Origin of the sequence: Weissella sagaensis, assembly GCF_010306265.1 — a bacterium.
GTDB classification, from domain to species: domain Bacteria; phylum Bacillota; class Bacilli; order Lactobacillales; family Lactobacillaceae; genus Weissella; species Weissella sagaensis.
Genome location: NZ_BLKA01000009.1, coordinates 1 through 41,520 on the forward strand (window position 1 = coordinate 1; position 41,520 = coordinate 41,520).

Here is a 41,520-nt window from a genome sequence, read left to right on the forward strand (position 1 = left end):
TATTTAACGCCGTTACCACTCGTTGCGTATCCATGACTTGCTTACGAATTTGGTACGGGAAAGCTAAGTTATCTGCCACCGTCTCACCAAATAACGTCGGTTGTTGGAAACAATATGAGACTTGCCGCCGATACATGATTGGGTCATAACTTTCAATCGGCTGCCCATCAAAAAGCAAGGTCCCACTTGTTTTAGAAATCATGGCCGCAATGATCCGTAATAACGTACTTTTCCCACCACCGGATGGTCCCGTTAATGTAATATGAGCCCCAGCTGGAATCTGCCAATCAACATCATGTAAAATATGTTGATCAGCGATTTGATAATTAATTTTTTCTAAACTAATCAATGAATTCATATGCCCACCCCCGATCGCACAATGATCGGCGCCGACAACAGCCGGATGAAAAAGTGCTCAGAAGTCAATAAATTGGACTTATCTGTTTGATGTATTAATACACGAACCTGTGTAGCCATTGGCAAATCCATATGAATCATACCTGAGTCAAAGTGTTCCGTATAACTACGGAGGAGTTCTAATTGAACTTTTAATTTATCATTATTTTCCTTGATCGATCGTTTTTGTCTAGACATACGTTTTCTCCTATCTAGGGAGTATTATATCATTTTATAAAAAAACAACCCCCGTTATCTAACTATTAGATAATAGTTGCTGTTTTAATAGTCTTTTAGAGGGGTCATTATATAATAATAGCCCCTGAATGGAAGGGCATTTTAGTGAGTGCCTAGTCACATATCTAGCTCATAACCAAAGTCCTGGTATTTTCCTTAGAAGTCAATAAATTAATTGGACTGTTTTACTGCGGCACTATATGGCATTTTTTTATTAATGAACGTAGTTATTCAAACTTGTAACTAATTTTTTAATTTCATCACGAACCTTACGGAATTCTTGTAGTTGTTCTTCTAAAGTTCCTGTGGCTTGCGCTGGGTCAGATAAAGGCCAGTGTAAACTCTTGGTTTGAGGGGGAAGCATAGGACATTTATCCTTGGCATCACCACATAAAGTAATAACTAAATCTGAAGTGTTCAAATAATTTAGATCAATTAATTTAGAGTAGTGGCTACTAATATCTACTCCATCTTCAGCCATAACTTTAACAGCATTTAGATTTAACCCATGAGTTTCAATCCCTGCACTCTCGATTTGAAACTCATTTGCCGGCAATATTTTTTTTGCATATCCTTCAGCCATTTGACTGCGACAAGAATTTCCTGTACATAAAAAATAAATTTTTTTCATTCTAAACCACCTATAATTTTAATTTGTATAATACCATAAACTTAAATGCAATGCTTCCATCAACATAGGTGTATAAGTATTAAGGTCTTCTATGTAATTATAGACCTTTAACGCAATCATTTCTGAATTATTCAGCGGATAGATCAGTATATGAACGACCTTGATTGTGCATCTCAACAAGAGACTGCTTAAATTCTTTTTTTGTATCGAATCATATTAAAAAATGCTCCTATGCTATTAGTTTACAGGGCAGAAGAAAATCTGTCCGTAAATCTAGCATAAGAGCAATACTTTCCAACACCAAAAATTCTAGATCCGATTATTTTTGTTAAACGAGATTTCTATATATAATGGAATTATAAATTTACTGTTGGGGGTTTTTATGACTGATTTATTTGCAGATGGGACTATCTCTATCCATGGAGCTCAAGAAAATAACTTAAAGGATGTCAGTTTAGATATTCCTAAGCACAAAACGACTGTATTTGCTGGTCTTTCTGGGTCTGGTAAATCCTCTTTAGTTTTTGATACATTAGCCGCTGTTTCCCGACGTGAATTGAATGAAACTTTTCCTAGTTTCACCCAACAATATTTGCCTAAATACGGTCAACCTGAAGTGAACCGAATCGACAACTTACCAGTGGCAATTGTGGTTGAACAGAAGCCTATTGGTCGTAATTCTCGATCTACTCTGGCAACCTACACCGGCATCTATTCCGTCTTACGTTTGATGTTTTCTCGAATTGGACAGCCTTGGGTTGGGTATTCTGAATGGTTTTCCTTTAACCTACCTCAGGGAATGTGTCCAAAATGTCAGGGATTAGGCTTTGTTGACGACGTAGATGAACGTCAATTAATTGATCCTAATAAATCACTCAATGAAGGTGTAATGACCTTTGCCGGGTTTCAACCGGGAACTTGGCGTTGGAAGGAATATGGCAACAGTGGATTATTTGATTTAGACAAAAAAATTAAAGACTACACCGATGAAGAATATGATTTATTCATGCACGCTCCGCAACAAAAATTAAAAAATCCACCGGCAAATTGGGGCCGTACGGCATTATATGAAGGACTAGTTCCACGTATGCTTCGCTCTGTTATTCATAGTGCCTCAGGTCGTCATCATGAAGCTGCCTTATCAAAGATTGTCACTCGAAAAACTTGCCCAGTATGTCATGGAACACGTCTGAACAAAAAGGCTCTAACTAGTAAAATTGCTGGCAAAAATATTGCAGAAGTCAGCGATATGGATTTAGTAAGTGTCCTAAAATTTTTGGATAATATCTCGGACCCCAAGGCTAAAACAATGGTGCGTGAACTACATAGTAAAGTTCAAGCTTTGGTCGACATTGGTTTAGGTTATCTTTCCCTTGGCCGTGGAACTGATACTCTATCTGGTGGAGAAGCTCAACGAATTAAAATTGCCAAATATTTGACGAGTTCCCTATCCGATTTAGTTTACGTACTCGATGAACCAAGTGTAGGACTCCATCCTCACGATATTAAATTAATTACCCAATCCTTAAAAAAGCTCAAGGAACATGGCAATACCATTATCCTAGTTGATCACAACCCTGCCATTATTTCGACAGCAGATTATGTCGTAGAGATGGGACCACAAGCCGGCAAAAATGGTGGTCAGGTAACTTTCACTGGTACCTACGACGAACTATTACGGTCAGATACGATTACGGGTAAAATGTTACGAGAAAAAATCACTTTCCCAAAGCCTCGTGAACCTCAATCTTGGCTAAATGTTAGTCATGTAACTTCTCATAATTTAAAAGACGTATCTACCAGAATCCCTCACGGTGTAATGACCGTGATATCTGGACCAGCAGGTTCTGGGAAAAGTACTTTAGTCCAAGCTTTCAAACAACAAGTTTCTGATCAAGACTATATTGATTTGAGTCAGGATTCTGTAGGTTTGAATATTCGTTCTACACCTGCAACTTACTTGAACATTTTAAATCCTCTACGAAAGCTTTTCAGTAAAGCCAACAATGGCGTTTCAACACAACTATTTAGTTATAACGGTAAAGGTGCTTGTCCCCGTTGCAAAGGTAAAGGTGTGATGATCACCGAGATGGCATTCATGGATCCAATCGTCCAAGAATGTGAGTTGTGTCATGGGAAACGTTATAGCCAAGAAGCACTACAATACACTTATCATGGCAAAGATATTTCTGAGGTTCTAAATCTTTCTATCAACGACACTTTAGAGTTTTTCAAAGATGTGCCAGATATCTACAAAAAGGTTAGTCTACTCTACCAAGTTGGACTTGGTTATTTAAATCTTAGCCAGTCGATGACCACTTTATCTGGTGGTGAAGTGCAACGTGTTAAGTTAGCAATGGAATTGAATCATACCGGCCGAATCTATTTCTTAGATGAACCAACAACCGGATTGCACTTACAGGATACTCAACAATTGATCGATTTATTTGAAGGATTGGTTGATAAGGGCAATACATTAATTCTGATTGAACATAATCTGAAATTAATTTCACGAGCCGATTGGTTAGTCGATATGGGACCCAATGCTGGTAAATTCGGCGGTCAAGTTTGTTTTGAAGGTCATCCAAAAGATAGCCTAAACGATAAAAACTCTCGGACTGGTGCTGCATTAGCAGCTATAATTTCTTAAAAGATTCAAAAAGATCACCTCATTTAAAGTGCAACACAAAAGTTAGACAAAATTGAATATTTTTAAACTGCTAAGGCATGTTCCCTGTATTCGCAGGGAGTCATGCCTTTTGTTTTCTGTGATATTCGTGTGACTTAACACACCTTCAAGTTCACCATGTTGACATTTAAAATATCGCGCCAGTGATCATATAATCGATCAACCGTTACACCAGAATAATCTGTGGGGCAGTCCCAGCCTTCACCCTTTAGCTTGGCAGCTACAGCTTGTTCAAATTTATCTTCCGCTATTTAACTAGTCTTCTTTTCTTTTTTAGTTGTACCTATTTACCAAAATGCCACCACTTTTTAGGTTTAGATTGTGACTCCGGGCTGCTATTTTCAGGTTCCGGTTGTTTGTCTGACGTCACTTCTTTTTCACCATCATCATGCGGTGCCATAGTTAAGGCTTTCAAGTCCGTAATTTCTGCCTTGTATTCTTCGAGCAGTTGTTTGTCCTGTAAGGCCAATCTTTGTTGCTGGTCTAGTAATTTATGTAACTCCTTCTTTTCAGATTGAATTTCTGATACTAAATTGCGAAGGAATTTCACTTCATCTTGATCATAAACATCATCTTTTTCGTTGTCGTCAATATCATCTTTATGTTGATGTTCTTTAGTTGATGAACCATTTTTAAACATTGATTTAATAGTCTTTTGGCCGTCAACATTAACGTAAACGGTATTACCTTTTGTTGATGTAAATTGACGTAAATCGATTGACGTATCTCTTTTTATCTTTTGCCATATGGCCTGCTTTGAAACGCCCAATTCATCAGCAAGTTCTCGAATTGTTTTTAAATTTTCACTCATGATCTATATCCTGCCTTTTAACGATTGGTAGATACTGTTCAATTGATTTTTTAAGATACTTAGCAATATTCTTTTTCGAATAGTCATCTTGTTTATCTCTGATATATGCTAAGTGTTCTTTCACGCCCTTTAAACCACGTAACTCTTTTAATTCGTCATAGAGTGGATAAACATTTTTCTGTAGCCCTGACAAAATAGCCGTATCCGTCAAATCAATATACGACAATAAGAAATGTTCCATCAGCAATTTTGTATATGGGCTCTTCATAGCTTCATACACGAGGTCTTTTTCACTTTCTTCTTTTCTTATCTTACCGTCAATATAGGCTGGGTCATCTTGTTTGTAACTAGTATCGTCTGCCACCTGTTTTTTCGTGATATGAAAGACAATACTGTCAATACTCCGTCCTTTTTTTACCTTATCGTACGCTACATTAAAGCTAGTACGATCTGTAATTTCTGCTAAAGGTTCTTTCAATACCCTAGTTTCAAAGTTTGCAAATTTTTTATATTCATTAACAGTATCAGTCATTTCTCGTAACTCATGCATCCTTATTATGGGATTACGATAACCTTCAACTTGTGCCTCTCGGCGTCCACCTTTAACGTGATAATGCTCATACTGATTGTAATTCATCGATAACCATCGATATAAAATAATAGCATATTTGCTATTTAATTCCGCAAGGTCTGACAAAGCATGTTGCGTAAAATTATTTTTTAGATTAATTAAATATGGCATAATTCGGTCACTGAACTCGATAGTGACTTCATCATGATAATCAGCCCATTTAACATAAGGAATCGGTACAATACTCTCAAAATCAAAACCTTTGTCTTGTTCTTTTTTAATCTGAAAAAAGGCTTGCTTTTGCATTTTTTCAACAGCTTCTTTAAATCGACTATGTTTGTTGTTGTCATCAACTTTAAAAAACGCAAACAACTCCCGTTTCGATAAATACACTGTTTGATCTTTGGGTGGATTATCCGTATCAATTAAAGACACAGCTAGCTCAAACATTTTGAGTGGCGTCTTATCCATTTTGGCAATGGACGTGATTAAACTATTATGTTCGACCACTTTACGTTTCGCCAAATCAGGCGCTGTCTGTTCTTTCCTTGAATTCAATTCTGTTATAATAGCCATACAAATACGCTCCTTTGTGCGTGTTATTAGAAGCATAAAGAAAAACTTTTAGCCAGGATTTTCTTTATGCTTTTATTGTACACCGAAGTAACTACATTTAAAGTTTTTTTGTAGACCTATACATAGTTTTTTGTAGACCTATACATAGTTTTTTGTAGACCTATACATAGTTTTTTGTAGACCTATACATAGTTTTTTGTAGACCTATTAGGTTTAAAACCCTTGTCATTACTGGATTTATAACCACGCAAAAGAACAAAAGATTAAAATATATAAGATAAACTTATAATAGGCTGTGCCTTCTTCACCTTTAAAAAATTATTTCAAAAGAGTTTATTCATATCACTATGATTGATAAACAAGCTCAGCGCATTTTATCGGAGGACCTTTATTGAAGATCCAGTAAGTTTAAAACTGCCTATTACATCGTTATAGGTAATTTTAAATATATATTGATATAAACAAAAATTTAAAGTTGCTTAGAATGTACATTCTAGCTATTAAAAGCACTTACCGACTGGTACAACTAAATTAACCAAGGGGCAATAACTAAAATAAAAAAATTACCATATTTGACTACGCCAATAAAATATACATACAAGAAAAACAAGTAATATGAAAATACAAGTAGAAAAGAGTTAGTCAGTTACCGTTTCACCCATATGACTCTCTATTCGCTATGTGTTGTATATAGCATTTAATGAGGTATCTTTTCAGAAATTTTTACCACGCACTGCAAATAATTAAACACAACTTAGATGACTTTCTATGATTTTTTAATTATGTAGATATGAATTACCTGTTTCATGAAAGGGTTTGCTGTGGTAAACTGAAAGCATCAATTAAATACAAATGCAAAAAAAAGCCCCAAGAATTGGTGTTCTTGGAGATTGCTTTTTATAAGAAGTACCTTGTCGGGATTGGCGTCCCACTTGGTATGACTTGATGTGCACAACCACATCAAGATTTACTTTTAAGTATAACATATCTGGTAGCGGTGTAAAGTTTTTAGACAAGATATGGTTAGAAAAAAAGACAGGAAAATTCCTGGCAAAGACGATAACAACGGACTTTGTGGATCTTGATGAGAGAACCACAAAGCCTTTTTCTTTTGCCGGGGAGTAGTGTTAACCGATATCAAACAAGCGTATAACTCACGCAGCTAAAAAGAAGCCTAGGTGGACTCTAGGACGTTAAGTGAAGGTCCTTGCTGTGCGCTCCATGGACAGTGTAAACAAAGAAATGGAGAGGAAATGCTAATTAGTCCACGTTTGGATAGCTAATTAGGATTCGGTCACGGGTTGCGCCGTGATGAAGACATAAAGCCTGCGGAGAAGCTGGTTCAGTAATGAATCGAAGTCGGTAGTCCCCGGATTGTGTAAAGGGTTAAACAGTTACCTATATGAAAAAACGTCTCTAATGATGGTTTAGAGACGTTTTTTAGTTGTCAATATCTTCATATGTTAACAATATATAAACAACGTCAAAACACAACCGAATGGGTTGTAAGGGATAGCTTGCGCGTAATCTACTGTGACGAAAGTCAGTCGTTATGAGATGCACATAATGAAGCTCACCAATTGCCCCACTTAGGGGATTGTTGGTGAAATGTCGAGAGAGAGCTTTGCGAGCTGGTTATAACGATAGTATTTGAATTAGTCGTTTTGTTGTGAGGCATTGAGAGAGTTGTGTGCTGTTAAAAAACAGGTCAGTATACATAAAAAAATATTAGTTATGCGAAAAAATATGTAAGAAACCAAAATACGAACCCTGAGAGCAATCCTGTTGGTACAATAGCATACAAATAATTTTTTATTTCAAACCAGCTCATTTTTTTATGAGTTTGATTAATTTCAGTCGATAACCGATTAGCGACTTGGTCCATAGTCCTTTGAACGGTCTGGTTTAGGCTGTCGTTTAGGGCTTTCAACGTGGTGTTGTTGCTCTTTTGCAGACTGTTTATCTGTTGCAATTCGTCGATTGTTTTGCGATTGACCGTCTTTGTTTGTTCGTTGAACTGATTTTGAGCGTCTTTGAGCAGAGCGACTAATCGTTCTCTGCTGGTTTCTTTGCTGTTCTCTAAATTGTTCAAGGTCTCTTGAAAGGCTTGATTGACCTTTTGGCTGGCTTGGTCGATTTGTGTCAGCTGTTCGGTCAGTTCGATTTGTTGTTTGCTTTGTAGTTGAATTTGTGTGCCCTGATAGTTCCTGATTTCTTTCAGGGTCTGATTGAGCGCTGTTAAATCTGTTTGTATCTGGGTTTCTGGTATCTGTTTGGTTGTATCTTGGGTCTCTAGTACGTCTTTCCAACTCATTGTAAATTGCCTCCTTTTCGTAAGCTGTGCCAAGTTTATTGCCACGAGCTTTATAATTCGTCCCAGTTAGCTGATAGGTAAGGTCTTTACCTCGTTCCCATACATCTATTGCTTTTTGTTTTAAATCGTCTTTAAACGCTTGAAAATCGGAAATAAGTTGATTAGACATCGTACTATCAACAGCCTGCCTTATTTGCTCTTTCCATGTGGGTTGCCTACGATCATGCATTTTAATTTCTGCCATAGAACGTTTTTCATAGCGTTCAGGATCAGGGTGCGTTACTTCTAGTCCATGTTTTTGTACGATTTCATCGGTGTTATGAACGAGCTTTTCACGATATTCTTGCCAATTTCCGTGCATTTTCTTGCCGGTTTCCAAGTCGATTGCCCCAATGACAGCGTGAATATGTAAGGCGTCCGTATCAGCATGCTCATATAGTGCCACTTGTTGATTAGGGTAGGTTTGTTGATACACTTCTTTGGCAATATCGAGCGCTTTTTGTTGGTCGTTTTCGTTTGTCGGGTCAAATTCTTTGGGACTAAACGAGATACGACTAGCATACGCTTGTGTTTTGCCTTGATTACCATACACTTCACGGACTTGTTTAAATTGACTTTTTGCGTAGTCAACATCAAGGTTTAGTCCGTCTTTTAAAACTGCCCGTTTTTCAGCGTAATTGACAAGGCGTGACGCGCTGGCAGACCGTTTTATGTGAGTTGTTGCCATATGTGTGCCACCTCACTTTGCAGTTCCTGCAATGCTTGGGCAGGGACATTGCCCCCTTGATTGGCATGTTTGGTTAATTGATTAAGATTGCCCCCGATTTTTGCTAATTGACGGGTCAATTCTTGGGCTTCTTTTGCGCCAATCTTAGGGGCAACGATCCGTGCCCCTTGTGCCTTCTTTTTGACAAAAGCAGGCACGGACATATTTAAAGTTTTCGCAGATTGCGAAAGCTTTAAATAGTCCTGCTCGCTCACTCTAAAATTGATTTGCCGACTGTCTTTCCGATTGGGTTGTTTATCGGATAGAGAGCTAGCCATATTGTGTTGTTCGCTCACAAACCCCACCTCCCTTTGTTTTGCCTTTCAGGCAAGTGAATTGATTGATTAAGCTCGTGAAACCCTAAGGGTTTCTACTCACATAATAAATCAATTCGTGGGGTTTGGCAAGCAACCCACATGCTAGCCACTTAAGTGACTGATTTGGTGCTTGCAAAGGGGACGCTAGCGCTCGCCCCTTGACCCCCTAGCTACGCAAACTCATGGAAAAATGACTAGCTATATGCTAGCCACTTTTTACCAATCGTTGCGTATGCCATTTGCGGAATAAATCCGCAAATGGCGTCTACCCGACGGGGGCTGTCTGCCGAATTATTTTGCATAATAAGCATGATTTCATCAAGACAAATTTCGCACTTGACGCATGCTCTAAGCAGGAGATCTTCCAGCAGACTATTTCATGGAAAGTTCTGCCCGAACAGGGCAATCTAAGCTAGATTGATCGCAAAAAATATATTATGTAGTTACATATTATATTTTGATATACTAATTAACGGCAATTTGTCCTGAAAGGTTTTGTTGTAATGGTATTTCAAATTATCTCGTTTAATATACTGATAAGCATTTTACTTAGTGATACATAAAAGTCGTGATACAATTAGCCGTAGTTCGAAAGGGTATTATGGTCACTAAGTTACACATATAAGTTTTTATGGAGGCATTGTAATATGGCAAATTCCTACGGAAATGATCCTTTTTTCAATAATGATATGGATGATATTTTTAACCAAGTATTTAAACGTATGGGGAATCCTAACTCAGATTCTGCTCGCTACTTGGTTAATGGTCAATCGTTAACTTCAGACGAGTTTACTCAATATCGAGCAACTGGTAAATTACCAGAACAAGCAAAAACAATTGAAGTATCTAAAGATGGACAACAAGCTCTTAAAAAGGGTGGTATTTTAGAAAAATTAGGAACCAACTTAACAGAACAAGCACGCGATGGATTGCTAGATTCAGTTATTGGACGTGAAAATGAAATTCAAGAAACAGCGGAAATTTTAAGCCGTCGAACCAAAAACAATCCAATTTTAGTTGGCGATGCGGGGGTTGGTAAAACAGCCATAGTTGAGGGACTGGCGCAAGCGATTGTAAATGGTAAAGTTCCAGAAGCAATTCGGGACAAAGAAATTTACTCTATTGACTTGTCCTCCTTAGAAGCTGGAACTCAGTATCGCGGTTCTTTTGAAGAGAACATCAAAGACTTAGTCAAGGAAGTTAAGGCTGCTGGCAATATTATTCTATTCTTTGATGAAATCCACCAGATAATTGGTACTGGTTCAACAGGTGGTGAAGACGGTGGTAAAGGCTTAGCTGATATTATTAAGCCAGCATTGTCTCGTGGCGAACTAACCGTTATTGGTGCCACTACCCAAGATGAATATCGCAATACAATTTTGAAAAATGCAGCTTTGGCTCGTCGATTCAATGATGTTGTAGTCAATGAACCTAATGCTGAAGACACTCTTAAAATTCTGAAGGGTATCAAAAACTTGTATGAAGAACATCATCATGTAAAATTGCCAGATGATGTTTTGAAGGCAGCGGTGGATTACTCCATCCAATATATTCCACAAAGAACGCTACCAGATAAAGCAATTGATTTGATTGATATGACAGCGGCTCATTTGGCAGCACATCAGCCTGAAAATGATGAAACAGCTTTAAAGGAAAAGCTCAATCAATTGCAAAAAGAAAAAGATCAAGCGGTGGAAAAAGAAGACTTTAAGCGGGCCGCGGATTTGAAGCAACAAATCGAGGCTGCTAATAAGCAAATTGATAATGTAGGTAAAAAGGAAGAAGTAGTGGCTACCGTTGATGATGTTGCTCAATCAGTAGAACGGTTAACGGGAATTCCAGTCTCAGATATGGGTGCTAATGATATTGAACGGTTAAAAGATTTGGATAGTCGCTTAAAGAGTAAAGTTATCGGTCAAGATCAAGCGGTAGCAATGGTTGCTAGAGCTATTCGTCGGAATCGAGCTGGCTTCTCAGAAGGTGAACAGCCTATCGGTAGTTTCCTATTTGTTGGTCCAACCGGGGTTGGTAAAACTGAATTAGCTAAACAATTAGCATTAGACATGTTTGGTGATAAGGATGCAATCATTCGATTGGATATGAGTGAGTATTCAGATCGGACTGCTGTTTCAAAATTAATTGGTACATCAGCTGGTTATGTAGGCTATGATGATAACTCTAATACCTTAACGGAACGAGTACGTCGAAATCCTTATTCAATTGTATTACTAGATGAAATTGAAAAAGCAGATCCACAAGTATTGACGCTTTTGCTTCAGGTAATGGATGACGGTCGTTTGACGGATGGACAGGGTAATGTAATTAACTTCAAGAATACCATTATTATTGCTACATCCAATGCTGGATTTGGTAATGAAAAGTTAACTGGCGATGCAGACAGAGACCAAACTTTAATGGATAAGTTGGCTCCATTCTTCCGTCCAGAATTCCTAAACCGGTTCAATGGAATCGTTGAATTCTCACATCTAACTAAGCAAGATTTAAGTCAGATTGTTGATTTAATGATTTCCGATGTTCAAAAAACACTAGCGAAAAAGGATTTGACTTTGAAAGTAACCGATGCAGCTAAGGATTGGTTGATGGAACAAGGATATGACGAAGCAATGGGAGCTCGTCCATTAAGAAGGGTGATTGAACAACAAATTCGTGATAAGGTAACGGATTTCTACCTTGACCACTTAGATATCAAAAACTTGAAGGCTGATTTGAAGGATGATCAAATCGTGATTGAGCAAGCCTAACTTAGCAAACAGCTTACTTTGGGCTTTGTTTACGGAAAGCGAGGATGACAGATTAATTTCTGTGATCCTCGTTTTTATTTGGGTTTTAGTTCAGAATAAGGATTATTGGTTTTGTTATTTTTAATAACTAAAATTTACCTAATAAAAGCTATCTTTATTAGACTTATGACCGATTTAAATGTAAACAAAAATGATAGTTTTTTTCTTCTTAAATTATGCATAGGGTATACCCTTTTCTAACATATCTTTATTTTGTGACAGAGAACGTGTGAATGATACAATGGCTCCCTTGCTAGCTGAATAGTCGATCAAAGTTGGTGCACCTGCATATGCAGTAATCGAAGCTGTATTAATGATCGCATCATGTTGGCTAAGTAACATGAATAATGCTTAGTTAGCATAAACATTCCCAAAACATTTGTTTGGAATGTTCTTGTAAACTCAGCAGCAGTAATATCCTACAAGTGTTCATGTACATGTTGCTCTCCTGCATTATTGACCAGGATATCAACCTTGGGGAATTTTTCTGTGATTTTATCCGCTAGTTCAACCACTGCATCTTCACTACCAATATCAGTGGCAAAAGCCAATGGCTCTTTACCAACTTCACTAATTCTCTTCGCTGTTCTATCAGCATCGGCGTCAGATTCATAATACACGAGCACAACTTGTGCTCCTTCTTTGGCGAATAAGATAGCCGTGGCGGCACCAATACCACTGTCACCACCAGTAATTACAGCGACTTTGTCCTTCAATGACTGGCCTGGCGCATAACCATATGCTTCCAATTTCGGTTGTTCGCTTAAATAAGCGTCTTCATCTTTTTGCAAATAACCTTTTTTTGGTCCTTGGCTCTTAGGCCCATGTTCATGTGGCATGTTAACTACCTCCTCAGAAATTTGTTAATTTTTGGATTGCGGCACAGGTAAAAATCACCTAAGTTGCATTTAAGAAAAAAGAGGCTATCAACCTGATAGTCTCTTTACTTTTATTATTTACCTCGTTAAGGAAAGCGGTAAGAATGTAATGTGACGGTATAGTAACCCTATATATTATAGCTTTACCACCTTTTCTACCAATCTTCTTGTAGAAATCTTTGTCGTGGGTGTCAGCAGTTTTTTCACCGCCCTTTTCCCCGATTTTTTCATAGAAATCCTTATCGTGGGTCTTAGCGGTCTGTTTGCCGCCCTTTTGCCCCGCTTATTCTCTCGTCATTTTCTAGTCATCTCTATCTTTAGCCATACAGTGAACCTCCTTAGGTTAACTTATGTTTTTAGAAATAATTTCCTTAACGATTATGCACATACTAACATGCCTATAGTGGCGTGAAAATATAACGCTTCCTGTTATTTTCCTTAGGAGTTATCGATACTTGGCAAGCCGACAACGTCATTTGGCCAGCTGCTAAGCAACGTCTTTAAATGGGTCAGCCAGGCTACTATTTTACCCAGAGCTAAGGTAGGTATGAGGTGAGTTTCCACAATCATGACCACTATGAGTTTATACCCTGAGTTAGTCCAATCACTAACAGAGAGCTGAAATTTGGTATAGTGGCTGCTATCGGGGTTTAAATATAAGACGGCAAAACCCACTTAGAACTAATTTTAAGTAAATTAAAAACGATACTAACAGCCTCGTATTGGCAGTCAGTATCGTCTTTGGCTAATTATCTTTAGTAAATGGGTACCTGTATAGCTAGTTGCCAAGAATTATTTATTCCCATTGTCATTCTCATTTGTTTGATCACTTAATTTATGGTCCAATTTTTCTAATTGGTTATGAGCAAAATGTCGCCCGCCCAAACCAAAGGCGAGGGCGAAGGCCACTGCAAGGCCACCGACGATAAAAAGGAATGCGGTGTTAACGATACTATTGGCAAAGTCTAGTTGGTCTAAGGCCATAAAGACGGCGAAAATTCCAAAGACTACTTGGGTAATCATACCGAGCCATTTATTTTTAGTAGCGTTCGTAAGGACTTTCCCGACAAACTGACCACCAAAGAAACCAAGCCCTAGAATTATCACAGCAAATAATAAGTTCGGTAAGTAGCTAATGATTGCCTTTCCTACCGTGTCTAGCACTTCGAGCTTAAGGGCGTGTAAAGCTTCAACAACGAAGAAGAGGCCTACAATGGCTGCAACAACCTGACCTAAAATTTTGGAAAGAGCAGTTGTTGGAGCTTTTTCTTTAGGGTAGGCTTCTGCCGCCATTTTATCGATACCAGTATTGGCCAACAAACTCGTAACAAGATTACCAGCAACCTTTGCAATCACGATACCGACTGCCAGTAAGATTACAGCAACCAAAATGTCTGGAATAGCAGCTAAGATACTATTCAAAACGGTAACAAGTGGCTTTGTGATCGTTGAGATCTTAAGCGCTTCTAAAGCAACGATCGCAATTGGAATCAAGACAAGTAAGTAGCAGACCATCGCCAAAACATTGGCAATTGAGTCTTTCGTATCTTTGTTAGGCGACGTACCAACAAATTTATCAATGTAATGATCAACTTTTAGGGTAGCTGCTAAATTGTAGACTAAGTTCTTAACAAGCTTGGCAACGAGGAACCCAATCGTTAGTAAGACAGCTGCCAATAAAATATTAGGTAAGTAGCTTAAAATGTAATTCATCATGTCTGTGATTGGCGATGCGATTGAATCCAAGCCAAAAGTTGTAAAAATTCCTGGCAAAAAAAGTAGCCAAACCAAATAATAGAATATCTTACCAAGTGCAGTTATCAAAGCATCTGCCTGTTCCATATTAGTAAAAATATTCCATTTAACAAAATATCGGTCTAGATGAGTTTTTTTGAAGCCCTTAGTAATTAGATACTTAATAAGTATAGCCAAAAGCCATGCAACTAGTATTAATATTAGCCCTTTAATCAGAGTAGGCAACATATTTTGAAATGACTGCCATAATTTTGTAATATCCATAAAATGATTCCTTTCTACAATTGAGAATAACTACGCGTAGATACTATCATAGATAAATAATTTTGTAAAAAATTATATTTATTTAGTATCATCTTATTATAATACTATCTAAAAGATCACACTTCATAAAGACACTCAGATTTAACTACTTTGTGAATTAATACTATGATAGACATTAATATATATAAATTTTTTATTTAACAAGATCTTTTAAATAAATGTTCTACAATATTTGGTACCGAGGACTAATCTGTAAGATTAGTCCTCGGTACCTTTTTGTTATACTTGTATATAATTTATGGCAAGCACAAAAAACAGATCAGCTGTAATTAGTCTGTCACACAAGATCCCTCTAGGAATGACCTATAACGTGGGGAAGTATATCGAGATTTTGATTGGAATTAAAGTCATACCGCGTATTTGATATCATGCATAATCCGTTATAGCAATAGTCTGTGTTACTACTTTAAACAGTATTCTTACCATATTTGAACTGCTGTTAAAACGATTATTATTGATTTATTTACCCCTTATCGCCAGATAATTCATGATTTATTTCTACATGGCCAAATCATTACCGATCGATTTCATGTCGTGACATAAGTCTATCGTTCATTGAACACAATTCGTATTCAAACAATGAAAGATTCATATTACAGGAACACGGACTTATAGGCAATTAGATAATTATTGGAAATTTATTTTGAAAGATGGAACCGCACTAAATTACATTGATTTTCGTAAGCGTCGTGGTTATCGTTATGCTTATCTAACAGATCAAGAGGTTATTGATTATCTATTGGCTTTGTCTCTAGAACTACGATCTGCTTACAATTTTTATCAAGATGTGCTGTACACTGCTCGTTATTAGGACTCCAACCAATTATGGGAAACTACCAAAACTGATTATCAAGATCCACGTTTCCAACGATTACCTGAAACTATGAAAAAATCGCGCCAAATGTTAAAACACCACATATCAGAAATTTAAAATAGCTTTATTTACACATTCTCAAACAGATCCGTAGAAATGACCAACAATAAGATAAAAGCTATCAAACGGATAGCATATTCATTTCACAATTTTGAACTATTTTGTTTACGTATTTTAATTTCTTTTCAAGAAGGTCCCTATTTGTAAAATTATAAACAAAAAGCAACCAAATTTATGAAAAATTCAGTCGCTTGAATAGCCTTTAGTATTAGTTAACGAGTAAAAAAATCACTCTGCCTTTTTATAGTCCGCTGGTGCTGGCCTACCCTTAACTTCTTTCTGAGGGCTTAATGAAGTAGATTCTTCTTCACTCTTATCTTTTTTTGTACTATCTTTAGTCATAGTAACCTCCTTATCTACTTAATACTATACATTCGATACTAATTAATTGTAACAAAATACATCCATAACATAAAGCCTCCATGATTGCCAACATAAAGAGGCATTGTATCACATAATTGCTGGGAATTTCTTTTGAAATTATATTCATGGGCTTTTTCAGCTAGTAAATAATTAATCAGGAGTTTAATATTCATAATTTTCACTTCCGCTCATATCAAGGGTTTCAGCCGTTTTAATTAGATAGTAAAATAATGCTCGCTAATTATATCGTTTTGGTATTTACCTATTACGTACTCCCACAAAGCGTCATACAACTTACGTTTAGCAGGGTCAGGGTTATGTGAAGAGTATTCCCAAAGTTCCTGTAAGTCAACCATTGGCGGTTCAAAAAATATGCGCGTCCTAAATTGACCTCACCTATTCCCTGGTGTAAATCGCTAGTAACTAAGGGATCTTCGGCAGCCACTACTTTGTTAATTTGCTTTTCCATTGTCAACATTGAGGCCCCAGTTTGGGTCATCACATAGTGCCTATCTCTCTTCCAACTAAACATCTTTAATGGGAACACCCGCAACACTCATGGCTTCCTTTCTTTTTAGCCGTTCAAGTTAAATTCTTTTTTTAATAGTTGTTCTAAATATCTAGAAGCTGTTAGCTCTTTTTCTTTAGCACGTCTAGCTAGTTTATTAGCAATGTTTTGTTTTAAAGTGTAAGAGTTTGAAATTCTAGGTGCAGGGGTTTCATTTATTACTGGGTTACTGTTCATACTATCCTTTAATTGGTCCATTTTATCTGCCTCCTTTCTATCACATGTTTTTGATTAGTTCATTAAGAAACTTAGAAGCAGATTTAAAATTATGTTCTTTTGCTAAAGCGTCAAGTCTCTTTCTGACACTTGGTTGAAGTGAAAATGTATAATTTTTTGTTCGTTCATCTTCATCTGCATCATTAAATACAGGAATTACTAATTTATCTTTGGGTTCAAATTGCTCTGTTTTTTGTAGAGCTTGTTTTATCTGTTTATTCTCTGGGTTAAATGCCATATCCAATTCTCCTTTATACTTAATATGCATACGTACTAAGTATACATATGATTAATAAATATATCTATTGTCTATAATCTGTTAGTAATTTCTTGGAATGTTTTATCAATATTATCAAAAAATTCACGTTGATTAATATATGTCTTATGATCTAGAGCCATTGTTGATAACGACGTTTTATCAAGTGTAGAACGATTAAATAATTCTTTTTCTGGAACTGTTGCAAGGACGTTAGGGTCATCTTTTAATGCTTCTAGCAGTTCGTGGGAAGATTTAGTATTATGTTTAATCATGTTAGCAATAAAAAATAACTTAGCAGTTACATAAGATTGTCTACTAGAATAATCTATTGCTTCTTTTTGTAATTCGTTTATGCGTTCTTCTAAATTAAATTTTGCATTGTAGCCATGTTCACTAGGTGTAATTGGGCTAAGTATAGCGTTACTAATAATCACTGCATTTTTGGTTGCCGTAGAAAAATCAGGGTGACTATCCAAAATAATATAATCAAAGCGTTCTAAATTCAAACGATCATAGTTATCTGATAACCACATGTATAGCAACATATTTTTATTTGTTTTATTTTCCAGATCTCTTTCAATATCATCTAAGTGCATATCTCCGGCAATTAAACTAATATTGTCTTTGATTTCATGTATTTTCACTTTGCCTCTTCCTAAAAAGATATTTCCGACAGTTTCTGCACTATCATAAATTCCATAGGTTTGAGTTAAATTACTTTGATGATCTAAGTCGACAAACAGGACGTTATTGTTGTGGGAAGCTAACCACTCACCATAATTAAAGGTAAGTGTTGTTTTGCCAACGCCACCCTTTATGGCTGAAAACGTAATAATCTTCATTATTAATCCTCCTCATACGCATTAAGTATGCTTAATATTTATCCTTATAAGTATAATAACATAGCATAATGATGTTTACAATTAATACGTATAATTTATATTTATACGTATAATTATAAGGGATAAATATCTTTGAATCGCCTTTGTTGTGTACGTTCGCTAATGCCTGTCTTTCTAGCAATCATTTTGTAAGTCATGCCTTGTTGGCGCAACTTATAAGCTAAACGTATTTGTTCATCTGTGTAGGTTTGTGGGCGTCCCTCATGAAAATAGGGGTCATGTGTTTTAGCGTATATTTTACCCTCTTGGGTTCGTGTCACAATCATGTCTCGTTCAAATTGGGCAAAAGCACTAAAAATAGTAAAAATTAATTGCCCTGTGGGCGTGTTATCAATTAGTCCCATGTTCAGAATATTAACTTTGATGTTACGTTTAAATAGGTCTTGAATTATATCAAGGGCTTCTCTAGTATTGCGTGCGAAGCGATCTAATTTTGTCACAATCAATGTATCATTTGCTTTTAGTTCATTCAGCAATTTATTAAATTCAGGGCGTTCAGTCGTTGTACCAGTAAACTTTTCTTGATAGATTATTTCAGCGCCTGAATTTTTTAAACTCTCAATCTGATTTTCTAATTTTTGATCCGTGGTACTCACTCTGGCGTAACCGTATTTCATCTTATGTCTCCAATCTGATTTATATAGCAAATTTGGTACTTTTGCAGTAAAAAAGGGTATGTATTTATGGCGGCAAGTTATGACGCATTCTAACACCTTTAATTATAAGGCACAAAAAAAGGCGACACAACTGTTAAGTTACGCCCCCCTTATGGCTATTTAAATGCGACTTTCGTAAATGCCGTCATATACTTCTGCTTTAACAACATCTATATCTACACCTCCGTTATCAATATATTTCAAAATATTACATAAAGAATTGTGTAAATATTCGGCTTCAATAACTAATTGCTTTTTTCCCATATCACTGTATTGACTGTTTTCAGCCAAGTTATGTTCATCATAATAATCTTCAAATGGATCTTTTACGTCCACATTATCAATGCTAATTTTTTCAGTCATAAAACGTGGCCAAATAGTATTGGCTGCATCTATATCTAATTTTTTAACTATACGTGCCCACATAAAAACATTTTCATAATTAAAACTAGGTTCGTTATGATGCAAATCAAAGAACTGTTTAAATTGCTGAGGCGTTATCCCCATTTTGTCAAAATATTCTCTCGTAAAATTAAATATAATTACACGTACTGCAGTATCTTCATCCCATCCTATTTTTAAAAATCTGTCAAATTGCCTTTCAAATGAAGCCATTATAAAATCAGTATTTTTATAAAAGTTATGTAATTTATTATACATCGCCATCTCTTTTCATTATAGTTGTTAGTTCTTTAATCAAATAATATATAAAATAAATATATAATGTTAACAATTTCGGTTTATTTCACACTTGATTATTTCAATGAGTCCGATAGGTTGATAACCATTGACGATAAATGCCTGCTAAATCAGCATTTTACTTTCAATGACCGTCAATGATTATCAACATGTTTCCCATGATGTTTCCCATGGATGCCAACAGACATATACATAACTGTGGTGACACTTTTGCAAATTAGCTTAACCATTCCATTGTGTCATTGAGATTTTCTCTGTTAATTTTGTTACCTACCATCTGTAACACATGTTGTTCGTCCTTAAGCCAGAGTATATGCAATAGCGTTCTTACATTTGTCTGAAGCTCCTTTGGTGATATGTCTAAATTGTCAATGATAGTTAGACCATGAGATAAAGAGTTAATTACGTCTAACATTCTTTGAACCTCCGCATCTAATTCGTCAGGAGTTTCGTAAAACTTCTTGATTTCGGGATACGATGCTTTAGTCGCATACATCAACTTATAGTGGGATTTTGCATGCGATTCGAAAATCACTCTTGCTTTATTACCGTAAGATAGGTGAGACTCATTTAATTTTCTTTTAGATAATTGAGCGAAAGACATCAGCGATTCAAACGTAGTCCGGTAATAATCAGAATAATTGTTTTTCTCTTCTTGACTGACAGATTCAACACTAGATTTCCCTTGTTCATCCTTGACAATCCTAAACCATTTTGTATCCTTGCCACTGCCATAGGCAAAATTATGAAAGTCTTGTGAAGAGTGGGTTAGGACAACAACCTGAACCTTTGACTTAATGGCAAACTTAATAAACCCATTGATCAACTCGGTCAGATAGAACCTATTGTCAGAATCAAGGCCTGTTATTGGATCATCGATGATTACTGCTGATACCCCATCGGCTATCTTTTCTTCAGGTACTTTGAATAGATCATAGTAAAAATGAATAAATGCAATAAACCTGCGCTCACCTTCGCTTAGCTGACTAAGACTTAATTGAATATTATCCGTGTTGTGCCAAACGGTATAGTTACTGTTCTCAGCATCAATTCTTAGTTCGAATCCAAATCCTACCTTCATTAACTCACTGTTGGAAAAAGATAAACAATTAAAAGAATTAGTTATTCTAGGTAGTGGTCCGATTGGCTTAGAATTTGCATCAATGTATACACAATTTGGTAGTCATGTGACGATCATTGATAAGTCACCTAAGATTTTGGGGAAATTTGAACCTGAAATTGTTCAACAAGCTAAGAATGATTTAGAAGAGGATGGTATATCCTTTTTATTAGAAAGTAACTTAATAGCGGTGTCTGATACACTAAACGGAGTAGCCTTAACGGTAAACACGCCAAGTGGAGTTAAGAAACTACAAGCTGATGGATTGTTGGTTGCTACAGGACGTAAAGCAAATGTGGCTGATTTGCACTCAGAACGAACAAGCATTAAAACGGGTAGTCACGGTGAAATTTTAGTAAACGATACACTAGAAACCAATGTTAAAAATATCTATGCTTTAGGTGATGTTGCCGGTAGTTCACAATTTACTTATATTTCCTTAGATGATTGGCGTATTATGGTCAATCATCTATATGGTGATAAGACAAGAAGCCGTTTAAATCGACCTGTATTTGCTAGCACAGTTTTTCTAAATCCAGCTATTAGTAGTGTTGGACAAACAGAAGCACAACTAAAAGAGGCGGGAATTCCTTATAAGGTTTTGCAAATGCTAACCTCTAGTGTTCCGAAGTCACAAGTGATTGGTAATCCAAGAGGTAGCTATAAAGAATTAATAGATCCGCATACACATCAAATTTTGGGCACAACTATTTATGCCGAGGAATCATTTGAGACGATTAATATTATTAGTATAGCCATGCAAAATCATCTTTCTGCTGAGTCTTTGCGAGACCAAATATACACACATCCGACAATGACGGAAGCATTAAATGATTTGTTTGCTCAAATTGAATAATTAATTTTTGTAATCTTCTTGCGATAACGTTGATTCATTGCAGGAACTTTGATCGTATACTAAAAAATAGTCCAATTTATTGACTTCTGAGCATCTTAAACAGCAGATAAAAATCTATAAATCATTATTAAATATTTTCACTAAAGTAACTTGTTTCAGTCTATTTTCTCCCCAGTCATTTAAAGCAACTATGATGGGAATTAACGTTTCTCCTATATCTGTTAGTTGATATTCAGTGTGTTTTACTTTACCAGTTAAGTATTCTCGTTTAGAGACAATTTGGTCCGCCATTAACTCATTCAGTTGGTTTGATAAAACTTTTTTACTGATACCCTTCAGATTTTTCATAAAGTATGAAAAGCCTTGTGGCCCATCATTTATTAAAATCCATAATATTAATAATTTATGCTTACCGCTAAACATTGATACTGTAAATTCTTTAGTACAATCAAAATCGCCATTACTAAGTTTTTTCATAACAGTATTTCGAAAATAATCTGACATAATACTACTCCCTTATGGATAATAAATATAAAGAGACAATAGGTTACTTTGAAGTGCCCTCTATTAAATTTTACCAGTAAGGTAGACAATGTACATATAGTATTAAAAAAGAAAGGTGTTATTTTATTATGAAACTACAATTAGCAATTGATTTAGAAGATGTTCAAGGAGCCATTGATTTAATTCAAAAGACGAAAGATAGTATTGATATTTTTGAATATGGAACCCCTTTGGTAATTAATTTTGGACTTGAAGGACTAAAAAAAATTCGTGCAGAATTTCCAGATATTACATTACTTGCTGATTTGAAAATCATGGATGTCGCTTCATATGAAGTGAACCAGGCATTTGCTTACGGAGCTGATATTACAACGATTTTAGGTGTTGCCGAAGATCAATCTATTAAGGATGCTGTAAAAGCAGCTCATGAAGCTGGAAAAGAGTTATTGGTTGATATGATTGGGGTCCAAGACATTGCCACTCGTGCTCGTGAAATAGATGCTTTTGGAGCAGATTATATTGGCACTCATACGGGGTATGATCTACAAGCCTTGGGTCAAGATCCCTTTGAAACCTTTAATATCGTTAAGAACAATGTTTCTAATACAAAGACCGCAATCGCTGGTGGAATTAAATTAACAGCAGCGGAGGAAATTAAGTCAGCTAATCCAGATCTATTAATTATTGGTGGAGCAATTTCTACAGTAGATGATCCAGCCACAGCCGCAGCTGAATTCAAGAAATTGCTTGGATAATATAGGAGTTTGTTATGAACTGGGAAAGTATACTTTACGAACTAAATAATAATTCAGATAAAAATATTCCCGATGAGTTATTAGTGGTTATCAATTCAACTAATAGAATTTTTTTGACGGGATTTGGACGTTCAGGACTAGCATTACAGGCTTTTGCTATGCGCCTAGCGCAATTAGGCAAAGAGACTTTTTTTGTAGGAGATACGACTACACCTGCTATTCAGGATAAAGACTTATTAATTATTGCATCTTCGTCTGGAGAAACGAGTCAATTAATTCAATATGTTGATACTGCAAAAAATATTGGAGCGAAAGTTTGGCTATGGAGTACAAACACGCATAATACAATCTATAAAAAAGCAGACTATGTCACTATACTATCAGGTAAAAGTAAGTTTACTAATAACGACATAACACAACAGCCAATGGGCAGTTTATTTGAACAATCTGTTTGGTTATATGGAGATTTATTTGTAATGAACTATATGAATAAATTTAATATTTCCGAATTAGAATTAAAAAAGAGGCATGCTAATCTTGAATAATTCTATATTAAAATTTAAGACCCAACATCTAGAAAAATTTATTTTAGATGCAGAAATTTCCATGATCCAACCAATGGTTACAGTTGCGGATGAAATGCTACGTAAGGGAATTGGGGCTGGATCAGCATACACTGATTGGCTTCACTTGCCAACTGAATACGACAAGGATGAGTTTGCGCGTATTCAAGCAGCAGCAAAGAAAATCCAATCAGACTCAAAGGTTTTGGTTGTTATTGGAATCGGGGGCTCATATTTGGGCGCTCGTGCGGCAATTGACTTCTTGAACGAGTACTTCAACAACTACTTGCCAGACGAACAACGTGACTTCCCACAAGTTTTGTTTGTTGGAAACTCAATTGCACCAGCTTACTTAAACAGCTTGATCAATGTAATTGGCGACCGTGACTTCTCAGTTAACGTGATTTCCAAGTCAGGAACGACGACTGAGCCAGCGATTGCATTCCGTGTGTTCAAGCAAATGTTGGGAGAGAAATACGGTGTTGTAGGCGCTCGTGAGCGCATCTATGCAACGACTGATGCAAAGCGTGGTGCTTTGAAGACATTGGCTGACACAGAAGGTTACGAAGAGTTTGTTGTGCCTGATGGTGTTGGTGGACGATTCTCAGTTTTGACAGCTGTTGGTTTGTTGCCAATTGCAACTGCTGGTGGTGACATCGAGCAATTGATGGCTGGAGCCGCTGCTGGTGAAGTGGAATACGCTGATGCCGATTTGGAAAAGAATCCAGCTTACCAATATGCTGCTTACCGTAACATCTTGTACCGGAAGGGTTATACGACAGAATTGTTGATTAACTATGATCCAACGTTGTTGCAATTCGGCGAGTGGTGGAAGCAATTGCAAGGTGAGTCAGAAGGTAAGGACGGCAAGGGTATCTTCCCAGCGACTGGAAACTTCTCAACGGACTTGCATAGTTTCGGACAATACATCCAAGATGGTCGTCGCAACTTGTTTGAGACGTTGTTCCGCGTAACTGAGCCAGTGACGGACGTTGTGATTCCAGAAATGGATGCTGACGACGGTTTGGGTTACTTGCAAGGCGAGAAGATGAGCTACGTTAACCGTACCGCTTCAGAAGGAACGTTGTTGGCCCACGTTGACGGTGGTGTACCTAACATGATTGTTGAGGTGGATAAGCAAAACGAATTTTCTTTGGGACAAGCCATCTACTTCTTTGAAGTAGCGGTTGCCATTTCTGGTTACTTGAATGGCATTAACCCATTTGACCAACCAGGTGTGGAGGCATATAAACGCAATATGTTTGGATTGTTGGGAAAGCCTGGATACGAGGATATTACTTATCAGTTACAACAACGCTTATGAATAAAATAAAAGGCTAGTTACTGACCAATTTTTGGTTAGTAACTAGCCTTTTATTAATTAGTATGTTTTAGAAATATAAGTTCAGTTTAATTGCGCAACGGTTGTTTAAAAACTGCTATATAAAAAGTCCCCGTGCTACTAACACGAGGACTAAGTTACTTTAACGATAACTGTTTAAAAAATTTATTTTAAAACAGCCAAACTCGTCAAGCTATAATTGGTACATGTTTATATGCTTATCAACCATCAACATTATAAAGCTGCTAGGAAGGCCTCGTTAAATGCTGGGATATCTTTTGGTTCGCGACTAGTAATTAGATTACCATCGATCACAACAGCTTTGTCTTCAATGCGTGCACCGGCGTAATACAAATCAGGTTGTACAGTTAAATATGCTGTCATTGTACGACCTTGCACTAGCCCGGTTTGAATCATTAATTGTGGACCGTGGCAAATAGATGTCGTTAACTTGTTAGTTGCCAAAAAGAACTTTGTAAATTCGACAAACCTTTGGTCCGCACGTAATTGATCTGGTGAAAATCCTCCTGGAATGAACAAGGCATCAAAGTCTTGAGGACGCACTTCATCAATGGACTTATCAACGTTAATCTGAGTACCATGCTTACCTTCAACAGTGCCTTTTTCAAAACTGATCGTTGTCACTTCGTGTCCTGCAGACTTAAGAGCCTCTACAGGTTCAGTATATTCAACGTCTTCGACTAGATTAGTCACCAAAACTGCAACTGATTTTGCCATAATAAAATTCCTCCTTGATTTATAGTATATAATATATACCTATAAATAATAGACCACAATAAGGCACTTTTTTGTGCCTATCACAATCTTCAGAAAAGTAGTCAATAATAATGACAGACACTGTACGAAAGTATGACCTTGATAAAATACAACAAAAAGATTTTAACTGCGCTAAAGAATATACGCTGTCAATGTTTTCGGGTAAATATAAAATCGTCATACTTTATCAGCTACACTATGACGGGAAAATGCGTTTTGGAGAAATTCAAAAGTCACTGAGCAATGCAACGCATAAAGTCCTATCACAACAACTGAAGGAGTTAGGTGAAGACGGTTTGATTGATCGTCAAGAAGGGTTAGTTAACAATCGAAAAGCAGTTTTTTATTCATTAACAACGACTGGTGAGACCTTAATGCCTATCATTGAAATGATGTTCTCATGGGGTACAAAAAGATTAGAAAAGCTTCAAATTGATGGTACGACAATCTAAACAATGCAATAGGTTGGAAAGAACGTCTAAATGTTTCAAATATCCTTTTAACAGTAATTTTAATAAGTCATGATTACCACAGCCTTGTTAAAAATTGCATTTTCAAAACAGTAACGACTACTGACATAATGGCGCAAAAATGAATAAACAGCTGATAATTTTAGGAGATTAGTTGGCGTATGTATCCAAAATCAATTTGATCTAACATTGTTTCTCGACTTGCTTGATCTAAGCCGAGATAAGTAAGGGTCATAGCCTCACTCGAATGATTCAGTAAGTGCATGACTAACCCAATATTGTAGTTTGACTGTGTATAGACGCGGTAAGCGCCTGTTTTACGCATGGTATGTGTGCCTAGATAGGTCGATACCTAATAGGTCACCAACGCGTGTCATGACCTTGTAAAACTGCTTCTCAGTGATATGACGTTCTGAATGGGCCGTTGAGGGAAATAACCAATCAGAATTGATGTTTTCTTGGACCAGCCAATCATGATATTGCAGCAAGTCTTGTTGCATGGACTTTAAATATAAGGTGTTTGCTTTACCGGTCTTTTTATCATGAATAAAGGCCGTGTGTTTAACAGATCCATCTGGATTATAGACATCGGATTTCTTTAACGTCATCACATCACTCACCCGCAGCAGGGTGGCTTTCCCAACTTGAAAGATGGTGTAGTTGCGGCGACCCGCCCGAAAACTATCTAATAAGGTGTCTTGCACCATTTTTAAAACGTTTGAGTCTTTGATTGGCAGCACGATTTATTGCACCATTAGCTACTCCTTTAAAGTTAATAATTTGATTAATGATAGCGTATCTGCTATCATGTTGTTATGGAAAAGTTTGAGTTTGATTATTACAATTGGGCTGAATTTGAGCAGTTCTTAGATCAATTACCGGATAAAGATGCTGCTAAATTAATTGCAACCATTCAAAATATCGAAAATAATGGCCTATTGGTTGCGGAAAGACAATTATGGGTAAAAAAGCTAGAAAATAATCTCTATGAAATTCGTTCCAAACGATCTTCAAACATTCAAAGAGCTATTTACTTTCAAGTTAAAGGTAGTCAATACATTATTACTCATGCTTTCACGAAAAAAACGCAAAAGACACCTGAAAATGAAAAGCAAATTGCTCGGAATAGACGCAGTCAGTATTTTAATAAGGAGGAAAATCAATGAGTAAACTTGATGCATACGTTGCCGAACGTAGTAAAAACAATCCTGAATTTGCACAAATTGTTGAGCAAGAAAATATCAATTTAGAGGTAGCTGTAAAAGTTCATGATCTACGTGAAAAGATGGGGTTGAGTCAACGTGAATTTGCTCGTCTGATTGGTAAACCACAATCAACGATTGCACGCATTGAAAATGGTTCGATGAATGCTTCAACAAAAATACTATCCGAGATCGCCCAAGCAACAAAACAACGTTTGACCATTCAATTTAGTCCAGCATTTTAAGATCTATTATAACATTAAACAAAAAAACAGCCCCATTATCTAATCGATAGATAATGGGGCTGTTTTAATAGGTTTTTACAGGGGCAATATAATTATAGACCCTGAATGGAGGGGCATTTTAGTGAGCTCCTAGTCACATATCTAGCTCATAACCAAAGCCCTGGTATTTTCCTTAGAAGTCAATAAATTAATTGGACTGTTTTACTGCGGCACTATATGGCATTTTTTTATTAATGAACGTAGTTATTCAAACTTGTAACTAATTTTTTAATTTCGTCACGAACCTTACGGAATTCTTGTAGTTGTTCTTCTAAAGTTCCTGTGGCTTGCGCTGGGTCAGATAAAGGCCAATGTAAACTTTTGGTTTGAGGGGGAAGCATAGGACATTTATCCTTGGCATCACCACATAAAGTAATAACTAAATCTGAAGTGTTCAAATAATTTAGATCAATTAATTTAGAATAGTGGCTACTAATATCTACTCCATCTTCAGCCATAACTTTAACAGCATTTGGATTTAACCCATGAGTTTCAATCCCTGCACTCTCGATTTGAAACTCATTTGCCGGCAATATTTTTTTTGCATATCCTTCAGCCATTTGACTGCGACAAGAATTGCCTGTGCATAAAAAATAAATTTTTTTCATTTTAACCCCCCTATAATTTTAATTTGTGTAACGCCATTATACACCATAAACTTAAATGCAATGCTTTCACCAACATAGGTGTATAAGTATCAAGGCCTTCTATCTACTTTGAGACGCCCAACTCCTCAGCAAGTTCTCGAATTGTTTTTAATTTATCACTCATGATCTATATCCTGCCTCTTAACAATCTGTAGATACTGTTCAATTGATTTTTTAAGATACTTAGCAATGTTCTTTTTTGAATAGTTATCTTGTTTATCATTGACATACGCTAGAGGCTCTTTAACACCATTTAAGCCACGTATGTCCTTTAATTCGTCGTAGAGTGGATAAACATTTTCCGTAGACCTGACAAAATTGCCGTATCTGTCATTTCTCGTAATTCTTTCATACCAATTTGTTCTTCTCGGCGTCCACCTTTAACACTATAGTACTCGTATTGGTAGTAATTCATCGATAACCAACGATACAAAATAACGGCATATTTACTATTCAATTCAGAAATTTCTGACAAGGCATGTTGCGTAAAATTAGTTTTAAGATTAATTAAATAGGGCATGATTTCAGGACTAAAGCGAATTAATACCTCATCATGATTTAGAAAAACAAATTGAATATTTAGAAAAATTTGGTGCCGAAAAGATTTTTGTTGAAAAAAATCGGGCGCCACAATTGAGCAGCGTCCAGTTTTTCAAGAAGCATTAAATTTTGTTCGAGAAGAAGATACGTTCAAGGTAGAAGCCATTGGGAATCAGCTGTTAGACCGTTTCATCAAAGATTTAATTGTTCAAATATTGGCAATGATATCAGAACAAGAGAGAACTGAATCTAAAAGACGACGAGCGGTTTATTGAAATATTGTTCATGAATTAGAAAAAGGAACTGCAATTTCAAAAATTGCTAAAGAATACGGAGTAACTCGTCAAACTGTTTATAGAATTAAAAACTAAATATTTACAATTGTTCGTCCTAAGTGTTTTCCTTCTTTTAACTGATTTAATGTTTTAGAAAGCTCTTCTAATGTAATTTCGTTTACTAATGTCGTATCTGTAATTTTCCATATTTTTGAAAGATTTCCCCAAATGAAAAGTCTTTTTTCATTAGAAATGTTAACTGAGTCAATTCCTAAAAGATTAATACCTCGTAAAATAAATGGCAGTACTGTGGTTGTCATTTTAATTCCCCCAGCATTACCACAAAGGGAAATAGATCCTTGATAAAAAACGTAAGGAATCAAGTTTGCCACTAATTCTCCTCCAACAGTATCTAAAATGTAGTGGAACTGTTGTTTGTTTAATGGTTTATTTTCAAATTCAAAATCACTCAATAAAATAGTATCGGTGGCACCTAATGTTTTTGCAACTTCAATTTGGTTTTCTTTTCGTACAAGAGCAATAATGTTTTTATATCCTACTTTTGATAAAATTTGCAAAGCTATACTACCAACACCACCAGTCGCACCAGTCACTAAAATCTGTTGATATGAGTCAGCTCTCATACCATTTTTCTCTAGCGCATCAATTGATAGTGCTGCTGTTAATCCAGCAGTTCCCAAAATCATTGCTTCTTTCATACTTAGATTTTCAGGTATCGGAATTATCCATTCTGCGGGAATTTTAGCATATTCAGAAAATCCTCCAGTATGACTCATTCCCATCTTATAACCCGTCACAAGAACTTCTTGTCCTGTTTTAAAATTAGAATTAGAAGATTCTACAACTTCTCCGCTTAAATCAATACCAGGTATCATGGGATAATCTCGAATGACACCACCATTTTTTTGGACCGCTAGCATGTCTTTATAATTTACAGAAGAGTAATGAATCTTAATTAATACTTCACCATTGGATAGATCATCAACTGTAAGATTGTTTTCAATATTATAGTCAACTTCTCCGTCTTTGTAGCTAACAAGTAATGCTTTAAAATTTTTCATAAATTTTTCTTTCTAAATAAAATAGTTTTGTTGCAATGTAAGGTATCTGTGGTCTTGATTATAAAAATATCCATCACCCAAATAAGGAGTCCAGTAGTGGACAACCTAGTAAGTCAGTATTATCGGTATTACTTATTATTTTATCAAACGAATCTGTAGAATAAATATCGCGATCTAATATAATTGATATTGCTAAATAGTTCGAGGCATAATCTTTTTTTAGATACATAGCTAAAAAGTAAATTTGTTTCAAAAGTGTTATAAAAATTCTCTATACACATAGTTTTTCTCTTGGTATTTTCTTTGAATCCAATTTCAAAAACTAGATTTCTAATTACGCAAAAGAACAAAAGATTAAAATATAAAAGATAAACTTATAATAGCCTGCGCCTTTTTCATGTTGAAAAATAAAATCGACAAATTGTCCATACCTAATTTGAGCCAGGTGTTTTTTACCCAGAATAAGGGGTATGACTTACTAACCCAGGACATTATATCTACATACGAGTTTAACGTATCTATCGATAATACAATCACTAGTATATTCTGAAAATCGTATTACTCAAAACAGTGATGGCTAGTCATTTTATTAAATGGCCATCGAATCACAAAATAATGGAATTACACCTTAAAAAAGTTCAATGTACAAGCAATTATTTGCAAGAGTCATAACCGAATAAAATGAGGGTAATGCGCACCTACACCCTTGACGCCTGTCAATGGTAGTTTGCCAAGGATTTCATCCTTGGCTTTTCTGGTATCAGAAGGCTAGTGCCAACAATTAATTAATCATATTATGTAGGGTCCAATGGCTATAAGGTAAGCGGGCACTCATCGTAATTAACCATGGATGATTGATGTTTTATTGGACCAAACAATCATGATATTGAATCAAATATTGTTTAACGGGTTTTAAATATAATGTATCCGCTTTACCTGTCTTTTTTTTCATGAATAAATGATGTATTTTTGACAGAGACATCTGATTTTTTAAGGTCATAATATCACTCACACGTAGTAGAGTTTCCTTACAAACTTGAAAAACGGTGTAATTTCGACGATGCTTAACCCTAAAATACAAGATTATGAACAAATAAAGTATGGACTATCTGGCAATGTTTTTGTAATTAAGGTAAAAAAATTGGGTAAATTATATTAATACTATGATTTTTAAATCAGCCTAGTCAATTTAATTTCAGTAAAAAACAATCAAAAGTTATTGCAAACTTTTGATTGTTTTTTTTAGTAAGTTTGCTATAAATGAAAAACTTACTTTTATAACATTCGTAATCCTAGTCCGAAGCCACTCAAAATACCACGACGATTCACCATAGAAATAAGTTTTGTAACCGATGTAGGAACACCTTGATGTGATTTACGAACTACTTTTGAGATGCCATCAGTAAAGCGAGGGATTTCAAGGCCTTTCAACTGATTTTTGGCTCATTTTTCTTGATAAGTTATTAAAAAAAATCCTAATTCACTGTCTTGACCTACGTCATTAATGGCTAAAGCGAATTGATTTAATAAATCTTTTTGGCTCATTTTTCGGACTCTCCTAGTATCAGTATTTATAACAATTACCATCCATGAATAGAATTGATGAACGCATTTCCAAGTGCACGACCTGTTTCACTAGCTGTAGGATTCATGCGCCCATTTCTCCAAGTAAATCCAGTACTTTTCTTCATTTCTGGATCAGAAATAGTATATTTATTAAAATTCATATTTTTTAGTTTTGTTTCTAATTATAGGCATAAATAGCATAAATTAAAAATATTAAATCTAAAAAAATAGGGTTAATAGGAACATTATTGTTAGTTTCTGTTTTACAGAAATTGTAACCACCAAATGAGACTATTATATGTTACATGTAATAGCATTGGGTAATAATATTCTTTTGTGTTATATATGCAACAGCCAAAAAATCCCCAAAGCCTAACGTAAATAATAATTGACCGATCAAAACAAGTACACTACTAGTGATTACTACTATTCCCTGTAAACCAACTACATGCGTTTTTTTGGTAACAATTTTAATAAATCTACACTGGTATGGACTATAACCAAGATTATCAGAATGATATAAAAGGAATTACCTGAGGTGAGCTTGTTTTCGACCATCATATAAATTAATAACATGATGGCGCACAATAAGAAAATAATATTAAGGATAGCATCCGCGATACCTGATACTTTCTTTTCAAGTAATATGTCTTTATAGTTTTTATCTTCCCTAATTAGCTCATCCAATGAAATACTGTATAAATCTGAAATCATAATAATATTAGAGATATCGGGATAACTTTTCCCACGTTCCCAATTAGATACAGCTTGATATGATACGTGTAAGCTTTTAGCCATGTTTTCTTGTGACATCTTTTTGTTTTCACGAATGATTTTTATTTTTTCACCTATTTGCATATGCTAAACTCCCACCTTTTATAATCTTTAATACAGAGCATAGCAAAGTTCAGGTTAATAAGTCACTAAAGTATTGCTTGAGTCTAATGATCTATGCTTTTTAGCTATAAAACCTTAGCTATAACTACAACTATAACTGTAGTTATAGCTAATGAGTTCAACCAAAATCAATTTGATTCAACATAGTCTCACGGCTGGCTTGATCTAAACCAAGGTAAGCCAATGTCATGGCCGCACTAGAATGATTCAATAAGTGCATGACTAAGCCAATATTATAATATTTTTACTTATTTAGAACTATTTTATAAACTTGATGGACGTCAAGTTTATATCTCCCAAAAGTTAATACACTTTAGTTGAACTAAAATTAAGGGAGAAATCATATGCAACATAATATTCTTAAACATAAAAATAAAATTATGAGTATCAGTGGCTTACTCATTGCCTTAGGACTAATCGCACACTTTATTTTTGCCAATACAATAATTTCTAATAGTGCTTTTATTATAGCTTCGATATTAGGCGTTACCCCCATTTCTTTACAGGCTTATCAGGCTATGAAGGTAAAAGTAGTAAGTATTGATGTTTTAGTAACGATAGCGGTCATCGGTGCTCTCTTTATTCAAAATTATGAAGAATCAGCAATTGTTACTTTTTTATTTTTATTTGGATCATATTTAGAACAACGAACACTTAACCGAACACGATCAGCTATTAAAGAGTTGACGGAAATGGCTCCAGAAACTGCTTTTAAGCAATTGACAGGGGGACAATTTGCAGAAGTAGATATTGATGAAGTAGAAGAAGGGGATATTCTCCTAGTAAAGACTGGTGCCAAGATTCCCGTAGATGGTCGGGTAACTACTGGAAAAGGATATGTAAATGAGGCTAATATCACAGGTGAATCTTTACCTTTAAAGAAAGAAAAAGACGATGAAGTATTTGCCGGTACTATTATGGACAATGGTACTATTCAAATAGTGGCTGATAGAGTAGGGGAAGATTCTACATTTGGAAAAATTATTGAGTTGGTAGAAGAAGCACAGGATTCTAAATCAGAAGCAGAACGATTTATTGACCAGTTTTCTCGCTGGTATACACCTGCAGTACTTACAATTGGGCTGTTGGTTTGGGTATTAACCAAAGATACAGAACTTGCGATTACCGTATTAGTACTTGGTTGCCCAGGAGCCTTGGTAATTGGTGTACCTGTTTCAAATGTTGCGGGGATAGGAAATGGCGCAAAAAATGGTGTTTTATTTAAAGGTTCTGAAGTGATTAGTCATTTTGCCAATGCAGATACAGTGTTATTCGATAAAACAGGTACCTTAACTGAAGGAAAGCCTGAAGTGAGCGATATTATTTATTATGGAAATAATCAGGAGGAGGATTTATCTCTATTGCTTTCAGTTGAAAGTGAGTCTGATCATCCATTAGCTGTCGCTATTGTAAATAAATTAGCACAATATAAAGTAAGGCCTATAGAAAATACACAGGTTGTAAAAGGTGGGGGCGTAATTGCTCACGTAGATGGGCACATTGTTTCAGTAGGGAATAAAACCTTAATGAAACAAGAAAGTATACCGCTATCTGATGATGTTCTTAAAAAATTGAATAAATTAGAAAGAACCGGTAATTCAATTGTATTAACGGCAGTTGATCATAAGTTAATCATGTTAATGGGTATCCGCGACAAAGTTCGACCAGGTGTTAAGCAGGACTTACAAAAATTAAAATCACTTGGTATTAAAAATCTCATTGTATTATCAGGTGATAACCAAGGTACAGTTAATTCAGTTAAAAAGGAACTAGGTTTAACCGAAGCCCATGGTGATATGCTACCAGAGGACAAGCAAGCATTTCTAAAAAGACGACAGGACTCAGGTGAAATAGTTGTTTTTATCGGTGACGGAGTTAATGACAGTCCCTCTCTGGCTACTGCAGAGGTAGGTATAGCTATGGGGAATGGAACAGATGTCGCAATTGAAAGTTCAGATATTGTCTTAATGAATTCTAACTTTAACCGCCTTCCTCATGCTTTAGGCCTAGCAAAAGGAACATATGCGAATATGCGACAAAATATTCTAATTGCTGTTGGAGTCGTAATAATACTATTGGTTAGTTTAATATTTAGTGAATGGATGTCCATGTCAATTGGGATGTTGGTTCATGAGGCCAGTATTTTAGTAGTTATTTTAAATGCAATGAGATTAAGAGGTTATCAATTAAGATAATTGATCTATATCAAGTATTTTAAAAAGAATGGCCTATATAATTTATTTAAAGGAGTGATAGATATGACTAAAGCAACATTAAAATTAGAAACACTAACTTGTCCATCATGTTTACAAAAAATCGAACGTGGTTTAAAACAAACTGCCGGTGTAAAAAAGGATTCTGTAAAAGTACTTTTCAATGCAAGTAAGGTAAAAGTGGATTTTGATGAAAATCAGGTCAATTTGAATACAATTGAAAAAGCAATTGAAGACTTAGGATACCCAGTAATTAGTTCAAAAGTAAAGGAAGGTGCATAAAATGACAACGGTAAATGAAAGGCAAGAAAAATTAGCTGCCGAACAAGCATATAAAGAACACATTCATCATACTAAGATTAATTCTGCAGCTGTTACAGATCATATACTTGCTAATATTCATACATTACATGTAAAATTGCATCAATATCATTGGTATGTAAAAGGCAAAAATTTCTATGCATTGCATAATGTTTTTGAAAATTTATATAACGAGAATGAGGCATGGTTTGATAAAATTGCAGAACGTTTACTAGCGTCAGGATTTAAGCCAGCATCAACAACTACTGAATTTCAAGAATTTACAACGATTTCTGAAGATTCTTCGGAAAAATATTACACTGCTGATGAGATGGTCTTACAGATAGTAGAAGATTTTAGATCTAATCGTGAATTTACTATTCGTGCAATTCGCTTAGCACAGGAAGAAGAAAATGATGCTTTGGAAGATTCACTAATTAGTTATAAAGCTTATTTAGACGTAAATATTTGGCAACTTCAAGCATTTATTAATAAGGATGCCTTAGAAGACGATGACTATATAGATAACGATTAATTAGGAGGAAAACGGTATGGCAAACCATAATCATCATAGTCATGTAGATTGTATACGTTTAGTGCCGATTTTCAATCATCTCAATGATGAACAAATGCATCTAATTGCTCAATCAGCGAATGAAGTACAATACGTAAAGAATGAGCTATTATTTAGGTTTGGTGATAAAGATGACACATTATATATCATAAACAATGGACGTGTACGTATTTATAGCCTAAGTGAGTCTGGTCGTGAGCAAACCATACGTATCCTACATCCGGGTGATTTTATGGGGGAAGTTGCTGTTTTACAGACTGAAGGTTATCATTCGAATTATGCTGAAGCAATATCGGAAACAAGTATTTGTAGGATTCATAAAAAGGATTTAGATCAATATTTAGATCTCTATCCAGAAATCATGCGACGAATATTGTCGGATATTACAAAACGGCTACAGTTATCAGAAAAACAAACTGTGCAAGTCAGTATTGAACCTGTTGAAGCTCGAATTATTGATTTTCTATCAGAAAATGTTGAAGATGAAAAAAACCATACTTATGTGACTTTACCCATGTCAAAAAAAGATTTGGCTACTTACCTGGGGACAACTCCAGAAACAATAAGCCGTAAGTTCTCATCATTGGAAGAGAGAGGTCTAATTAAACGGCATACCCAAAAATGTGTTGAGATATTTGATTTAGATGAATTATTATTTGTATCAAGTTAAGTCGATTTATACTTAAAAATAAGGATATTGATCTGAATGCATACCAAACATTAATTGAAGTCCAAGCAGCCATTGGTTGATATATCAATTTTTATAATCGCAATCGCATCTCAATTATCACTAAGCAACTGAATAAAAATAGTCCAATTATTCAGTATGCTTTTGATGTAATTATCCAAAATCAATTTGATCTAACATGGTTTCCCGACTCGCTTGGTCTAAGCCAAGGTAAGTTAACGTCATAGCTTCACTAGAATGATTCAGTAAGTGCATGACTAAGCCAATGTTGTAATTTGACTGTGTATAGACACGATAAGCTCCGGTTTTACGCATGGTATGTGTGCCGAGATAGTTGATACCTAATAAATCTCCAACGCGTGCCATGATTTTATAAAACTGCTTCTCAGTGATATGACGATCTGGATGGGCTGTTGAGGGAAATAACCAATCCGAATTTATATTTTCTTGGACCAGCCAATCATGATACTGCAGTAAGTCTTGTTGAACGGGCTTTAAATATAATGTGTTTGCTTTACCTGTCTTTTTATCATGAATAAAGGCCGTGTGTTTAACAGATCCATCCGGATTATAGACATCTGATTTTCTTAACGTCATGACATCACTCACCCGTAGTAGGGTGGCTTTGCCAACTTGAAAGATGGTGTAGTTACGGCGACCCGCCCGAAAACTATCTAATAAGGTGTCTTGCACCATTTTTAAGACGTTAGAGTCTTTGATTGGGAGTACGATTTGTTGCACCATAATATTTTTACCTTTCTGGTTCCCATTATTATTTGATTTAATCATATCTTAGCATTCAGAATAAACATTCATACATTTGATTATCTCGGATTATGATTTAGAAATAAAGCAGTCCGTACTTCCCATATACATTTTCCCGTAATCAGGTTATTTCTTAAAAAATACGTAGCTATAAAAAAGACTTGATGAAATATAATCATCAAGTCTTTTTCAAAAATGAAAAGCTTATTACATATCGAAATATGTCGCATTATAATAATTTTCAACAGTTTTTGATAATTCAGAGAGTTTTAACAGCTACCATGTTTTATAGTAATTTACTCTCGGTAAGTAGCTCTTCGATAAACGTTCCCTTTATCTTCTTTTTTAGAGCTACTTTAGCTAGTTTAGGGATTCCTAAATTAGCCTCATCAATGGTTTTTTTATCTCCCATATAGTAGATGGCTTTAAGTAGTTCTCGAATATCATAAATGGATCCATAAACTTCAGGAACAGCGCGTTCAACTTCAAGCAAAGTATAGACAGATTCCATGGCTGTCCTAATGGAATATTCGGTAGTAAATACGGTGTCATTACTAGGTGACTCTGCGAAATTACCAATAAAGGCTAAATTAACAGACCCTTTAGGCACAATATCTGGCCTATCACCCGCAATTCGGGGCATAAAGTATGACGTAATAAATGGCATAAATACTGGAACGGTATTTACATTGTTTTGGTTAGACAATTGTTTGATTTTGGCCTCAGGGACCCCAAGGTGATAAAGGAATTCTTGCGTAATTTCTTCCCCAGAACTTTCTACAATGGTCTTATCAACAAAATTTCCTTTGGTATCTGAATATAGTCCATATATCCATACAATTGTTTCATTTTCCTTTTGTTCTTTGAAATGTGGCTGCCTGTGAACAGCAAAACTCATCAACCAGTTCGAATCGGTTATGGTAATGATTCCACCACTATTAATTTTGTGATCATGCAAATCACGATTGGTTAGACGTTCAATGTAGGGTTCAATTTCTGGTGATTTTATAGTGGCTGTCGCTGACACGAACCAACTTTTTTCAGGTAGGTTATCACAGAATACTTCTGGATGACCGAAATCATTAGATTGTTCTGCCAGATTCTTCCACAGTGACCAACTACCACCCAACTCTTTTGATATAGGAGCGGGTTTATCATGGCTCCCATATGTTGAACTTTCTGTAATAGAACCATTTGTAACGAATACAAGATCATCCCGTGATAGGCTAACATCATCACCATCCTGGATCACGAGTTTTTTTGCAATTTTTTCGTCATTTTCAAAATCTACCACAACATTATTAACTTGTGTATCATAGATGAATTCGACATTATATGACTCTAAATACTTTATAATTGGTAGAACCATAGACTCATACTGATTGTACCTATTGAACTTTAGGGCGCTAAAATCAGGTAGTCCATCAATATGATGAATAAATCGCATTGTGTATCGACGCATCTCAACTGCAGAATGCCACTTTTCAAAAGCAAACATAGTTGCCCAGTACATCCAAAAATTACTTTCAAAGAACTCATTTGAGAAAAATTCCTCAATAGTCGTCTTACCCAGTTTTGACTCAGGAGTTAAAACTAAATCTATTAATTCTTTAGATTGTTCATCCAAAGTATACAGTCCATCCGTTGGGACGCGTTGTCCCCGATTATAAATTAGGCGAGTGTTAGATGAATTTGGATCATCCTTATCTAGCCAATAAAATTCATCTAAGTAAGAGGCGTCTTCAATTTCTAAAGAAGGAATTGATCGATACATGTCCCACATAGTTTCAAAATGATTTTCCATTTCTCGACCACCACGTGTCACAAATCCGATATTGGTACGCTTTTCTCCATCTAGCGATCCACCCGGAGTAGGCAATTCCTCATATATATGAATTTTTTCCCCGGACATTTGTCCATCGCGCACCAAGAAAACAGCGGTTGCCAATCCGGCCAGCCCTCCTCCAATAATATACGCTGATTTTTGATCCACATTCTTGGGCTTTCTTGGACGTGCAAAAGCTTCATAATTTCCGTTAGAATATCGCATAATTGCCTCCTTTTACTACGCTTTATGTTGATATACTCTATTTTAAAAATGACTCTTGCTGGTATTCAGGGTTAGGATGTTCATAAAATCCCATGAACTGCCTTTGAAAGGCAACTTGTTCACCTGAAATGCCACCACCTGCAACAGTTACATTTTTATAAATATGTTTCCTCCTATCAATGATTTAATAGGTTAATCATAGCACTAAGAGAAAGTGCTTTCAAAAAATAGCCACTAAAGTGAAACAATCACTTTAGTGGCTGCAATCACCATGAATAATCGGTGTGGTTTTGAAAGATGTGAGTCTTTAATTAGCAGGCAAATTTGTTGCATCGTATCATAATTCATATATAACAGTCTGACTATAAAGTTACGAAAAATGTAGCGACATTAACGGGTTATTATTATTCATAACCCCATACTACACAATTAGCCAAAATCAATTTGATCTAACATAGTTTCTCGACTGGCTTGATCTAACCCAAGATAAGTGAGCGTCATGGCCTCACTTGAGTGATTCAATAAATGCATGACTAAGCCTATATTGTAATTTGATTGCGTATAAACACGATAGGCACCTGTTTTACGCATGGTATGTGTACCTAGATATTTGATGCCTAATAGATCACCAACGCGTGCCATAATCTTGTAAAACTGCTTCTCAGTAATGTGACGGTCTGGATCTGACGTCGAGGGGAATAGCCAGTCCGAGTTGATATTTTCTTGGACCAGCCAATCATGATATTGCAGTAAGTTTTGTTGGACAGGCTTTAAATACAATGTATTCGCTTTACCCGTCTTTTTATCATGAATAAAGGACGTGTGTTTAACAGAGCCATCTGGATTATAGACATCGGATTTCTTTAACGTCATCACATCACTCACCCGCAGCAGGGTGGCTTTGCCAACTTGAAAGATGGTGTAGTTACGGCGACCTGCCCGAAAACTATCTAGTAAGGTGTCTTGCACCATTTTTAAGACGTTAGAGTCTTTGATTGGGAGTACGATTTGTTGCATATCTATTTAACCTCAATAATAGAACAGTCCTTGCCTATAATTGGTTCACTTTTGTGAATGAATGGCCAATTATTTTTATCGTAGTGGTAGATTGTAAAATTAATCCGAACGCTGTTCGGACAAAAAAGATCAGCTTCCATCATAAAGGACTCCCCGCGGGGCTGCAATCAGGAGTCATTACTTCAACTGTTTTTGTTCATTATAGAAATTACGGTAAGCTAAATAGCACGCAATGATTGACCCCAAACTAGTCGCTGATAAGAGCATGAACGTGACCATAATTTGATACCTAATGGCCCGTACTGGATCGACCCCTGCAAAGATCAAACCGGACATCATCCCTGGCAGACTGACTAGACCCACGGTCTTTGCCGAATCAATGGTTGGTGACATCCCCGTACGAATCGCCTCACGCACGATGGCAATCGAAGCATCAAGTAGACCAGCCCCTAACGCCAACCGTTCAAGCACACCTTGCCGCTGGTCATGAAACTGACTATTGAGGCTGCGATAAGCCAGCCCAATTGCGACCATTGAATTCGACGCAATCATACCAGAAATGGGAATCATTTGTGATGGCACAAACATAATCGCACCAGATAGCACGAGGACGCCGAGTGTTACCCCCGTACTAACAAAAATGGCTAATAACGAAATGGCTAATGCATGGTCAATCCCCGGCCCCCGTTTTTTCGCATTCCAAGCCGCATTGAAGATAATGAAGCCTATCATCGCCAGCGTTAGCCACAAATTGTTGACTCGGAAAATATACTTTAGCAAGTAACCCACGATAAATAGTTGTACAACAGCCCGCACGACACCAATGACGATGTCCCTATCCAAGCCAAGTTTCTGCCACAAACTAATTCCTAACGCGACGAGCACTAACATTGCCGCCAAAAATAGCGACGTATTATTAACTGCTAAATTCATGCGTGTACCTCCAATCTGCCAGCAACCACTTTCGCTAATTGATCTGCCGCAGCAATCTCTGTCGCATCATGAGTAATCATGATCGTTGTCACGTGATCCTGCTCATTTAACTGTCGTAACCAGGCGTGCACGATTTGCTTATTATTTTCATCCAAACCAGCTGTCACCTCATCTAATAACAACACTTTTGGTAAGAATAAGATGTTGCGAATCAGCGCGACCCGCTGCCGTTCACCACCGGAAAGCTCGATAATCGGCTGATGCAGGGTTCGTTCGGACAGCCCAACATTATTTAACGCCGTTACCACTCGTTGCGTATCCATGACTTGCTTACGAATTTGGTACGGGAAAGCTAAGTTATCTGCCACCGTCTCACCAAATAACGTCGGTTGTTGGAAACAATATGAGACTTGCCGCCGATACATGATTGGGTCATA

Annotated in this window: 42 protein-coding genes and 3 pseudogenes; 17 read left to right on the forward strand and 28 right to left on the reverse strand. The window is 36.1% G+C overall.

What is annotated here, in order from left to right; genetic code table 11:
* Together G7Y65_RS08185 and arsC (G7Y65_RS08195) are read right to left on the reverse strand one after the other, a co-directional pair.
* Positions 1-358: ABC transporter ATP-binding protein (locus G7Y65_RS08185; RefSeq protein WP_165314790.1), on the reverse strand; the 358-nt coding region annotated here is incomplete at its 3' end.
* A gap of 489 nt (positions 359-847) precedes the next feature.
* Positions 848-1,264, reverse strand: coding sequence for an arsenate reductase (thioredoxin) (arsC, locus tag G7Y65_RS08195; RefSeq protein WP_010276791.1), 417 nt, complete (start codon positions 1,262-1,264; stop codon positions 848-850).
* Between the two features lie 382 nt (positions 1,265-1,646).
* Here arsC (G7Y65_RS08195) and G7Y65_RS08200 point away from each other — a divergent pair, with 382 nt between their 5' ends.
* Positions 1,647-3,914, forward strand: coding sequence for an ATP-binding cassette domain-containing protein (locus tag G7Y65_RS08200; protein ID WP_165314791.1), 2,268 nt, complete (start codon positions 1,647-1,649; stop codon positions 3,912-3,914).
* 322 nt (positions 3,915-4,236) lie between these two features.
* Here G7Y65_RS08200 and G7Y65_RS08205 read toward each other — a convergent pair whose 3' ends face one another.
* The 4 genes from G7Y65_RS08205 to G7Y65_RS08220 form a co-directional block, all read right to left on the reverse strand.
* On the reverse strand, positions 4,237-4,764 hold the full coding sequence (locus tag G7Y65_RS08205) for a helix-turn-helix domain-containing protein (RefSeq protein ID WP_042493547.1): 528 nt from the start codon (positions 4,762-4,764) through the stop codon (positions 4,237-4,239).
* On the reverse strand, positions 4,757-5,911 hold the full coding sequence (locus G7Y65_RS08210; RefSeq protein ID WP_042493545.1) for a RepB family plasmid replication initiator protein: 1,155 nt from the start codon (positions 5,909-5,911) through the stop codon (positions 4,757-4,759). The genes G7Y65_RS08205 and G7Y65_RS08210 overlap by 8 nt, the downstream gene beginning before the upstream one ends.
* 1,868 nt (positions 5,912-7,779) lie before the next feature.
* Positions 7,780-8,952 carry a relaxase/mobilization nuclease domain-containing protein gene (locus tag G7Y65_RS08215; RefSeq protein WP_165314792.1) on the reverse strand — a complete coding sequence of 391 codons (1,173 nt, stop codon included), beginning with the start codon at positions 8,950-8,952 and terminating at the stop codon, positions 7,780-7,782.
* Positions 8,934-9,287, reverse strand: coding sequence for a MobC family plasmid mobilization relaxosome protein (locus G7Y65_RS08220; protein ID WP_042493542.1), 354 nt, complete (start codon positions 9,285-9,287; stop codon positions 8,934-8,936). Before G7Y65_RS08220 ends, G7Y65_RS08215 begins: the two co-directional genes overlap by 19 nt.
* Positions 9,288-9,955: 668 nt before the next feature.
* Here G7Y65_RS08220 and G7Y65_RS08225 point away from each other — a divergent pair.
* Positions 9,956-12,070, forward strand: a complete 2,115-nt coding sequence (locus G7Y65_RS08225) for an ATP-dependent Clp protease ATP-binding subunit (protein ID WP_042493540.1) — start codon at positions 9,956-9,958, stop codon at positions 12,068-12,070.
* 213 nt (positions 12,071-12,283) lie between these two features.
* Here the strand turns inward: G7Y65_RS08225 and G7Y65_RS09480 are convergent, their stop codons facing one another.
* The 3 genes from G7Y65_RS09480 to G7Y65_RS08240 form a co-directional block, all read right to left on the reverse strand.
* Positions 12,284-12,451: an SDR family NAD(P)-dependent oxidoreductase gene (locus G7Y65_RS09480; RefSeq protein ID WP_251939997.1), complete on the reverse strand. Its 168-nt coding sequence runs from the start codon at positions 12,449-12,451 to the stop codon at positions 12,284-12,286.
* Positions 12,452-12,528: 77 nt separating this feature from the next.
* On the reverse strand, positions 12,529-12,948 hold the full coding sequence (locus G7Y65_RS09485; protein ID WP_254003866.1) for an SDR family NAD(P)-dependent oxidoreductase: 420 nt from the start codon (positions 12,946-12,948) through the stop codon (positions 12,529-12,531).
* An 831-nt stretch (positions 12,949-13,779) separates the two neighbouring features.
* Entirely contained in the window at positions 13,780-15,006 is a 1,227-nt protein-coding gene (locus G7Y65_RS08240; protein ID WP_042493538.1) for a mechanosensitive ion channel, read from the reverse strand.
* A 507-nt stretch (positions 15,007-15,513) separates the two neighbouring features.
* Between G7Y65_RS08240 and G7Y65_RS09560 the strand changes: the two genes are divergently transcribed.
* From G7Y65_RS09560 to G7Y65_RS09565, 3 genes are all read left to right on the forward strand, one after another.
* Complete coding sequence (locus G7Y65_RS09560; protein WP_137600973.1) at positions 15,514-15,609, forward strand: transposase; 96 nt, start codon at positions 15,514-15,516, stop codon at positions 15,607-15,609.
* Positions 15,610-15,709: 100 nt separating this feature from the next.
* Positions 15,710-15,877 carry a hypothetical protein gene (locus tag G7Y65_RS08250; protein WP_165207172.1) on the forward strand — a complete coding sequence of 56 codons (168 nt, stop codon included), beginning with the start codon at positions 15,710-15,712 and terminating at the stop codon, positions 15,875-15,877.
* A 129-nt stretch (positions 15,878-16,006) separates the two neighbouring features.
* Entirely contained in the window at positions 16,007-16,147 is a 141-nt protein-coding gene (locus G7Y65_RS09565) for a transposase (protein WP_353939045.1), read from the forward strand.
* 790 nt (positions 16,148-16,937) lie between these two features.
* Here G7Y65_RS09565 and G7Y65_RS08260 read toward each other — a convergent pair.
* The 6 genes from G7Y65_RS08260 to G7Y65_RS08285 all read right to left on the reverse strand — a co-directional run bounded on the left by G7Y65_RS08260 (position 16,938) and on the right by G7Y65_RS08285 (position 20,744).
* Positions 16,938-17,129: a hypothetical protein gene (locus tag G7Y65_RS08260; RefSeq protein ID WP_042493536.1), complete on the reverse strand. Its 192-nt coding sequence runs from the start codon at positions 17,127-17,129 to the stop codon at positions 16,938-16,940.
* Positions 17,130-17,148: 19 nt separating this feature from the next.
* Entirely contained in the window at positions 17,149-17,385 is a 237-nt protein-coding gene (locus G7Y65_RS08265; RefSeq protein WP_042493535.1) for a ribbon-helix-helix domain-containing protein, read from the reverse strand.
* Between the two features lie 71 nt (positions 17,386-17,456).
* Positions 17,457-18,248 (reverse strand): ParA family protein, encoded by a 792-nt coding sequence (locus G7Y65_RS08270; RefSeq protein ID WP_042493534.1) that lies wholly within the window; start codon positions 18,246-18,248, stop codon positions 17,457-17,459.
* 113 nt (positions 18,249-18,361) lie between these two features.
* Positions 18,362-18,925, reverse strand: a complete 564-nt coding sequence (locus G7Y65_RS08275) for a recombinase family protein (RefSeq protein WP_042493532.1) — start codon at positions 18,923-18,925, stop codon at positions 18,362-18,364.
* A 159-nt stretch (positions 18,926-19,084) separates the two neighbouring features.
* On the reverse strand, positions 19,085-19,624 hold the full coding sequence (locus G7Y65_RS09385) for a hypothetical protein (RefSeq protein ID WP_240006023.1): 540 nt from the start codon (positions 19,622-19,624) through the stop codon (positions 19,085-19,087).
* Between the two features lie 256 nt (positions 19,625-19,880).
* On the reverse strand, positions 19,881-20,744 hold the full coding sequence (locus G7Y65_RS08285; RefSeq protein ID WP_165314793.1) for an AAA family ATPase: 864 nt from the start codon (positions 20,742-20,744) through the stop codon (positions 19,881-19,883).
* A gap of 10 nt (positions 20,745-20,754) precedes the next feature.
* Here G7Y65_RS08285 and G7Y65_RS08290 point away from each other — a divergent pair, with 10 nt between their 5' ends.
* Entirely contained in the window at positions 20,755-21,639 is an 885-nt protein-coding gene (locus G7Y65_RS08290) for an FAD-dependent oxidoreductase (RefSeq protein ID WP_231467272.1), read from the forward strand.
* A 114-nt stretch (positions 21,640-21,753) separates the two neighbouring features.
* Here G7Y65_RS08290 and G7Y65_RS08295 read toward each other — a convergent pair whose 3' ends face one another.
* Positions 21,754-22,143: a winged helix-turn-helix transcriptional regulator gene (locus tag G7Y65_RS08295; protein WP_042493592.1), complete on the reverse strand. Its 390-nt coding sequence runs from the start codon at positions 22,141-22,143 to the stop codon at positions 21,754-21,756.
* Positions 22,144-22,271: 128 nt separating this feature from the next.
* On the opposite strand from G7Y65_RS08295, the gene hxlA reads away from it, so the two are divergent.
* Genes hxlA through G7Y65_RS08310 form a run of 3 tightly spaced genes read left to right on the forward strand, consistent with a single transcriptional unit; the run spans position 22,272 to position 24,785 of the window.
* On the forward strand, positions 22,272-22,898 hold the full coding sequence (gene hxlA, locus G7Y65_RS08300) for a 3-hexulose-6-phosphate synthase (protein WP_042493590.1): 627 nt from the start codon (positions 22,272-22,274) through the stop codon (positions 22,896-22,898).
* A gap of 14 nt (positions 22,899-22,912) precedes the next feature.
* Positions 22,913-23,443: a 6-phospho-3-hexuloisomerase gene (gene hxlB / locus G7Y65_RS08305; RefSeq protein ID WP_042493587.1), complete on the forward strand. Its 531-nt coding sequence runs from the start codon at positions 22,913-22,915 to the stop codon at positions 23,441-23,443.
* Between the two features lie 4 nt (positions 23,444-23,447).
* Positions 23,448-24,785: a glucose-6-phosphate isomerase gene (locus G7Y65_RS08310; protein ID WP_240006089.1), complete on the forward strand. Its 1,338-nt coding sequence runs from the start codon at positions 23,448-23,450 to the stop codon at positions 24,783-24,785.
* Between the two features lie 252 nt (positions 24,786-25,037).
* On the opposite strand, the gene G7Y65_RS08315 is transcribed toward G7Y65_RS08310, so the two are convergent.
* Entirely contained in the window at positions 25,038-25,541 is a 504-nt protein-coding gene (locus G7Y65_RS08315) for a type 1 glutamine amidotransferase domain-containing protein (RefSeq protein ID WP_042493583.1), read from the reverse strand.
* A gap of 110 nt (positions 25,542-25,651) precedes the next feature.
* Between G7Y65_RS08315 and G7Y65_RS08320 the strand changes: the two genes are divergently transcribed.
* Complete coding sequence (locus G7Y65_RS08320; RefSeq protein ID WP_165314795.1) at positions 25,652-26,032, forward strand: winged helix-turn-helix transcriptional regulator; 381 nt, start codon at positions 25,652-25,654, stop codon at positions 26,030-26,032.
* 160 nt (positions 26,033-26,192) lie between these two features.
* On the opposite strand, the pseudogene G7Y65_RS08325 reads toward G7Y65_RS08320, so the two are convergent.
* Positions 26,193-26,757, reverse strand: a pseudogene (locus G7Y65_RS08325) (tyrosine-type recombinase/integrase).
* Positions 26,758-26,865: 108 nt separating this feature from the next.
* Between G7Y65_RS08325 and G7Y65_RS08330 the strand changes: the two are divergent.
* Positions 26,866-27,216 (forward strand): type II toxin-antitoxin system RelE/ParE family toxin, encoded by a 351-nt coding sequence (locus tag G7Y65_RS08330; RefSeq protein ID WP_042493577.1) that lies wholly within the window; start codon positions 26,866-26,868, stop codon positions 27,214-27,216.
* A complete protein-coding gene (locus G7Y65_RS08335) occupies positions 27,213-27,497 on the forward strand; it encodes a helix-turn-helix domain-containing protein (protein ID WP_042493575.1) in 285 nt (94 codons plus the stop codon). The genes G7Y65_RS08330 and G7Y65_RS08335 overlap by 4 nt, the downstream gene beginning before the upstream one ends.
* Positions 27,498-27,727: 230 nt before the next feature.
* Here the strand turns inward: G7Y65_RS08335 and arsC (G7Y65_RS08340) are convergent, their stop codons facing one another.
* Together arsC (G7Y65_RS08340) and G7Y65_RS08345 are read right to left on the reverse strand one after the other, a co-directional pair.
* Entirely contained in the window at positions 27,728-28,144 is a 417-nt protein-coding gene (arsC, locus tag G7Y65_RS08340; RefSeq protein ID WP_042493572.1) for an arsenate reductase (thioredoxin), read from the reverse strand.
* Positions 28,145-28,299: 155 nt separating this feature from the next.
* Positions 28,300-28,796, reverse strand: a pseudogene (locus G7Y65_RS08345) (RepB family plasmid replication initiator protein); the annotation flags it as partial.
* Positions 28,797-29,040: 244 nt separating this feature from the next.
* Between G7Y65_RS08345 and G7Y65_RS09570 the strand changes: the two are divergent.
* Positions 29,041-29,094, forward strand: coding sequence for a helix-turn-helix domain-containing protein (locus G7Y65_RS09570; protein WP_371862362.1), 54 nt, complete (start codon positions 29,041-29,043; stop codon positions 29,092-29,094).
* On the opposite strand, the gene G7Y65_RS08355 is transcribed toward G7Y65_RS09570, so the two are convergent.
* The 3 genes and pseudogenes from G7Y65_RS08355 to G7Y65_RS08365 all read right to left on the reverse strand — a co-directional run bounded on the left by G7Y65_RS08355 (position 29,091) and on the right by G7Y65_RS08365 (position 32,504).
* Positions 29,091-30,080 (reverse strand): YhdH/YhfP family quinone oxidoreductase, encoded by a 990-nt coding sequence (locus G7Y65_RS08355; RefSeq protein ID WP_042493570.1) that lies wholly within the window; start codon positions 30,078-30,080, stop codon positions 29,091-29,093. The two genes, G7Y65_RS09570 and G7Y65_RS08355, sit on opposite strands and share 4 nt — an antisense overlap.
* A gap of 865 nt (positions 30,081-30,945) precedes the next feature.
* Positions 30,946-31,140: pseudogene (locus G7Y65_RS09515) on the reverse strand (site-specific integrase); the annotation flags it as partial.
* A gap of 950 nt (positions 31,141-32,090) precedes the next feature.
* Entirely contained in the window at positions 32,091-32,504 is a 414-nt protein-coding gene (locus tag G7Y65_RS08365) for a helix-turn-helix domain-containing protein (RefSeq protein WP_042493568.1), read from the reverse strand.
* A gap of 383 nt (positions 32,505-32,887) precedes the next feature.
* Between G7Y65_RS08365 and G7Y65_RS08370 the strand changes: the two genes are divergently transcribed.
* From G7Y65_RS08370 to G7Y65_RS08385, 4 genes are all read left to right on the forward strand, one after another.
* Entirely contained in the window at positions 32,888-34,738 is a 1,851-nt protein-coding gene (locus G7Y65_RS08370; RefSeq protein WP_165207311.1) for a heavy metal translocating P-type ATPase, read from the forward strand.
* Between the two features lie 63 nt (positions 34,739-34,801).
* A complete protein-coding gene (locus G7Y65_RS08375; protein WP_004909683.1) occupies positions 34,802-35,038 on the forward strand; it encodes a heavy-metal-associated domain-containing protein in 237 nt (78 codons plus the stop codon).
* 1 nt (position 35,039) lies between these two features.
* Positions 35,040-35,591, forward strand: a complete 552-nt coding sequence (locus G7Y65_RS08380; RefSeq protein ID WP_042493564.1) for a Dps family protein — start codon at positions 35,040-35,042, stop codon at positions 35,589-35,591.
* A 16-nt stretch (positions 35,592-35,607) separates the two neighbouring features.
* Complete coding sequence (locus G7Y65_RS08385; protein ID WP_042493561.1) at positions 35,608-36,300, forward strand: Crp/Fnr family transcriptional regulator; 693 nt, start codon at positions 35,608-35,610, stop codon at positions 36,298-36,300.
* Between the two features lie 171 nt (positions 36,301-36,471).
* On the opposite strand, the gene G7Y65_RS08390 is transcribed toward G7Y65_RS08385, so the two are convergent.
* From G7Y65_RS08390 to G7Y65_RS08410, 5 genes are all read right to left on the reverse strand, one after another.
* Positions 36,472-37,062 carry a site-specific integrase gene (locus G7Y65_RS08390; protein WP_042493602.1) on the reverse strand — a complete coding sequence of 197 codons (591 nt, stop codon included), beginning with the start codon at positions 37,060-37,062 and terminating at the stop codon, positions 36,472-36,474.
* A 307-nt stretch (positions 37,063-37,369) separates the two neighbouring features.
* Positions 37,370-39,133 carry an oleate hydratase gene (locus G7Y65_RS08395; RefSeq protein WP_165314796.1) on the reverse strand — a complete coding sequence of 588 codons (1,764 nt, stop codon included), beginning with the start codon at positions 39,131-39,133 and terminating at the stop codon, positions 37,370-37,372.
* 429 nt (positions 39,134-39,562) lie between these two features.
* On the reverse strand, positions 39,563-40,150 hold the full coding sequence (locus G7Y65_RS08400) for a site-specific integrase (RefSeq protein WP_042493557.1): 588 nt from the start codon (positions 40,148-40,150) through the stop codon (positions 39,563-39,565).
* Between the two features lie 177 nt (positions 40,151-40,327).
* Positions 40,328-41,083 carry an ABC transporter permease gene (locus G7Y65_RS08405; protein WP_042493555.1) on the reverse strand — a complete coding sequence of 252 codons (756 nt, stop codon included), beginning with the start codon at positions 41,081-41,083 and terminating at the stop codon, positions 40,328-40,330.
* Positions 41,080-41,520: ABC transporter ATP-binding protein (locus G7Y65_RS08410; RefSeq protein WP_165314797.1), on the reverse strand; the 441-nt coding region annotated here is incomplete at its 5' end. The genes G7Y65_RS08405 and G7Y65_RS08410, both read right to left, overlap by 4 nt.

What these genes read in the sequence shown, in the direction of transcription:
- arsC (WP_010276791.1), bottom strand. Translation starts at nt 1,264, where the DNA reads ATGAAAAAAATTTATTTTTTATGTACAGGAAATTCTTGTCGCAGTCAA.
- G7Y65_RS08200 (WP_165314791.1), top strand. Translation starts at nt 1,647, where the DNA reads ATGACTGATTTATTTGCAGATGGGACTATCTCTATCCATGGAGCTCAA.
- G7Y65_RS08205 (WP_042493547.1), bottom strand. Translation starts at nt 4,764, where the DNA reads ATGAGTGAAAATTTAAAAACAATTCGAGAACTTGCTGATGAATTGGGC.
- G7Y65_RS08210 (WP_042493545.1), bottom strand. Translation starts at nt 5,911, where the DNA reads ATGGCTATTATAACAGAATTGAATTCAAGGAAAGAACAGACAGCGCCT.
- G7Y65_RS08215 (WP_165314792.1), bottom strand. Translation starts at nt 8,952, where the DNA reads ATGGCAACAACTCACATAAAACGGTCTGCCAGCGCGTCACGCCTTGTC.
- G7Y65_RS08225 (WP_042493540.1), top strand. Translation starts at nt 9,956, where the DNA reads ATGGCAAATTCCTACGGAAATGATCCTTTTTTCAATAATGATATGGAT.
- G7Y65_RS09480 (WP_251939997.1), bottom strand. Translation starts at nt 12,451, where the DNA reads ATGTTACTTAGCCAACATGATGCGATCATTAATACAGCTTCGATTACT.
- G7Y65_RS09485 (WP_254003866.1), bottom strand. Translation starts at nt 12,948, where the DNA reads ATGCCACATGAACATGGGCCTAAGAGCCAAGGACCAAAAAAAGGTTAT.
- G7Y65_RS08240 (WP_042493538.1), bottom strand. Translation starts at nt 15,006, where the DNA reads ATGGATATTACAAAATTATGGCAGTCATTTCAAAATATGTTGCCTACT.
- G7Y65_RS08260 (WP_042493536.1), bottom strand. Translation starts at nt 17,129, where the DNA reads ATGGACCAATTAAAGGATAGTATGAACAGTAACCCAGTAATAAATGAA.
- G7Y65_RS08265 (WP_042493535.1), bottom strand. Translation starts at nt 17,385, where the DNA reads ATGGCATTTAACCCAGAGAATAAACAGATAAAACAAGCTCTACAAAAA.
- G7Y65_RS08270 (WP_042493534.1), bottom strand. Translation starts at nt 18,248, where the DNA reads ATGAAGATTATTACGTTTTCAGCCATAAAGGGTGGCGTTGGCAAAACA.
- G7Y65_RS08275 (WP_042493532.1), bottom strand. Translation starts at nt 18,925, where the DNA reads ATGAAATACGGTTACGCCAGAGTGAGTACCACGGATCAAAAATTAGAA.
- G7Y65_RS09385 (WP_240006023.1), bottom strand. Translation starts at nt 19,624, where the DNA reads ATGTATAATAAATTACATAACTTTTATAAAAATACTGATTTTATAATG.
- G7Y65_RS08285 (WP_165314793.1), bottom strand. Translation starts at nt 20,744, where the DNA reads ATGAAGGTAGGATTTGGATTCGAACTAAGAATTGATGCTGAGAACAGT.
- G7Y65_RS08295 (WP_042493592.1), bottom strand. Translation starts at nt 22,143, where the DNA reads ATGTCAGATTATTTTCGAAATACTGTTATGAAAAAACTTAGTAATGGC.
- hxlA (WP_042493590.1), top strand. Translation starts at nt 22,272, where the DNA reads ATGAAACTACAATTAGCAATTGATTTAGAAGATGTTCAAGGAGCCATT.
- hxlB (WP_042493587.1), top strand. Translation starts at nt 22,913, where the DNA reads ATGAACTGGGAAAGTATACTTTACGAACTAAATAATAATTCAGATAAA.
- G7Y65_RS08315 (WP_042493583.1), bottom strand. Translation starts at nt 25,541, where the DNA reads ATGGCAAAATCAGTTGCAGTTTTGGTGACTAATCTAGTCGAAGACGTT.
- G7Y65_RS08320 (WP_165314795.1), top strand. Translation starts at nt 25,652, where the DNA reads ATGACAGACACTGTACGAAAGTATGACCTTGATAAAATACAACAAAAA.
- G7Y65_RS08330 (WP_042493577.1), top strand. Translation starts at nt 26,866, where the DNA reads ATGGAAAAGTTTGAGTTTGATTATTACAATTGGGCTGAATTTGAGCAG.
- G7Y65_RS08335 (WP_042493575.1), top strand. Translation starts at nt 27,213, where the DNA reads ATGAGTAAACTTGATGCATACGTTGCCGAACGTAGTAAAAACAATCCT.
- arsC (WP_042493572.1), bottom strand. Translation starts at nt 28,144, where the DNA reads ATGAAAAAAATTTATTTTTTATGCACAGGCAATTCTTGTCGCAGTCAA.
- G7Y65_RS08355 (WP_042493570.1), bottom strand. Translation starts at nt 30,080, where the DNA reads ATGAAAAATTTTAAAGCATTACTTGTTAGCTACAAAGACGGAGAAGTT.
- G7Y65_RS08365 (WP_042493568.1), bottom strand. Translation starts at nt 32,504, where the DNA reads ATGCAAATAGGTGAAAAAATAAAAATCATTCGTGAAAACAAAAAGATG.
- G7Y65_RS08370 (WP_165207311.1), top strand. Translation starts at nt 32,888, where the DNA reads ATGCAACATAATATTCTTAAACATAAAAATAAAATTATGAGTATCAGT.
- G7Y65_RS08375 (WP_004909683.1), top strand. Translation starts at nt 34,802, where the DNA reads ATGACTAAAGCAACATTAAAATTAGAAACACTAACTTGTCCATCATGT.
- G7Y65_RS08380 (WP_042493564.1), top strand. Translation starts at nt 35,040, where the DNA reads ATGACAACGGTAAATGAAAGGCAAGAAAAATTAGCTGCCGAACAAGCA.
- G7Y65_RS08385 (WP_042493561.1), top strand. Translation starts at nt 35,608, where the DNA reads ATGGCAAACCATAATCATCATAGTCATGTAGATTGTATACGTTTAGTG.
- G7Y65_RS08390 (WP_042493602.1), bottom strand. Translation starts at nt 37,062, where the DNA reads ATGGTGCAACAAATCGTACTCCCAATCAAAGACTCTAACGTCTTAAAA.
- G7Y65_RS08395 (WP_165314796.1), bottom strand. Translation starts at nt 39,133, where the DNA reads ATGCGATATTCTAACGGAAATTATGAAGCTTTTGCACGTCCAAGAAAG.
- G7Y65_RS08400 (WP_042493557.1), bottom strand. Translation starts at nt 40,150, where the DNA reads ATGCAACAAATCGTACTCCCAATCAAAGACTCTAACGTCTTAAAAATG.
- G7Y65_RS08405 (WP_042493555.1), bottom strand. Translation starts at nt 41,083, where the DNA reads ATGAATTTAGCAGTTAATAATACGTCGCTATTTTTGGCGGCAATGTTA.